Raw genomic sequence first — 56,255 nt, 5'->3', positions numbered from 1 at the left:
TCCTCGTCCAGCCTGAAGCGGTTGACGCCGACGACCACCCGCTCGCCGGAGTCGGTCTCCTGGGCGATGCGGTATGCGGAGCGCTCGATCTCGCCCTTCTGGAAACCGTGCTCGATGGCGTCGACCGCGCCGCCCAACTCCTCGACCCTGTCCATGAGTTCGAGGGCCGCGGCCGCCACGTCGTCGGTCATCCTCTCGATGACGTAGGAGCCCGCGAAGGGGTCCACGGTGGCGGTGACGTCCGTCTCGTACGCCAGTACCTGCTGTGTACGGAGCGCGAGCCGCGCGCTCTTGTCCGTCGGCAGCGCGATCGCCTCGTCGAAGGAGTTGGTGTGCAGTGACTGCGTACCGCCGAGCACCGCGCCCAGGCCCTGCACCGCGACGCGCACCAGGTTCACCTCGGGCTGCTGCGCGGTGAGCTGGACGCCCGCCGTCTGGGTGTGGAAGCGCAGCATCAGCGACTTGGGGTTTTGCGCACCGAACTCCTCGCGCATCACCCGCGCCCAGATCCGGCGCGCGGCACGGAACTTGGCGACCTCTTCGAGAATCGTCGTACGGGCCACGAAGAAGAAGGACAGGCGCGGCGCGAAGTCGTCCACGTCCATCCCCGCCGCCACCGCCGTCCGCACGTACTCGATGCCGTCCGCCAGCGTGAACGCGATCTCCTGCGCGGGCGAGGCACCCGCCTCCGCCATGTGATAGCCGGAGATCGAGATCGTGTTCCACTTCGGGATCTCGCTCTGGCAGTACTTGAAGATGTCCGCGACCAGCCGGAGGGAGGGCTTGGGCGGGAAGATGTACGTGCCCCGCGCGATGTACTCCTTCAGGATGTCGTTCTGGATCGTGCCCGTCAGCCGCGAGGCCGGCACACCCTGCTCCTCGCCGACCAGCTGGTACATGAGCAGGAGGAGCGCGGCGGGGGCGTTGATCGTCATCGACGTGGAGACCTTGTCCAGCGGGATCCCGCCGAACAGCACCCGCATGTCGTCGATGGAGTCGATCGCCACGCCCACCTTGCCGACCTCGCCGGACGCGATCGGGGCGTCGCTGTCGTGGCCCATCTGGGTGGGCAGGTCGAAGGCGACCGACAGGCCCGTCGTGCCGTTGGCGATCAGCTGCTTATAGCGCGCGTTGGACTCCACGGCCGTGCCGAATCCGGCGTACTGGCGCATCGTCCACGGACGCCCCGTGTACATCGAGGGATACACACCACGGGTGAAGGGAAACTCGCCCGGCGCGCCCAGCTTCTCGGCCGGATCCCAGCCTGCCAGGGCCTCCGGCCCATAGACGGGCTCGATGGGCAGACCGGACTCGGATTCACGCGCCATTGCTGTGTCTCCCGCCGAAGCTGGCCAATACCTGTTTGATGGGCACCTGTTTGATTGGCTTCGCTCTCCACCATGCGGTGTAGTTCGCAAATGGTCACGCGGGGGGAGCATCTCAGGTGACACACGACGGCACGACGGGGGTCCGATGCGTACGGCACCACGGATGACGAGACACGGGAAGCGCTCGCTGGCCGCACTGGCGGCGCTGATCGCGGTCAGCGGCTGTACGGCGCAGGCCGGGGACGCCGACGGGAAACAGCCGCCCCTGATTAGGATCGACGGCACGGCCGGCTCCACCCCCACGGCCCGGCCCACGGCCACCCCCGACGACCCCAAGCCGAGCGCCACCCCGTCGAAGACCCCGGCTCCGGCCCCCGAAGTCCTCTGGTCCAAGGGCGACGAGGGCACCGACGTACGCGAGGTGCAGGCCCGGCTGCGGCAGGTCGCCTGGCTCTTCGACGGGCCGACGGGGACGTACGACGACCTGACCGCCACCGCCGTGAAGGGCTTCCAGGGCAAGCGTGGTCTGCCACGGACCGGCGAGTTGGACACCGTCACCTGGCAGCGGCTGCAGAAGATGACGAAGGAACCCGGAAAGTGGGAGCTGTACGCGTTCGGCGGGCAGCCGGCCGCGGAGCCGGACTCACGCTGTATGACGGGCCGTGTGCTGTGCATCAGCAAGACGAGCCGCACGCTGCGCTGGATGATCGACGGCCGGACGGTGTCGACGATGGAGGTGCGGTTCGGCTCGGAGTACACGCCGACCCGCGAGGGTGTGTTCAGCGTCTACTTCAAGTCGCGCTACCACGTGTCGACGCTCTACGACTCCTCCATGCCGTACGCCATGTTCTTCAGCGGCGGGCAGGCGGTCCACTTCTCCACGGACTTCGCGGGCCGTGGCTACTTCGGCGCCTCGCACGGCTGCGTCAACGTCCGGGACGAGGGGAAGATCGCGGCGCTGTTCGCGCAGGTCCGCAACGGTGACAAAGTCGTCGTCTACTGGTGACTCGTGCCGTGCGGAGAGCTGAGGCGGCGCGGGCGGAACCGGGGGAACGTGTCCCGCCCGCGCCGAGGTGCACCGAGCCATGGGTACGGGGGGAACCCCGGCTCGGTGCGAGGGCCGATGACCAGTCGGCTCACTCACTACTGCGTCACCGCGGCTGAAAATGTCACACCAGGGGCCGGAGGAAAGTCAGCGGAACACGAACTCGCAGGTCAGGAGGTTCCCGCGAGATTCGGGACCGCGACCGCGGGTGAAGGCGATGACGATGGTGACGGTGACGGCGCCACGGTGAGGATGTCGCCGTTGCCGAGGACATCGTTGCCACGGTCGCCGCTATCGCGGTCGTCCCTATCGCGGTCGTCCCTATCGCGGTCGTCCCTGCCGTGATCGTGGCCACGGCCGTCGTCGCCACGACCCTCGTCGTTGCCACCGTCGCCGTTGCCACCGTCGCCGTTACCGCCGTTGTCGTTGCCGCCCGGCAGTAGCGGGAGCAGCGGGAGTATGTGGCTGCCGTCGTCGTCACCGCCCCCGTCTCCCGGGCCGGAGCCCTCGTCCGAGTCCTGACCGAAGCCCTGCTCCGAGCGGGTTTCCCCGGCCGAGCCCGAACTCCCGCCCGAGCCCTTGGAGTCCCCGTCCCCGGCGTTCTTCCAGCTGTCGTCGGTGCCGGAGCCCGCCCGGTCCAGGACTTCGTTGCAGTACGTCTTCAGCCTGCCCTGGCCGCCGCCGCCCGCGGCGTCCTCCAGTGCGCGCTGCCGGCCGGCGTCCAGTTCCTTGCCGGCAAGGAAGTCGCGGCACGACTCGCGCGTCTGGCTCCACCACTCCCTTGTACGGCCCGAGCCTCCCGCGCCGTCCGAGCCCTGCTGCCCGTCCGTGGCACGCCCGCCCGCCTCCTCCTGCGAGGAGCCGCCGACGGACGAGCCGCTCGTGGCGCCTTCAGGTGTCTCGGCCGGGGAACCACCGCCGCCCGGGGCGTCCGGCGACGGCGAGACGAGTGGCTGCTCCGGTGTCGCGGCGGCCGTGACCGAGGCGGTAGGACCGGGTTTGTCGTCGTCGAACGGAGTCGGCAGCATTCCGGTTCCGGTCGCGACGGCGACCCCGCCGATCATCCCGGCGGCCAGCGCCGCGGCGAGACCGAGGCGCGTGGGACGACCCCAACGGACCCTGCGACCACCGAGGTCCGGACGTCCCAGCCGGATGAGACCGGCGTCGGAGGAGTAGGCGGTGGTGATGTGGGAGGCGGAGCGCGTACGACCGCGCGGGCCCAGTTGTTCCACCTCGCCGTCCGCATCCGCGCGCACCTTGCGGAACGCGGCCAACGCGGCTGCCTCGCCGGGGAGTTCGTCGCTGCCGAGCGCGGGGCCGGGGACCAGCGCGGCGAGTGTCCGGGCGAGCTGGTCCACCTGGTTCCGGTCACCGGCGTCGACGGCTTCCAGGGGTTCTCCACACAGCAGGCGCTCCGCGGCGTCACGGTCCAGCCACCGGCCGGGGGGCCGTGGGTTTTCCCCCGGGAAGACACAGCGCTCGTCGGCCATCACATGTCCTTCTGCGTCCGCGAACGCGTATGCGTCACACCGGCGGACGTCACCGCACGTGTGCGCGGTTCTCTTTGTGGGGGTACGACGCCGAGTGCGTCGGCGGATTCCGGATCGTCGCCGAGGAGCTCCGCGAGCCGTTTCAGACCCCGGTGCGCCGCTGTACGCACCGCACCGGGGCGCTTGCCGAGGGTCTCGGCCGCGGTCTTGGCGTCGAGGCCGACGACAACGCGCAGTACGACGGCCTCCGCCTGGTCCTGCGGAAGTTGGGCGATGAGCGAGAGGGTGCTGTCGGTGGCCAGGGACTCGATGGCCTCGCCCGCGGTGTCGGACTCCCCTGCCTTGCCGCTCAGTTCGGTCTCGTCGCCGCCGATCGCGGGGCGGCGCCCGCGCATCCGTATGTGGTCGAGGGCGCGGTTGCGGGCGATGCGGGCGGCCCAGCCGCGGAAGCGGTCGGCGTCCCCGCTGAACCGCTCCAGGTCACGGGCGATCTGCAGCCAGGCCTCGGACGTGACGTCCTCCGCGTCCGGGTCACCGACCAACGTCCGTATGTATCCGAGCAGCCGTGGGTGCACCGCGCGGTACACAGTCCGGAACGCGGTCTCGTCCCCGTCCTGTGCCGCAAGCACCGCGGCAGTCAGCTCCGCGTCGTCCCCCAGCACCGCGCGCGCCCCTCTTTGCGCCTAAGCCGGCGCCGCTTTCGCGGACCGGGTACTCGCCGTCGTGGTTGCTCAATTGATGGTTGCGGTCTCAAGGCCCCTCGTGGGTGCGGCTGTCCGCTCTCCACACCTCGGCGCGAATGGCACGTTACGGCGTGAAACCGCTCCCCGTCCATGTTCGTACAACACGCAACTAGGCGGTGACGGTGCGAGGTGTGACACAAAACGCAGTCGCGGCGCTGAAGAGAGTACGGGCCGCCGCGCGGCCCGTGCCGCGCGACGGCCGGGGCCTCTCCTGTGGGGGGTGGCGGCCCCGGCCGTTGCCATCGGCGAGGGCGGGACCTGCCGCCCCCTGGACATCGCGGAACCCGAACCGGCCCAACCCGGCCCGGCCCGGTCAGAAGCTCACCGTGTGGCCTCGCGACACAGCAACCGCAGCGAACCGTCGCCCGCGTAGCAGCGGCGGGCTTCGTCGATCGGGTCCCACAACCGCCCGTCAGGCGTACGGATCCAGTGGTCGCCGCCGGTCACCCACCACTCCGCGCCGGTGCATCGGGCGACGACCTCACCGCCGTACGCCCCGAAGCAGCGCAACACCGTCTCGACGGCGGCGTAGGGCGCTCCCTCCCGCCGTATCTCCTCGATCAGCCGGTCGACGCGCCACAGACTCTGCGCGGAGTAGTCCAGGCGCAGCCCGGCGCCCTCACGCATCGTCGCGACCGCGTCCGCCGCCCACCGGATGGGCTTCGTCGCAGCTTGGGGCCGGGTTGCTCGAGTTGCGTCCACACTCGGAAGAGCGCCCTCCGCCCGGAATTCGTCACACCGATCCAAGCACTCCCCGACACCGGCCCGATATCACCCCACGGCACCCGCAGGACGAGCACAGGACTCTCGCAGGCCGAAGGGTTTACGGCGCGGAGACGCCGGAGGGCTGGGGCATCGGCGCGTCCTACGCCCGCCCCCGTGCCCGCCGCGACACCACCGCTCGCAGCACCCGCCGTCCCTCCGTCGACCGCCCCAGGACCAGCCGTAGGCCGCCCGCGCCGTGGTCGGCGAGCAGTTCCAGGATGGCGATCTGGCGCCGCAGTTCGGCGGCGACGAGCGGCGACATACCGTCCGTACGGCCCTCCCGCCGGGCCGCGACCGAGGACGTGCCGTCGGCGGCGATATCGAGGAGCTCGTGGATCTGCAGGGCCGCCACGGAACAGTCGTCGGCCCACACCCGTAGGGCATCGGCGGAGTACTCGACCGGAACCTTGGCGAGCATGTGGCGGGCGAGGAGGGCGGCTTGGTCGTCGGGCGAGGCGCTGGAGCCAGAACCGGAGCCGGAGCCGGTGCCGGCCCGGACCCCGAAGCCGAGATCGAGCTCCGCCCAAACGCCCAACTCGCTCAGCTCCCCGAGCTCGCCCGGCTCCCCCAGATCCCCCGGCTCCCCCAGATCCCCCGGCTCCCCGAGTTCGCCCGGCTCCCCCAGATCCGCGCGCGCCTTGGCGACCCGCTCCCCCCACGCGTCCCCGTCCACCAGGCTCGTCCACAGGGGCCGCAGAACATCGTCATCGTCGCCGCCCAGCAGGGGAACGCACCGATCCAAACAAGCCAGCCCGCTCGCCGCCAGCCCACGCTCATCGGCCTGAGCGATCAGTTCCACCAGGCTCATCGTGCCTCCCTCGAACTCCTCGAACTCCGTGAACACCAGGACAGGGCGCCTGTTTCTCACGGAGCCCGCACTTCCCCTTACTGCGTGCGACAGGCCGGGAGTGTCACAGGAGCTCACAAGGGAACGACGCCGAGTCGGTCCAGGAACCGGAATAGCAGGTTTTCGGCCAACGGGTCAGGGTCCGCGGTCAATACGTGCAGCAGCGGTTCGGCGACCACCGTGTGGCCGGCCTCCGCGGCCCAGGCGACGGCGCGTTCGGCGGCGTCGGCCGGCTCAAGGAAGTAGTCGTCGACACTGAGCCCTTCCGAGCTGTCCCCCAGGTACCGGGCCATCGCGGGCCGCGCGAGACACGTGGTCCACACGCCGCTCTCCGGCCCGGCCGCCTCGACGACCACACAGTCGCTGTCCATGACGTACCCGAACAGTGCGGGCGCCCCGGTCTCCCGGGCGAGCGTGTTCATGCTCCCGACGTCCCCGTCGCCGCTCGGGTACTCCCACACCTGCCAGCCGTCGGGCGCCGTGGCCCGCAGGGCCATGCCCGGCGCCGCCGTCAGCGCGTCCAGCTCCGCGAGCGGCCGCTCGCTTCTGCCCACGACGTAGTACCCCCAGTAGCCCATTCCGGTCCCCCCGTGTCTCGGTTCGGCTCGCGCCGAATACACCACAGGCGTGCGGGAGTTGGCTACCTAATCGGGCAATCCGCCCCAAGGTCGGACGCCGGAGGGCAGGGGCCCGGCGCTCGTGCGCCTTGGTCAACCCAGTCGGTTCGCCAGATTCCTGAAGTCCGTCCAGGACAGCGCGGGTTTACCGGGATCCCACAGCTTCTGGACCGTCGCGCGCAACGGCATTCTGATCCCCGCGGCCACCTGGTCCTGGGTCTGCGAGCCCGCGAGATCGCACCACACCGCGAAGCTCCCGCCGAGGATCTGCCTGTCGTACTTCGCGGGAACCGCCGTCGTGCCGCGTACGACGAGCGGGGTCCACTGCTCGTAGATGCGCTGCCCGGTCGGGTAGACGAAGGTCTGCGGCTGGCCCAGGACGTAATAGAGGTACTCGTCGTTGTAGTTGACCAGCTCGCGACCCGCGCTGAGGTAGTCGGCCGGCTTGCGCGCGCCGATCTCCTTGCCCGTCCAGTACGCCACCTGCAGATCGTCGTCCGCCTGCACCTGGCCGCCGGGGAAGAACCCGTCGTTCCAGGCCCGCAGCGTCCGGTCGTGGCCGCGCATCACCTCGGCACGGTCGTTGAGCCAGCCGGTCGCGAGGTCGGCGATGCCCGCGCCCGCGCCGTAGGTGTTCACGGCGGCGGTGACCAGCTGCGGGTAGGAGGCCGAGGGATTGGCGACCGTCAGCGCCCGGTACTCGTCGCCGCCGAGGTGCCAGTAGGCGCCGGGGAAGAGATCGGCGTACTCGTTCAGCAGCTCGTCGACCAGGTCCGCGGACGCCTGCTGGGAGATGTCGATCGAGCCTTGCGAGGCGACGCCCTGCGCGTTGCGCAACTGGAGTTCGGGGTGCGCGGCGAGCACCGCGCCCAGATGACCGGGCGAGTCGATCTCGGGGACGACGGTGATGTGCCGGCTCGCGGCCAGGTCGAGGATCTCGCGGACCTGCGCCTTGCTGAGGTGCTGCTTCGACACGATCTCGGGGTGCGTGTCGGACTCGATGCGGAAGCCCTGGTCGTCGGAGAAGTGCAGGCCGAGCTGGTTGAACTTCAGGTCGCCCAGTTCCCGGACCCGGTCCTCGATCCAGTCCGCCGTGAAGTGCTTGCGCGCGATGTCCAGCATGAACCCGCGCTGCGGTTTCGCGGGCCGGTCACGGACGACGCCCTCGGGCGCCGTGCCGCCGCCGTGCACCTCCTGCTTGAGCGTGCGGGTGCCGTAGAAGACGCCCGCGTCGCCGGGAGCGGTGATCGTGACCCGGCCGCTCTTGACGGTCAGGGTGTACGACTCCACGCCCGCGGTTCCGTCGTCGAGGCCCAACTCGACGTCCCCGGACCGGGGTTCCGTCTCACCCGCGTACGACAGCTTGAGCTCGCCGGCGAGCAGTCTTCCCTCGTCGGCGAGTTCGCTGTCGGCGACGACCACGCGGGCGCCGGTGGCGGGGCGCCAGCCGGGGCCCCTGGCGGGGGTGTGTTCGCGTACGGCGGGGATGGTGCGGGGGGTCTGGGACAGGGGATACGTCCGGGTCGGTGAGGGAGAGGCGCTGGTGGGCGTGGCCTTGGGCGAGGTGCTGGACGCGGTCGCCGACGTACCGCCCGACGGCACCCGCGCGCCTGCCGGCTCGCCGCTGTCCCCGGCGGGCCAGAACGCGACGGTGAGCGCGGCGGCCCCGGCCACGACGACACCGCCGCCCGCCGCCACGATCCACCGCGCCTGCCGCACCGGCGCGCGCCGCCTGCCGGGGGTCACGGCGCCACGCTCCGGGCGGCGACAGCGGGGAGTTTTCCGCCCCCTCCGCCCCTACCCGACGCCGGAGGGGCTGGCTTTTCAGCCCGTCCGGCGTTTGAGGACGAGCACGTCCAGCGCGACACGGGGGTCAGGGGGCAGCGCCCCCAGGTACGGGACGGGAAGGGGCGGAGGGGGCGAGAACCCCTACCACCCACACCCGCACCCGCACCCGCACGCCCATTCCCCGCCACGTCCCACATCACGATCCGCATCACGCCGCTCACTTCGCCGCCGAGGTCGCACAGTCAGGTCGTACATCCAGGTCGTACATCCATCCCTCAGTGAACCTAGGCCCCCGTCCCCATTCCAAGCGTCCATCACACGTTCCGAAACACTCCCGTCCGGGTGAAATTCGGGCATCCGTCGGACAGCTCTCGACACTCCTCGATAGCGTGAGCATCACAACTCTCACTCCTTCCCCTGCCGAATCACGCGTGGCCTCCATCGGATGTCACGCGAACACCACCGCCGAGGACCCACGCTGCCGCCGCACCGTCTCCCACGCCTCCCCGAGCAGAAGAGCGCGGCGCCGTCCCCGGCCCGCCTGGAGGGGTTCAACTCCGCGCCCGCCGAGACCGTCGAGCGCGCCCTCCTCGTCTGCTGCCGCAGCCTGCGCTGGGCGCACCGCCTCGCCGAGCACCGGCCCTACCCGGACCTGGACGCGCTGCTCGCCGCGGCCGACGAGGCGGCGTACGACCTGACGCCCGCCGACCTGGCCGAGGCGCTGGCCGGCGAGTCGCTCACGCTGCTGCCGGACGGCGCGTACTCCGCCGCCCACACCGCGCTGAGCGCCGCGCACGCCGCGTACGAGAGCCGTTTCGGGCATGTGTTCGTCATCTGCCTCGACGACCTCGCCCCGGGGGAAGCCCTCGACGAGGTGCTCGCCGGAATCCGCTCCCGCCTCACCAACGACCCCGAGGAGGAGCGCGTCCTCGCGGCCGAGGAGCTCAGACGCCTCGCACGGGGCCGACTCGCCCGCCTTGTCCGCACGTTCGAAGCGGTCAGGGACGAGGGTGAAGGGGACGGAGAGGGCGGAATCGTCGAAATACAGGGATTCCGGGCAGCCCTATAGCCCGTACGAGCCTGTTTGGTTGCCTGTTTGATCACACCAGTGGGGCCGCTGTAAGCGTTCCGACAAGTCGTCGCTACGATGGCCGGGGCCGGTGGACCGTACCCGGCCGGGCCCGTCCGACACCCAAGCCGGCGCGGCCCCAATCCCCGCTCCCGGAGGGTTTTTCCGTGCCGGCTGGAACGCTGTACCGCGGCCGGGAAGGAATGTGGTCCTGGGTGGCTCATCGAGTCACCGGCGTCCTCATCTTCTTCTTCCTGTTCGTACACGTGCTGGACACCGCTCTCGTCCGTGTATCCCCCGAGGACTACGACAAGGTCGTAGCCACGTACAAGACGCCGCTCGTCGCGCTGCTGGAATACGGCCTCGTCGCCGCCATCCTCTTCCACGCGCTCAACGGTCTGCGTGTCATCGCCGTCGACTTCTGGTCGAAGGGCCCGCGCTACCAGAAGCAGATGCTCTGGTCCGTCGTCGGTATCTGGGTCGTGCTGATGGTGGGGGCCCTTTACCCCGTCCTCGGTCACGCATTCCGCGAAGTCTTCGGGAGCTGACACAGATGTCCACCACTGAAACCACCGCATCCGGTATCGGCCCCGTCGAGGGCGCGGGAGGGTTCTCGGGCTACGACGTCGACAACCCGGCGCCGCTCATCGAGGCCCCGCGCCAGCGGACCAAGAAGACCCCGAAGTCGACCCGTGGCAACTTCGAGATGTACGGCTGGCTCTTCATGCGCCTGTCCGGCATCGTCCTGGTCGTCCTGGTCCTCGGCCACCTGCTCATCCAGCTCGTCCTCGACGGCGGCGTCTCCAAGATCGGCTTCGCCTTCGTGGCCGGCCGCTGGGCGTCACCGTGGTGGCAGGCCTGGGACCTCGCAATGCTGTGGCTCGCGATGCTGCACGGCGCCAACGGCCTGCGTACGGTCATCAACGACTACGCGGAGCGCGCGAACACGCGCCTGTGGCTGAAGGGCCTGCTGTACACCGCCACGGTGTTCACGATTCTGCTGGGCACGCTGGTGATCTTCACCTTCGACCCGAACATCCGCTAGGCACGGGGCTGAGGCAACCACTCATGAAGATCCACAAGTACGACACCGTCATCGTCGGCGCCGGCGGCGCCGGAATGCGCGCCGCCATCGAGTCGACGAAGCGCAGCCGCACCGCCGTGCTGACGAAGCTCTACCCCACCCGCTCCCACACGGGCGCCGCGCAGGGCGGCATGGCCGCCGCGCTGGCCAACGTGGAGGAGGACAACTGGGAGTGGCACACCTTCGACACGATCAAGGGCGGCGACTACCTGGTCGACCAGGACGCCGCCGAGATCCTGGCGAAGGAGGCCATCGACTCGGTCCTCGACCTGGAGAAGATGGGCCTTCCGTTCAACCGGACGCCCGACGGGACGATCGACCAGCGCCGCTTCGGCGGTCACAGCCGTAACCACGGTGAGGCGCCGGTGCGCCGCTCCTGCTACGCGGCCGACCGCACGGGCCACATGATCCTCCAGACGCTTTATCAGAACTGCGTCAAGGAGGGCGTGGAGTTCTACAACGAGTTCTACGTCCTCGACCAGCTGATCGCCGAGGTCGATGGTGTGAAGCGGTCCGTGGGCGTCGTCGCCTACGAACTCGCGACCGGCGAGATCCACGTCTTCCAGGCGAAGGCCGTGATCTACGCGTCCGGCGGCACCGGCAAGTTCTTCAAGGTGACGTCCAACGCGCACACGCTGACCGGTGACGGCCAGGCCGCGGTCTACCGTCGCGGGCTGCCGCTGGAGGACATGGAGTTCTTCCAGTTCCACCCGACCGGCATCTGGCGCATGGGCATCCTGCTGACGGAGGGCGCCCGTGGTGAGGGCGGCATCCTCCGCAACAAGGACGGCGAGCGCTTCATGGAGAAGTACGCGCCGGTCATGAAGGACCTGGCGTCGCGAGACGTCGTGTCCCGGTCCATCTACACGGAGATCCGCGAGGGCCGTGGCTGCGGTCCCGAGGGTGACCACGTCTACCTGGACCTGACCCACCTCCCCCCGGAGCAGCTGGACGCCAAGCTCCCGGACATCACCGAGTTCGCGCGCACCTACCTGGGCATCGAGCCGTACACGGACCCGATCCCGATCCAGCCCACCGCGCACTACGCGATGGGCGGCATCCCGACGAACGTCCAGGGTGAGGTGCTGAGCGACAACACCACGGTCGTCCCGGGCCTGTACGCGGCCGGCGAGGTCGCGTGTGTGTCCGTGCACGGCGCGAACCGCCTGGGCACGAACTCGCTCCTCGACATCAATGTGTTCGGGAAGCGCGCGGGTATCGCCGCCGCCGAGTACTCGGCGAAGGCCGAGTACATCGAGCTGCCCGATGACCCGGCCGCCCAGGTCGTGTCGCAGGTCGAGCACCTGCGCAACTCCACGGGCACGGAGCGGGTCGCGGTCCTGCGCAACGAGCTGCAGGAGTGCATGGACGCCAACGTGATGGTGTTCCGCACCGAGCAGACGATCAAGACGGCTGTCGAGAAGATCGCGGAGCTGCGCGAGCGCTACCGGAACGTCTCGATCCAGGACAAGGGCCGCCGCTTCAACACGGACCTCCTGGAGGCCATCGAGCTGGGCAACCTGCTCGACCTGGCCGAGGTCATGGCGACGTCCGCCCTGGCGCGCAAGGAGTCCCGCGGCGGTCACTACCGCGAGGACTACCCGAACCGCGACGACGTCAACTTCATGCGCCACACCATGGCGTACCGCGAGGTCGGCGACGACGGCACCGAGTCCATCCGTCTCGACTACAAGCCGGTCGTCCAGACCCGCTACCAGCCGATGGAGCGTAAGTACTGATGGCAACCCCGACCCTGGACAAGGCGGACGCGGCCGACAAGCCTGAGGCAGGCTTCGCCGACTCCCCGTACATCACCGCCACGTTCCGCATCCGCCGCTTCAACTCCGAGGTCTCGGCCGAGGCGGTCTGGGAAGACTTCCAGCTGGAGATCGACCCGAAGGAGCGCGTCCTCGACGCCCTCCACAAGATCAAGTGGGACCAGGACGGAACCCTTACGTTCCGTCGCTCCTGCGCGCACGGAATCTGCGGCTCGGACGCCATGCGGATCAACGGCAAGAACCGCCTTGCCTGCAAGACGCTGATCAAGGACCTCAACCCCGCCAAGCCGATCACGGTCGAGCCCATCAAGGGCCTGACGGTCCTCAAGGACCTGATCGTCGACATGGATCCGTTCTTCCAGGCGTACCGCGACGTGATGCCCTTCCTGATCAACAAGGACACCAACGAGCCGACGCGCGAACGTCTCCAGTCGGCGGAGGACCGCGAGCGCTTCGACGACACCACGAAGTGCATCCTCTGCGCGGCGTGCACGTCGTCCTGCCCGGTCTTCTGGAACGACGGCCAGTACTTCGGCCCGGCCGCCATCGTCAACGCTCACCGCTTCATCTTCGACTCACGTGACGACGCGGGCGAGCAGCGCCTCGAAATCCTCAACGACAAGGACGGCGTGTGGCGCTGCCGCACCACGTTCAACTGCACGGACGCCTGCCCTCGCGGTATCGAGGTCACCAAGGCGATCCAGGAGGTCAAGCGGGCGCTGATCACTCGGCGCTTCTGAGCTTCCTTGGCAGTACGTGCACGAGGGCCCCGTTTCCGTGAGGAAGCGGGGCCCTCACGCATGCTGTGGGCCACTATCGGGTGAAGCGGCGGGCACGGGCCGCCTACGCCTCGCCCGGTCTACGATGATGTTCTCGACACCAGCCCACAGGAGGCACGTGATGTCCGCAGCATCCGTCGAGCGGCCCCATGGCGACCGTCCGCTGATCGCGGAGGCCAACCGGCTCATGGACCGCAACCCGGGGTACCGCGTCGAGATCATCGGAGGCACGATCATCGTGAGCCCGCCCCCCAACGTCGCTCACGCCCGTGCTCTGTCCAGGTTGAGGCGCCCCTTCTACACCGCCGGTCTGGACGGTGGCGAGACCGAAGTACTCGAAGGAGTCGGGCTCTGGCTTCCCACTGGTGCCGAGGACTATGCGATCCCCGACCTCGTGGTCGTCGACACCGACATCGAGGATCACCTCGTCGAGAACAACTGCTACGACCCGATCGCCTTTCGTCTCGTCCTGGAAGTCACCTCCAGCAACTACCAGAACGACCTGCGTACCAAGGTCGGCGCGTACGCCAATGCGAAGGTCCCGGTGTACGTGATCGTGGACCGCAGACACCAGCGTCTTCATGTCCTCACCGACCCGGCCCAGGACGAGTACGCCGGCCACCGTATCCACGCCCCAGGCGAACTCGTCACCCTTCCCGACTCCATCGGCGCCAAGGTCACGCTCGACGTGGCGGAGATCCTCAGGGCCGGGCAGCCCAAAGGCGATTGACCTTCGCCACAGCTGAACCACAGGCCTCGTCTCCATACAACGTACGCATGGAGACGAGGCCTTCCTTACGCTATTGAACGTATTTCCCACATGGCAGGTCTCTGTCACACTGCGGGTTCGGCGACCATACCGCTCGGGTAATCGGTTGTACGTGGGGGGCAAATGAGCACTGAGGTGATTCATGCGCACGACCATGTCGCACATCCGACACCGCTGGGACTGGTGAGGGCCTCCGAGACGGCACTGTTCATCGCATCGCCGCTTCTCGCCGCCGGTTCCCTCTCCCTGATCGGGGTGGTCTGCGCGGATGCGGACAAAGTCCGGTTTACGGGCCCAGCCCTCCTGCTGATTGCGGCAGCAGTCATTTCACTGCTACTGAGCATCCAACTCGGGTATCACGCGCGCCAGTGGATCTATTCCTACGAGGACCTTCGGAACTGGACCGCTCGGCAGCAGCCAAGCCTCGAACAACTGGAGAACCAGGCCAAGCACTTCCAGAAGGGGAGAGGAAAGCTGGAACGCGCGGGCATGGCGTACGACGTGGGCACCGTCCTTCTCGGTTTCGGTGTCGCACTCGTCCTCGTCCCTCGCGGTCACGGCGACCTCGCGACATGGCGATGGATCGCGACAGGTCTCGTCGGAGCGGCCGCAGTCGGTGAAGCGGCCTGGATACTCAACACCTATTTCCGCTGGCGCTATTGGTTGTTGCGGCGCAGAGCCATCAGGGCTCAGCAGTCCATGAAGGAAGTGGATCAGCATGATGTATGAAGTGGCGCTTCCCGGCCTGCCGGTGCAATTGATCCAATGCCCGATCTGCCATCAATTCCCTGACCCTGAAGATGTTTACCCCCACGGCGCAACGCGCCGTTGGGACAAACTGCTGGAGACCGCCGACAAGGAAGTCATCAACAACTACCTCGTGAAGGATCGCGCCTTCTTCAAGCACGGTCCTGTCAGTGGCGACCGCTGTCTGGTCGACATACTCCCTGGCCCTGCCCTGAACGGAATCACGCCGAGCCAGGCCGAGACCAAAGCGGCCGATCTCATGAAACTCCTCGGCCTGCGCTGATCCTCACACGTATTCACCTTCACCATCGCCGTCCTGCGCGTCCGCCTCGCGCTCGACCAGGTGCGCGTACGGAATGTCGGGGCGCTCCGCGCCGGCGAAGAAGGCTGATATCCCTGCGAAGACGTCCTCCTCGTCCTCCCGCGTCGGCAGCGGATAGTGGAGCGCGTCCAACAGATCGAAGCGGTGCAGGTCGTACGCGACGTGCATCAGGCCCGAGTACACCTGCGCCGCCGTCACCGCACCCTTGTACGCCACCGCCGCCAAAGTCAGACCGGCTCCGCACAGCCACCAGTCGGACGGCTCGTCGTAAAGGGCACCCGCGCCCGCCCCTGTGAGCGCCAGGAACGACCAGCACAGATTGACCGCGCCGTCGAGCGCATCGCGGGTTGAGCGCAGTACATCCGCCATGCGGTCCGAAACCTGGAGATAGATCCGCGGCCAGGAGCTCAATGTCGACAGGCCGTACCGCTCGCCGGCGCTCAACTCCCCCGCACGTAGCGCGTTTCCGAGCGCGGTGGGCAGGAGGACCTCCGCAGATGGACGGGCGGCGAGACGGCGCCGGGCATCCGCCCGCACTCGGAGCGCGTTGTCCCCGCCGCCCGCCTGTTCGGCCCGTCTCCGCAACGCCCACCACCGCCGACGCTGCAGGCGGGCCAACAGCCCGGCGAGCCCGGCCGTGAGGAACCACCGGTCCCAGTAGCCCTCCAGGACACGCACCGCCCGTACCTGGAACGGCTGCAGCAGCAGACCGAGCAGTGACGCGCAGACGACGACCGTCGCGATCACACCGAGCACCGCCGCAGGCCGCTGTGGCGATACGGCACTCCAGTCACTGCGCCCGGAGAAACTCCCCGCCCGTACCAGCGCAAGCACCCCGACGACGAACAGCGCGCACGGCGCGAAGTGCACCGACAGCACCCGTCGCACGAAGCCCGCCCTCCCCCAACGCCCCATACACGTCTGAGCGTTTCAGTATGGGCCTCCAGGGAGGGCGGGCTTCATGCACGTCCGACGGGGCACCGTGGCCGCCGTCAGCGGACTTTCGCCGGCATCAGCCGCGCAGGACGCGACCCTGCTTGTCGGTGCGGTCGTTGCTCGTGAAGAAGAGGATCGCGTCGATCAGGGCCCATATGCCCAGGCCACCGCAGGTGAAGAGCTGGGCGATGGCCACGCCCGTGGAACCGACGTAGAAGCGGCCGATACCGAAGCCACCGAGGAACAGCTGGAGAAGGCCCGCGGTGATCTTGGACTTGTCGGAGAGCGGGCGGCCCTGGTGGTCGACGCCGAACGGTGCGTCAGCAGTGGGGACAGACATGAAAGTTGCTCCTGGGATGACCGATGAGAGACCGAAGCGGACTGCTCCGGGAAATCCAGGAGGGAACCCATGACAAATAACGCGCACTGCGATGACGTACGACGTGCTGCGCCATCCCCCCTGTGACCCCGGAAGCATAGAGAGATCAAGAGGGAAGGCGGGAGGGGGAACGGTCGATCATCCGGGATCGTTCCACATCCGTGATCAAAATCTGGCCAAAATCACGTGTGAGGCCGGGGCTGACGGGCAGCTGTGGGGGTTATGGCCTCAACTCGGCCGTCTCCAACGCGCCTTGCCCGGGTCACACGACGTTGCGGACCACGGTCCACGCCACGGCCACCACCAGCACCATCACCTGAGCGCGGGGACTCAGGGTGGGCCGCCAACTACGCCCGCGCACCCCTTCCAGGAACCAGCGCCCCAGCAGCGCGAGCGCGAACGGGGAGGCCAGCAGGAGCACCCTGTTGTCGTGCCAGGCCGCCGAGAACTGGCCGTGCATCAGGTCGTACACCAGGCGGGTGCCGCCGCAGGCCGGGCAGAGCAGCCCGGTGACGTAGCGGAACGGGCACTGGGGCAGCAGATGCCCCGGCTCGTGCGGATCGGTGCCATAGAGATAGCCGGCGCCCGCGACCCCGGCGACGAGCACCGCGAGGGGCGCCGTCGCCGGGTGTCGCAGGACGGTCCCCGGCCGGGCAGCTCGCCCGGCCTCGGGCTCAGCCACGCAGGATCCGCCCCTGGGAGTCCGTGCCGGTGTTGCTTGTGAGCAGGAGGATCCCGTCGATCAGGGCCCATATGCCCAGACCACCGCAGGTGAAGAGCTGGGCGATCCCGATGCCGACGTTGCCGATGTAGAAGCGCCCGATGCCGAGGGTTCCGAGGGTGAGCTGGAGAATCCCCGCGACGATCTTCGACTTGTCGGAGTACGGGCGGCCGTAAGGGTCGTAGCCGTACGGGGCGTTGGGGTCGCCCGTGTACATGCCGGGCGGCACGGCGCCCGCCGGGTAGCCCTGCTGCGGGTAGCCCTGTTGCGGGTAGCCGTACGGGCCGGGCTGCTGGTACCCGCCCGGCTGCTGATAGTCACCGGGCGGAGGGTAAGCGCCGGGCGGCGGATAAGCACCCGCCTGACCGGCCCCGTACGGGTCCGGACCACCGGGCGGAACGGGGCCGGGGTTCGGATAGCCGTAGCCGGGTGGCTGGTCCGAGGGCTGCTGCGGCTGCTGCGGCGGCTGGGGTGGCTGGGGCTGGTCGGTCAAGGTGTTCGCTCCTGATCTCAATGCGCGGGCCGCTGGACAGGCCTGTCTGCCAAATGGGCGAACAGGACTGCCGGTCATCTTGCAGGAGGGGAGGGCCGGGAGAGAAGTCGGCGCCCCTGAAGACCACCCGGAGTATCGGGCCCGGCCGATCGCGTACGCGGGACTCGGTGGAGACGACTTCCACGGCGAGGACGATGTCCTCGGGGCGGTACCAGGTCTGGCGGGGGCCGGTGTTTGCTTCCACCGGGAAGACCAGAACGTCCGGCTCCGGACGGTTCCTGGTGTCCAGCTTGATGGTCATCTCCCGCATGACATCAAGATGATCCGGGGCCTGCTCCAGAGGACTGTTCTCCAGTAGGCGCATGCAGCGTCCGCGGAAAGCGGTCTGCGGACTCGCGAAAACGAGATTCCCGTCGATCAACTCCGTGTGCGGCGGGAGGCCGGGAATCCGGTCGAGGTCGTCCGCTGTCCAGCCCTCCTGGGGCGGGATCGGCCAGCGGTACGACAACTCGTCGTCGAGCCCGTCCTCGGATGCCGCGCTCATGATTGCTCCCATGCGACGGAGTCTCGCCCGTCGCTTCAGCGTGCCCAGGGGGAATGTCACCCGCCTCCCTCCATCGGGTGACCCCCACGGTCAGCCCCCGAGATCCCCAGAACGCATCCACCTAATCTGACGACATGTCAGATGATGAGTCGTACGAGCTGTTCGGGTTCGACAACGTGCTCCTGCCCGTCGGGAATCTCGACGAGGCCGTGAGTTTCTATGAGCAGGCCGGGTTCCCCGTCGCGTTCCGGCTCGACGAGGCCGGGATCGCCATGTTGAAGGTGGGCAAGGAGACTCCCGGAGTGCTCCTGCGGCTGGACGAGGAGCTGAGTCGACGGGCGCCGGTCTGGGCCTCGGTGCGGGTGTGGCTGGAGGTGCGGGACGCGCGGGCGGTGGCCGGAGTGCTGGCCGCGGCGGGCGTCCAGACCCTCGACGCCCCCTTCTCCGGCGCCACCGGGTGGACCGTCGAGATCGCCGACCCCTGGGGGAACGTCATCGGCCTCACGGACTACAGCAAGCGACCCGAGCTCAGTCGGCAGGCCTGACCGCCACCCCAACCCGCTCATCCTCAACCTCAACCTGCTCCACCTCAACCTGCCCGACCCCGACTTGAACATGTTCAAAAGCAGGTCTACATTCTTTCTCGACAGCGTTTTGAACGCGTTCAAGAAAGCATGGAGGGGTGGGGACATGGACCTCACGGTCGTCTCGTACGTCATCTATCTGCTGGTCAGCATCGCGCTGACCATCTGGGTGGCGCGCACGCTGAGCCACAACGGGCGGATCTTTCTGGCCGACGTACTGCACGGGAACGAGAAGCTCGCCGACGCCGTCAACCACCTGCTGGTGGTGGGCTTCTACCTGGTGAACCTGGGCTTCGTCGCGCTCTATCTGAACGGGGACGACGAGATCGCGGACGCCCGTGGGATCTTCGAGGCCCTGTCGACCAAGCTCGGCGTGGTGCTGCTCGTGCTCGGAGTCATGCACCTCGGCAACGTGTACGTGCTCAACAAGATCCGGCGCCGGGGCGTCATGGAGCGGGAGCAGCTGCCGCCCGTCGCGCCGACGGACTGGATCGCTCCGTCGGCCGGGGCGTGACCCCGATGGCCGGGATCCCAGCCACCCGGGACCGGGACGCCGCGCGCGTCCCGGTCCTCGGGCTCACCGTCCTGTACGACGCCCAGTGCTCGCTCTGTGCCTTCCTGCGCGACTGGCTGGGGAAGCAGTCGCAGTTGGTGCCGCTTCGGTTCGTGCCGGCCGGGTCCGACGAGGCCCGGGGCGAGTTCCCCGCGCTCGACCACCGGGCCACCCTCGACGAGATCACCGTCGTGGGGGACGGCGGGCAGGTCTACCGGGGGTCCGCCGCCTGGGTCGTCTGCCTCTGGGCGCTGCGCGAGCAGCGGGCGCTCGCCCATCGGCTGAGCACCCCGGCGGGTGCGCGTCTCGCGAGGGGCGCGATGCTCGCCGCCGCCAAGTGGCGTGAGAGCCGCAGGGCGGACAGTTGGGGCGGGAGCGCCTATTACCGGGGTGACGGATGGACGTACCAGCCCCAGTCGGGCTGGACCTACAACCCTCCCGGCTGCGACAGCGGCACCTGCTCCACTCGTTAGGCTCCTACCGTGCCCGTACCGACAGACAGCCCCGGCTCCGACAAAGCGCTCCCCCCGGAGAAGGGCCCCGAGAAGGGCCCCGCCAAGAGCGAGCAGACCCGCGCCCTGATCCTGGAAACGGCGATGCGTCTGTTCCAGGAACGGGGTTACGACAAGACGACCATGCGGGCCATCGCCCAGGAGGCCGGGGTCTCCGTCGGCAATGCCTACTACTACTTCGCCGGCAAGGAACACCTGATCCAGGGCTTCTACGACCGGATCGCGGCCGAGCACCGGGCGGCGGTCCGGGAGGTCCTGGACCGGGAGACCGATCTGGAGGCCCGGCTCGGCGGGGTCCTGAAGGCGTGGCTGGACATCGCCGCGCCGTCCCACGAGTTCGCGGTGCAGTTCTTCAAGAACGCCGCCGACCCGGACAGCCCGCTCAGCCCGTTCTCCCCCGAGTCGGAGCACGCGCGCGAGGAGGCCATCAGCGTCCACCGTGAGGTGCTGTCCGGGTCGAAGACCAAGGTGCCGGCGGAACTCCGCGACGCTCTTCCGGAGTTGATGTGGCTCTCCCAGATGGGGCTCGTCCTGTACTGGGTCTTCGACCGGACCGAGGGGCGTGAACGCAGCTACCGGCTCGCCGAGCGCGGCGCCCGCCTCACCGCGCGCGGCGTCTCCCTGGCCCGCTTCCGTATCCTGCGACCCCTCGTCCACGAGGTGCACGAGTTGTTCACGGACTTCCTGCCGGGGATGACGAAGGCGCTGCCCGACCCCGCGAAAAAGCACTGAGGGGCGTGCTCCTGGAGCACGCCCCCCTGCACCACCTCTGTTCACCCGCCTCAGGTGACCGCGTCGACCTCCCCCTCCGCCAACTCCACGTCGTGCACCAGTGGTTCATCGGTCACGACGACATGCCGTGCCCGGGGCGCGTACGAGGGAGCCGTCGCCGCCAGCAGATACGTGCCGGGGGCAGGGGCCGAGACGATGTACGAGCCGTCGGCCAGTGAGCTCACGCGGTCCAGTTGGCGGCCGCCCTTCGAGAGCAGCAGGATGACCGCGCCGTCGATCGGCGCGCTCTCCCCGTCGCGGACGAAGCCGTGGACCACCGACGTACCGGACGCGGCCGTGGCAGGCGCGGGTTCGGCGTCCTCCTTAGGCTCCACCGCGAGGTGCGGCAGCCGCTTGTCCAGTCCGGCGGGCAGCCACCAGTTGGAGTTGCCGAGCAGATGCATCACGGCCGGCACCAGGGCCGTACGAAGGATGAAGGCGTCGAGGGCGACCGCCGCCGCCAGGCCGACGCCCGCCATCGCGGCACCGGTGTCGCCGCTCAGTACGAAGGCAAGGAAGACGCAGACCATGATCAGGGCGGCCGAGTTGATGACCCGGCTGGTTTCCGCCAGGCCGACGCGGACCGCCCGCGCGTTGTCCTTCGTATGCACCCATTCCTCGTGCATCCGGCTCACCAGGAACACCTGGTAGTCCATCGAGAGGCCGAAGAGGAGCGAGAGCATGATGACGGGCAGGAAGGAGTTGATCGGGCCTTCCTTGCCGAGACCGAGCAGGTCCAGGCCCCAGCCGTACTGGAAGACCGCGACGAGTACGCCGAAGGCAGCGGCGGCCGCGATCAGGTTCATCACCGCGGCTGTCAGCGGTACGACGATCGAGCGGAAGGCGATCATCAGGAGCAGGAAGCCCAGACCGATGATGGCCAGGACGAAGTACGGCAACCGGTCCGCGGTCACGGACGAGAAGTCCTTGGACACGGCTGTCACGCCGCCGACATGGGCGCTGACGCCCGCGTCCGGGATGACCTGGTCGCGCAGGGTGTCGATGAGCTCGTCCGTCCCGACGGACTGCGGTGACGTGGTCGGCACGACCTGGATCACCGTGACGCCCTGCCCGGGCGGCAGGGCGACCACCTGGGCGACTCCATCGGTCGCGCGGATGCCCGCGACCAGGGTGTCGGTGTCGGGGCTCTCCGTGACCACCTGTAGGGGGCCGTTGAACCCGGGGCCGAAGCCCTCGGCCAGCAGGTCGTACGCCTGCCGGGTCGTCGTCGAAGCGTCGTCGTTGCCCTGGTCGGTCGTACCGAGCCGGAGCGACAGCAGCGGCAGCGCGAGGACGGCCATGATGACGACGGCCAGCGTGGCGACCTTCCGCGGGTTCCGCTCGACGGTCGCCGACCAGCGCACCGCCAGGCCGCTCGTACGGTCCGGCTGCGGTCCCTCGGCGGCGAGCTTGCGCCGTTGGCGGCGGCTGAGCACCCGGGTGCCGAGCAGGCCGAGCAGCGCGGGCAGCAGGGTGACGGCCGCGAGGACGCTCAGCACGACGGTGACCGCCGTGCCGATGACCACACCGTCCAGGAAGCGCAGGTTCATCACCAGCATTCCGGCGAGCGCGATGACCACCGTGCCGCCGGCGAACAGCACTGCCCTGCCGGATGTGTTGAGGGCCGTGACCGCCGCGTCCTCCGGCTTCTCACCGCGCATCAGGCCGCGCCGGTGCCGGGTGACGATGAACAGCGCGTAGTCGATCCCGACGCCGAGGCCGATCAACGTGGCGAGCAGCGAAGCGAGTTCGGGAACGTTCGTGACATGGCTGAGGAGCTGGGTCGAGAACATTCCGGTGCCCACACCGAAGACGGCGATGCCGATCGGCAGCAGCATCGCGAGGAACGAGCCGAAGGCCAGGTAAAGGACGATCGCGGCCGCCGCGACGCCCACCAACTCGGCGAGGCCGGTCGGCGGTTCCTGGACGCGCTGGATCGCCTGGCCGCCCAACTCCACGTCGAGGCCCGCGCGTTCGGCGCCCTGCGCGGTGTCGACGACGTCCTGGACCAGTTCCTTGGGCACCGAGTTCGCCTGCTCGGCGAAGGTGACCTGGGCGTACGCGATCCGCCCGTCCTTACTGATCTGCGCGGCTCCCCCGGCCGCGTACGGGTCAGTGACGTCACCGACGCCCTTCATCTTGCCGATCTCGGCAAGCGCGGGCTCGATCCGGGATCGTACGGAATCGTCCCGCACCGATCCGCTGTCGACCTTCCACACCACCGTGTCGGTGTCGCCCGCCCGCTCGGGGAAGGCCTTCTCCATCAGGTCGTACGCACTCTTGGAGTCCGTGTTGGGAAGAGAGAAAGTATCCGCGTAGTTCGTGCCCGCGGCCGAACCCGCGAAGCCCAGTCCGAACAGCGCCCCCACCCAAAGCAACAGGACCACCAGCCGGTGCCGATAGCACCACCGCGCCAATGTCGCCACGCTCAACGCTCCTTCGTCGGGTCCCCCGGGTCCTGAGGTCTCAGGATGTCGAGACCTCTCCGGTGACGGCAGCGCCCGCCCATGACTCTCAAGGAACTCCAAAGGAACTCCAAGGGGACTCCCCTCAAGGAACTCCGATGACTCTCAAGGAACTCCAAGGAGCGGAACGGGCCCGCTGTCAGTGGCGGCGCGGATACTGGGGGCATGACCGCTCACGAGGGAGCCACCGTCCTCGTCGTCGAGGACGAGCCGAGCATCGCGGACGTCCTGACCATCGCCCTGCGCTACCACCGCTTCGAGGTGATGGTCGCGGGCACCGTCCGCGAGGCACTCACGCTCGCCGAGCGCACCCGCCCCGACGCGGCGCTGCTCGACGTGATGCTGCCGGACGGCGACGGCCGGGCACTGGGCCGCGAACTGCGCCTGCGACAGCCCGACCTGGCGGTCGTGTTCCTCACCGCACGGGACGCGCCCGCCGAGATCGTGGGCGCGCTCGGCTTCGGTGACGACTACATCACCAAGCCGTTCAACATCGACGAGGTAGTCGCCCGGATCACCGCCGTACTGCGCCGTACGCGCCCGGCGGACGTCCTGCCGGAGCGCCCGCCCCTGCGGTACGGCGACCTGGAGCTGGACGAGACGACGTACCGCGTACACCGCGGGGACCACACGGTGGAGCTCACCCCCACCGAGTACGCCCTGCTGCGCTTCCTGGTCCGCAACGGCGGGCGGATCGTCACCAAGGAGCAACTTTTGCGCCACGTATGGCAGTACGAGCACTCGGCCGGGTCGACCGTCGTGGAGACGTACATCAGTTATCTGCGGCGCAAGCTCGAACCGCTGGGGCCGCCGGTGATCCAGACCCGGCGGGGCGTCGGATACGGGCTCGCATGAGCATGTGGCGCGCGGTGATCCCGTCCGTGAAGACCGGTGGGTCCCGCTGCCACCACCACGGGATCCACTCACTGCGCGGCGGGCTGACGCTCGCGAACGTGGCGCTGCTGGCCCTCGGCATCATCGTGGCGACCGCGGTGAGCCTGATGGGCATGCGGCACTATCTGCTCGACCAGATCGACGCCGAACTGGTCACCACACGTGACTCGCTGAGCAACGCGCAGCTCACCATGCGGCAGATCGACTCACTGAGCGCGCTGGCCTTCATACGCGACCGGCTCGTACCGGAGTCGGACAGGTCGCCGACACCGGACTCGATCTACACGGCGGTCGACGGGAACGGGACCGCCGTCAATATCGGCGGCCTCAAACTGACCCGTTCCCAGCTCGCCCTGGCCGCCGCCGTGGGCGACCCGCACGCACTCACCGACGACCCCGAACCGCACGACATCACCGTGCAGGGCGCCGCCTACCGGACAACGGGTGCGCAACTCGCCGACGGCACATACGTCCTGGTCGCCACCTCCACCGACGGGCTGCACAACGGCATCGCCAAAGCGCTCAAGCTCGATGTGGCCATGGGAGCACTGCTGTTGGCACTGCTCGCGTGCCTGACCATGTTCAGCGTGCGCCGCCGGATGCGGCCGCTTGAGGACATGGTGGAGACCTCGTCGGCGATCGCCGAGGGCGACCTCACCCGGCGGGTGCCCTCCAACCGGCATCCGACCCAGGAGGTCGAGCAGCTGCGGATCGCCCTCAACTCGATGCTCCACCAGGTCGAGTCGGCGCACCGGACGCGTGAGCACAGCGCGACCCAGCTGCGCCGGTTCGTCGCGGATGCCTCGCACGAGCTGCGCACGCCGCTGTCCGCGATCCGCGGCTATCTCCAGCTCATCGAGAAGGGAATGCTGCCCGATCCGGTTGAGCGCAGACGGGCCTGGGACCGGATGCACGCGGAGGCCGACCGCATGGGCCGCCTCGTGGACGAACTGCTCACCCTCGCCCGCCTCGACCAGGGGCCCGAACTCCGCTTCAAGAACGTAGACCTGAGCCGACTGGTACGGGACGCGGCCGAGGATCTACAGGCCCAGCAGCCGGGCCGCCCGGTGACCGTCGGCGCCGAGGGAACCCTCCTCGTACACGCCGACGAATCGGGGCTGCGACAGGTACTGGGCAACCTCGTGGGCAACGTACGCACTCACACGCCCGCGGAGGTGCCGGTGCGGCTCGGCCTGGAGCGTGCCGACGGTGTCGTACGTCTGTGCGTCGCGGACGAGGGTCCCGGGCTCACCGAGGACGACGCGTCGCGTATCTTCGACCGGTTCTTCCGGGCGGGCGGCGGGGCGGGCAGCGGACTCGGCATGGCGATCGTGCACGGTGTGGTGACGGCGCACGGGGGCGAGGTCGCGGTGCGGACGTCGCCGGGCGAGGGGCTGGCGGTGACGGTGTCGTTGCCTGCGCGGCGCCGGACTTGAGCCCGCCCCGGGCCTTTGCTCGGCCCGCGTGAGCCTGATGACCTGCGTGATGACTCTGATGACCCGCGTGAGTCCGATGACTACTTACGTGAGTCCGGGGACTTACGTGAGTCCGATCGGCGCTCGTGAGTCTGCTTGACCAGATACGGTGACCCGCTTGACCGGAAGCGGACCTGGATGATTGAACGGGGGCCGCCGCCGTGCCGTACACAAATGCAGGTGGCACCGGCCGGCCTGTTCACGCTGATCGGCCATCCGCCATCCGCCGCACCAGCACAGCGCTTCGCACGGAAGGACCGCCGGGTTGTCGTTCAACACGAGCTCTCGCCAGCTGCCGAAAACGAGCGAGACGACGGATGAGACGCAGGCGCCTCCGGAGGAGGAGCTGACGCCGGAGGCCACTTCCGAGCCCACGCCGGAACCCGCTGCGGACGCCACTCCCGAGCCCACGCCGGAACCCGCTGCGGACGCCACTCCCGAACTCACGCCGGAGCCCGCGCCCGAGTCTGCACCGGAGCCCGCTTCCGAGCCCGCGCCCGAACACGCTGCGGATGCCGCGCCCGAGCCCACCACGGAAGCCACGCCCGAAACCACGGCCGAGACAACTGCGGAAGGCACTCCCGAACCCACAGCCGAACCCACGGCCGAGCCCACCGCCGACGCCGCCTCCGAACCCACGCCTGAAGCGGCTGCCCCGGGTCTCGGTCGGCGGGGCTGGCGCGTCTGGCGGGGTTGGCGTGACAGGTACCCCGTCGCCGCGAAGGCGGTGTCGTGGACCACCACCGCCCTAGCCGCCGCGCTGGTGCTGTTCACCCTGCTCATGTCGAACAACGCCGCCGGCGTGATGCCCATCGCCTTCGTGCGCATCCCGGTGGAGGCGGTCTTCGGCGCCGCTCTGCTGATCGCCCTGCCGCGCAAACCACGCATCGTCGTGGCCGTGCTGTTGGGGCTGGGCGTCGGCGCGCAACTGGTCCTGAATCTCCTGGACATGGGCTTCAAGGAGTACCTCGGGCGAGACTTCAACCTGATCCTCGACTGGACCTTGTTCGGCGACGCCCATACGTACCTCAAGGACACGATCGGCAAGAACGGCACGCTCGCCGCCGTCATCGCGATTGTGGTCCTCGTCCTCGTGGTGTTCGTCGCGATGGTGCTGGCGGTGGTCCGGCTGGGCAACGTCCTGGCCCGGCACACGGCCACCGCGACGCGCGCGACGCTGGTGTTCGGCACGGTGTGGGTCACCTGCGCGGCGCTCGGCCTGCAGTTCACCGCCGACATGCCGATCGCCGCGGCCCGATCGGCCAATCTCGTCCGTATCCGTGCGGAGTCGGTGGAGTCGACCCTGCGGGACGAGGCGGAGTTCGCCGAGGTGGCCAAGAAGGACGCCTTCGCCAACACCCCGCCGGACCAGCTGCTGACCGACCTGCGCGGCAAGGACATGATGATCACCTTCATCGAGAGCTACGGCCGCAGCGCGATCGAGGACCCGCTCATCTCGCCAGGTGTGAACGCGACCCTCACAGCCGAGAACAAGAAGCTGACCGAAGCCGGGTTCGCGGCAGAGAGCGGCTGGCTCACCTCGGCGACGTACGGCGGAAGCAGCTGGCTGGGCCACTCCACCTTCCTGTCAGGCCTGTGGATCAACAACCAGCAGCGCTACCGCACTGTCACCACGGGCGACCACATGACCCTCACCAGCGCCTTCCAGAAGACGGGCGCCTGGCGCACGGTCGGCATCATGCCGGGCGTCCAGAAGACCTGGCCGGAAGCGAAGTTCTTCGGCCTCGACAACGTCTACGACTCCCACGAACTCGGTTACAAGGGCCCGAAGTTCAGCTGGTCGACCATGCCCGACCAGTTCGCCCTGACCGCGTTCGAGCGGCTGGAGCACGGCAAGAAGCAGGACAAGCCCCTGATGTCGGAGATCATCCTGACCTCCAGCCACCAGCCCTGGGGGCCCATCCCCAAGACGGTCCCCCAGGACCAGGTCGGCGACGGCTCGATCTACGACGCCATCGAGAAGGAGGGCACGGACCCGGCGGAGCTCCTCACCAACTCCACCAGGTCGAAGGAGGAGTACGGCAAGTCCATCCAGTACTCGGTGACCAGCCTCATCGACTACCTGGTGAAGTACGGCAACGACAACACCGTGCTCATCTTCCTCGGCGACCACCAGCCCATCGCCCGGGTCAGCGGCAACAACGCCAGCCGTGACGTACCGGTCTCGATCGTCGCCAAGGACCCCAAGGTCCTCGACAAGATCGCCGACTGGAACTGGACGGACGGACTACAGCCCAACAAGACGACCCCGGTCTGGAAGATGAGCGACTTCCGCGACCGATTCCTGACGGCGTACGGCTCCACGCCGACCCCTTGATGACCGGTGACCCGCCTTGATGACCGGTGACCGCCCCGCCCCCTTGATGATCAGTGACGGGTGACCGGTCACCCGTCACCCGTCACCCGTCACCCGTCACTGATCACTGATCACTGATCACTGATCACTGATCACCCGTCAGCGGTCAGCGGTCAGCGGTCAGCCGGACGCCGACACCAGCACCCACACCGTCTTCCCATAGCGCCCCCGGCTCCACACCCCCCACGCCTCGGCCAGGCTCTCCACCAGGTGAAGGCCGCGCCCGGTCTCCTCCCAATCCGCGACCGTCCGAAGCCGGGGCTCGGCGAAGCCCTCGTCGGAGACCTCGATGAAGCAGGAGCCGTCGGCGAGGGCGGTCACCGCGACCTCGAACTCCCTTTCAAGGAGGGTGCCGTGGCGCACGGCGTTGGTCACCAACTCCGAGACGAGCAGGACGGCGTTCGCGAGGGCCGGGTCGTCGGTGCTGTGACCCCAGTCGGCCAGGTGGTCCCGTACCCGGCGCCGGGCAAGCCCGACGGACGCCGGATGCCGGGGCAGCCGAAATGAGTCGCGTCTCAGCACATCTGCTCCTCACCCCGCACACACCTCCGACACATGGTGCTGCGTTGGGCGGGGGCGCGATGTCACTCGAGTGAGCGCCGACCCATGGGATCACGACATTTGTCATACCCAGGAGATCATGTCGGTTGTCATATCCAGCTCAGCCACCTGAAGCGGAAGACACAGGTCCGCCCGACAGCTACGGGCCACCACCGACGTCCTCACTGCTGAGTACGTACTCCTTTGATCTCCCCGAGAGAATTGCATAACACCTTCACCGGGGTACAATCCCCCATGGACTTTAACAACGATGCACTAGAATCCCTCAAAGCCGATCCGACTGCTTCCGCCATCCACCGATCGCTCAATTTCTATTACGGGAACGCCGGCCAGGATGCGGCGATGGACGCTTTCTACGCGCAGTTTGTACGGCCTGGCGACCTGGTTTTCGACATTGGCGCCCATGTCGGTGACCGAATAGGTAGTTTTCGCCGACTGGGGGCACGCGTGACGGCCGTGGAGCCGCAACCGCTGTGCATTCGCGCCATCCGAGAAATCTACGCCGGCGACGAAGACGTGGTGCCTGTAGAAGCCGTGTGCGGCGCACACGAGGGAGCAGCAAAATTCTACGTAAACTCCGCCAACCCCACCGTATCCACAGCATCGGCGGAATTCATAAAAGCCGCTGACGGAGCAGGCGGCTGGCAAGATCAGGTGTGGGACGCGGAGCTGGACGTACCGGTTGTCACGTTCGACAACCTCATCAAGATTTACGGTACGCCCGCATTCGCCAAGATAGACGTCGAAGGCTTCGAGGCCTCAGTGTTGGCCGGCCTCAGTCAGGCGTTGCCTGCACTGTCGTTCGAGTTCACGACGATCGAACGTTCAGTGGCGCAGCGCTGCCTGGACCGCGTGACCGAGCTGGGGTTCGGATTCTTCAACGTATCCATGGGCGAGAGCATGAGCCTGACCTTCGATGAGTGGGTTTCGTCAAAGACGATGGCCGCTCACATTCTGGCGCTTCCGCATGAGGCCAACTCGGGCGATATCTATTGCTTGTCGTCGCCAGTCACGGCTGGCCCGACGACGCCCACAAGCACCGCCGGCACACGCTGAACGCGCTGTTCTGTCAGACCACGGCAGTGCGAGGCGACGACCAAGTTCCACCACCAGTTACGACAACCCGAATTCAAGCTCAGCTGCACTAATTCTCCTCAGCCGATTCCGCACCGACTGCCTCCACAGATACGCCACATCGATGCCGAACGACCAGACCAGCGTGCCAATTGAGGTCGCAACGCAAACCTGCGCCATTGATGTAGGAAGGAGGCCCGCACTCACGACAACCAACACAACACCTTGTGACGCAGCTACAACCTTTCGCGACATTCGAGGCAGCAGTGGGGCACACAACCACGGCGTCACCCACGACGCCAACACGAAGGTGTAGCGGAAAATCCCGATCGCAGCGGCCCACCAACCGAGAGACGTCGCGATAAAGATGCTCAGGACAATCGCGAGGACGGAGTCCGATTCCATGTCGAACCGTGCACCGAATCTCGACGCGGTTCCTGTGCGGCGGGCGACCTGACCGTCTCCGGCATCGAGAATCAAGGAGACCGCGGCCAATCCGATCAGCACTGGCAGATGTACGTCCCCGCCGACGGAGTCGGCGACAAGAGCGGCTACACCGCCGGTCAGGATCAACCGGCCAAAGGTGACGCTGTCAGCAGGTCCCCATCGGTGAACGTCAGGTTGTTGCAGGGCGCGAGAGAGCAAGATCCACGTAACAGCGGAATACCCCAGCCCGGCCAGCCAACCGGCTACCCCGAGCCCTGCTGTCGCCCCCAGCAAAACCAGAACGGCCGCCTGGGCCAAGACGCCCAGAGTTGGCGGGTGGATCCGCATGGGCGTGTGGACCCGCGTTGGTAGCTGGACACGCGTTGGCATGTGGACCCGCGTTGGCGGGTAGATCCGCAGAGCCACTTCTCGCTGTGCGAGATCCGTCACCGTTCCTCCTAAAGCCCACCCGTCAAGACGGCCCAGTTTCGGCGCCGCGCCCTGACCAATACGTCCGCGGACGTCAGACCATTCAGCCGACGCACGGGCAATTGCTTGTCTGATGTCCCGGGAGCCCTGGGACCGACAAGGAGCAGGCCATCGGAGGCGAGGGTGCCGTGGCCTCAGCGGAATCGGCGCTCTGCACGACGGCATACTGGGCCGACAAGGGTTACCACAGCGCCGACGGACAGCGCCTGCGCCCTACCGGGCCAGCTGAAAGAACTTGCCCGCGAACCCGCGCGCCATCAACAGCTCCCCCACGAGATCCACGCGCTGCAGACAAGGCACAAATGGTCAGGCCTGCCGGGACGCCAACTCCACCACCGTGATGTCCGACGGCGCCCCCACCCGCGTCGGCGGCCCCCACGCGCCCGCACCCCGGCTGACGTACAACTGCGTGTCCCCGTACCGCTCCAGCCCCGCCAGGGTCGGGTTCGCCAGGTCCGCGATGAAGTTGCCCGGCCACAGCTGCCCGCCGTGGGTGTGGCCGGAGAGCTGGAGGTCGACGCCGTGCTCGACGGCGTCGTGGATCTGGACCGGCTGGTGGGCGAGCAGGACGCTGGCCCGTGTGGTGTCCCGGTCGCCGAGCGCCTTGGCGAAATCGGGACCCTGGCCCTCGCTCTCACCCGCCACGTCGTTGACCCCGGCGAGGTCGAAGGCGGGCAGCTCCACGCGCGCGTTCTCCAACGGGCGCAGGCCGAGCCGCCGTACCTCCTCGACCCACTGCTCGGCGCCGGAGAAGTACTCGTGGTTGCCGGTGACGAAGAACGCCCCGTGCCGGGCCTTGAGCTGGGCGAGGGGTGCCGCCGCGGGCCCGAGGTCCTTCACGCTGCCGTCGACCAGGTCGCCGACGACGGCGATGAGGTCGGGCTGGGTCGCGTTGATGGTGTCGACGACCTTCTGCGCGAAGCCCCGGCCCAGAACAGGCCCCAGGTGGATATCGCTCACCACCGCGATCCGGAACCCGTGCGCGGAGCGCGGCAGCTTGGCCAGCGGCACGGTCACCCGCTTGACGGAGGGCCCGCGCAGGACGCCGTACGTCCCGTACCCGACAGTTCCGACGGCGGCAGCAGCCGCGGCACCCCCCACCACGCGGGAGACGAAAAGCCGCCGAGACGGCCCAGCACCTCCACCCGCACCCGCAGAACCGGCCGAAGAGGACGTACCGGAACGTCCCCCCGCAGCGGCTGGCGCGTCAACACCGTCACCTTCCGAAGCAGCCGATTCCGCGTCAGACCGAGGACGGATGCTCCGGTGCGGCCCCGACCCGACGACGACCGCAGGCGAGGCAGCCGCACCAGGCGCGCCGGCCCCCCTCCGCGACAGGAACCGCCGCAACAGAGGCCGTACGACCTCCCCCACCAACAGACTCAGACCGAGATACATGAACAGCGCCAGCCACAGGAACCCGGGCCAGGCCAGCGTCTGCTGGAGCCAGAACGGCGCGCCGCTGCGCTCGGCGACGAGCGCCGTGACCATCAGCACGGGCCCGGCGACGAACACGACGGTGCCCAGGCGGCGGCCGAGCCCCGCTCCGCGGGTCGTGTCGCGCACCAGGCGGCGCCACTCGTACCAGTGCAGTGCTCCGAGCACGGCCACCACGACCAGCAGAACGAGCACAAACACAACGACCACGGTCTCGTACCCCCGTTATGACGACGTCTGATGTGACGACGCCTGGTCCGACGATTCCTGGTCCGACGACTCCTGGTCCGACAACGCCTGGTCCGACAACGCCTGGTCCGACGCCATCTGGCGCAAGGCGCGGACCCCGCGCAACCCGATGCCCCCGACAACCGTCCCCAAGACAAAGGAGACGACCGCGAGCGTCAGGTGCACCCAGAGGTACGCCGTCGGATCGCCCGCGTCGTCGAACGCGAGCCCGCTGCCGTCCTTGAACAGATTCTTGATGAAAGTGATCCAGATGACCCAGCTCCACACCCCGAAGGCGACCAGGAACCAGGAGACGGGGCGGGTGAGCTTCATGGGTTCAGTATCGCCGTCGCCGGCCGGGCTCCGGCGCCGGGGTGGGGAGGGGAGTGGGACTTCCCGACCGGAGCCATGTAATTTCTCGACCGTGCCCGCCACCAACTCGACCCCGTCCGCCAGCGATAAGACCGCCCTGCGGTCCTTGCTGGTCACTTCCGCCACCCTGTTGTCCCTCTCCCTCACCGCACCCGCGTTCGCGTTCGCGGACGCTAGCCCGTCCCCAACCCCCGCGGCCTCCACCTCGCCGTCAGCCACACCCCCGGCGAACATGTCGACGGTGGGCGGCGAACAGCTCGGCAAGGCCGGGACCCAGGCGAACCTCGGCGCCGGCGCCCCCGTGCTGCCGAAGGACATCAGCGCCCGCTCCTGGATCGTCTCCGACGCCGAGTCCGGCGAAGTCCTGGCCGCCCACAACGCACACTGGCGGCTGCCCCCGGCAAGCACCCTGAAGATGCTGTTCGCCGACACGCTGCTGCCGATGTTCCCGAAGACCACCGAGCACAAGGTGGTGCTCTCCGACCTGGCGGGCATCGGCGCGGGGTCGAGCATGGTGGGGATAAAGGAGGACGAGACGTACACGGTCCACGATCTGTGGCTCGGCGTCTTCCTTCGCTCCGGCAACGACGCCGTACACGTCCTGTCCGCCATGAACAAAGGCGTCGACCAGACGGTCAAGGACATGCAGGCGCACGCGGAGGAGCTCCAGGCCCTCGACACGAACGTGGTCAGTCCGGACGGCTACGACGCGAAGAACCAGGTGTCCTCGGCGTACGACCTGACGCTGTTCGCCCGCTCCGGGCTGCAGAAGGAGGACTTCCGCGAGTACGCCTCGACGGTGTCGGCGAAGTTCCCGGGCGAGACGACGAAGGACAAAAAGGGCAAAACAACCCGTGGGTCCTTCGAGATCCAGAACACCAACCGGCTGCTCACGGGGGACAGCGACATCTCGCAGTACCAGGGCATCGCAGGTGTGAAGAACGGCAACACCACGAACGCGGGAGCCACCTTCACCGGTGTCGCCGAGCGCAACGGCAAAGTGCTGCTCGTCACGGTCATGAACCCGGAGAAGGACGAGCACAACGAGGTCTACAAGGAGGCGGCCGCGCTCCTCGACTGGGGCTTCAAGGCGGCGGGCAAGGTCGAGCCGGTAGGCGAACTGGTGCCGCCACAGGGCGTCGACACGAGCGCGCAGCCGGGCGCGAACGCGTCCACCCCGGGTGCGGACAACGCGTCCTCGAAGCCGGTGGCCGCGTCCGCCGAGGCGAACGACGGTTCGGGCGGTGTAGGGATCGCGCTGGCCATCACGGGCGGCCTCCTCGTACTGATCGCGGCCGGTGGCTTCCTGGTCAACCGCCGCTGGCCGCTGCCGGACCTGATGCGCCGCCGTCGCTGACCCCAGCCTCGGCCTCTTCATCCTCGGCCTCTTCAGCCGCTTCGTCTGCTTCGGCTTCGTCCTCCTTGCTCTGCGTCGCCGTCCAGGCGGCGCAGAACAGCAGCAGTTTCGCGGTGAAGTTGATCCACAGCAGGAGCGCGATCGGCACCCCGAACGCGCCGTACATGCTCTTCGACGCCACTTCGCTCATATAGCCGCTGAGCAGCAGCTTGAGCAGTTCGAACCCGGCAGCGCCGATCAGCGCGCCGACGACGAGCCGACGACGCGGTGGCTGGACGCCGGGCAGCAGCGTCAGGAGGTACAGCAGGATCAGGAAGTCGGTGAGTACGGCGACGGTGAACGCGGCCGCCTGGAGCAGGACGCCGCCCCAGCCGTTCTCGTCGATACCGATCTGGCGGGCCGTCCAGCCGACCGTCGTGGACGCGCCGACGGAGACGACGATGGTGACGAGCATGGCGCCGCCGAGCCCGATGAGTACGCGCGCGTCCTTGAGCTTGACCAGGACGGGGTTCTCCTCCGGGTCCGGCAGCTCCCACACCGCCCGCAGACAGTCCCGCATCTGACCGACCCAGCCGATGCCGGTGAACAGCAGAAGGGCGCCCGCGATGACACCGACCGTGCCGGCGTTCTCGACCAGCGAGTTGATGTCGAGCTGGTCGGAGATGCCCGGCACCTGGTCGGCGAGCTTGTCCTGGAGATCTTGCTGCTGCTCACTGCTCAACGTGGCGGCGGCGATCGCCGCGACGACGGTGAGCAGCGGGAAGAGCGCGACGAAGCTGATGAAGGTCATCGCCGCGGCGAGACGCGTCCACTTCACCCGGTCAAGCCGCTCGTACGACCGCCACGCGTGCGTGGCCATCAGGCGGACGACCAACGGACCCACGCCGGGAAGCTTCTTCAGCCAGTCCATGATCTGACTCTGCCCTCGCCTCGGAGACCCAATGTGCGGGTACCCCGAAAACACGCGAGCAGGAGCCCGTGTCGGCGTACGGGTCCAGCAGACCAGCTACACGGGAAAGGCCTCGGCAGCGGCGGCAGCAGCTACCGGCCCGGCAAAAGGCTGGGCGGCCGGGCCCCGGTCAGTGCGCGGGCAGCGTGGTGTCGCGCTCCGCGGGCGCGCAGGCCTGCGGAGGCACCACCGCGCCGCCGAAGACGTACTCCCGCAGCTGGCGCCAGACCCCGTCCGCGCCCTGCTCGTAGAGCGCGAATCCGGTGCAGGGCCACGCGGCCCCGTACCCGGCGAGTTCCTCGTACGCCCTGTCCATCGCCTCGTCGTCGATCCCGTGTGCCACGGTGACGTGCGGGTGGTAAGGGAACTGCAGTTCGCGTGCCACGGGCCCGGAGACATCCCTGACCTGCTTCTGCAGCCAGGTGCAGGACTCGGCACCCTCGACGACCCGCACGAACACGACGGGCGACAGCGGGCGGAAGGTGCCCGTACCGGAGAGCCGCATCGGGAAGGGGCGCCCGGCGGCGGCGACCTCGACGAGGTGCGTCTCGATCGCGGGCAGCGCCGAGGCGTCGACCTCTGTCGGCGGCAGCAGGGTGACGTGTGTGGGGATGCCGGAAGCCGCGAGGTCACCGAAGCCCGCGCGCTGCTCCTGGAGCAGGCTGCCATGAGGCTCCGGGACCGCGATCGACACACCGATCGTTACGGTCCCCACGTCGTCTCCTGTCGTCGTATCGGTTCTTCTCGGTTCCTCGCGGGCAGGCGTGACCGCTTGGCTGGTACGGCTATCGACTGTACGGCGGTGCCGCCCGATCCCGGCTGTCGTGCGGGTGTTGTGCTCGTCTCGTACTGGCTTTCTCGGACGTGCTGTCGTCCTGACGGCCCTGTCCTGACAGGCCTGTCCTTGACAGCCTTGCCGGCCGGGCTGTCGTCCTGACCGCCCTACCGGCCGCCCTGTACGGCCGCGGTACCCGCCGCCGTACCGGCTGTCAGTGCTTGGCAGGCAGGAAGCCGACCCTGTCGTACGCCCGGGAGAGGGTCTCCGCGGCGACGGCGCGCGCCTTCTCGGCGCCCTTGGCCAGGATCGAGTCGAGCGTCTCCGGGTCGTCCAGATACTGCTGGGTGCGCTCCCGGAAGGGCGTCACGAAGTCGACCATGACCTCGGCAAGGTCCGTCTTCAGCGCACCGTAGCCCTTGCCGACGTACTTCTCCTCCAGTTCGGCGATACCGGTTCCTGTGAGGGTCGAGTAGATGGTCAACAGGTTGCTGATACCCGGCTTCTCACCCGTGTCATACCTGATGACGGTGTCCGTGTCGGTGACCGCGCTCTTGACCTTCTTGGCCGTCGTCTTCGGCTCGTCGAGCAGGTTGATGAGGCCCTTCGGAGTGGACGCCGACTTGCTCATCTTGATCGACGGGTCCTGCAGATCGAAGATCTTCGCCGTCTCCTTGAGGATGTACGGCTTCGGAACCGTGAACGTCTCGCCGAAGCGGCCGTTGAAGCGCTCGGCGAGGTCCCGGGTGAGCTCGATGTGCTGACGCTGGTCCTCACCGACCGGGACCTCGTTGGCCTGGTAGAGCAGGATGTCCGCGACCTGGAGGATCGGGTACGTGAAGAGGCCTACGGAGGCACGGTCGGCGCCCTGCTTCGCGGACTTGTCCTTGAACTGGGTCATGCGGCTCGCCTCGCCGAAACCGGTGAGGCAGTTCATGATCCAGGCGAGCTGGGTGTGCTCGGGAACCTGACTCTGGACGAAGAGCGTGCAGCGGTCCGCGTCGAGCCCCGCGGCGAGCAGCTGCGCGGCGGCCAGCCGGGTGTTGGCGCGCAGGTCCGCGGGGTCCTGCGGAAGGGTGATCGCGTGCAGGTCGACGACCATGTAGAACGCGTCATGGGACTCCTGCAGAGCCACCCACTGGCGGACGGCGCCGAGGTAGTTGCCGAGGTGGAACGAGCCTGCGGTGGGCTGGATTCCGGAGAGCACACGGGGACGATCAGAGGCCATGGGTCCATTCTCTCAGGTGACCCTCATTGCTCGGGAACAGGTCGGGAACAGGTGGGAACCGATTGGACCCGGGCGGTGTAACAACAGTGTGAGGACGCGGGAGGGGGGCCGCATCGTCGTCGACGAGGCCGTGGTGATCGCACGGGTACGCGCCGGGGAGCCGGAGGCGTACGCGGAGCTGGTGCGCGCCCATACGGGCATCGCGATCAGGGCGGCCAAGGCGCTGGGGGCGGGTGCGGACGCGGAGGACGTGGTGCAGCAGGCGTTCATCAAGGCGTACTGCTCGCTGGGGCGCTTTCGGGACGGCGCGGCGTTCAAGCCGTGGCTGCTGTCGATCGTCGCCAATGAGACGAGGAACACAGTGCGGACGGCGGTACGCCAACGGACGCTGGCCGGCCGCGAGGCCGCGCTCGTGGAGGCGGAGCCGCTGATACCGGAATCGGCCGACCCGGCGGTCGCAGCGTTGGAGATAGAGCGCCGCGCGGCACTGCTGGTCGCCCTGGACCGGTTGAGCGAGGACCACCGGCTCGTCGTCACCTACCGCTATCTCCTGGAGATGGACGAACCGGAGACGGCCCAGGCCCTCGGCTGGCCCCGCGGCACGGTGAAGTCACGGCTCAGCCGCGCTCTGCGGAAGCTGGAGCGACTGCTGCCGGATTTCGAGCCTGGGGATCACCGGGAGTCCCGGGAAGGAGGTGATGAACATGAGTGAGCCGTACGAGCCTGGGGGCGCGGGGTCGTCCTCCGGTGACCGGGATCGGCGTGATCGTGGCCGTGGGCACGGGCACGGGCACGGGCACGGGCACGGGCACGGGCACGGGCGTGAGCGTGAGCGTGAGGGCGTCTCGCGGCTGCCCGACGAGCTGCGGGCACTCGGGCGCTCGCTGGATCAGCCGGGGGCGGCCGGAAGCGAGTCGATGGTCGAGAGGGTGCTGGAGCAGATACTCGCCGAACGGCTACCAGTCCAGAACCCGGTCCCGAACCCGGTCCCGGCCCCTGTCGCCGAGCCTCCGGGGCGCGGCGAGCGGCTCCGCGGGGTGCGCCGCTGGGCCCGGATGCGCTGGCGCGCGCTGACCGCGGGCCTGTGCGGACTGCTCACGGTCCTCGTGCTCACGCCGCCGGTGCGCGCCGCGGTGGTGGACTGGTTCGACTTCGGCGGGGTCGAGGTGCGGTACGCCCCGTCGGCAGTGCCCTCACCCGGAGCGAAGGTGCCCGGCTGCGAGGGCTCCTCGTTGACCCTTGCCGAGGCCGGACGGCAGGCGGGCTTCGCACCGGTCGTGCCCACTGCTCTGGGGACACCGGGAGCGGTGATGGTGACGCGTGAGCCGAAGGGGCGGTTCCTGGTCACTCTGTGCTGGCGTGAGCAGGGGCACACGGTGCGGCTGGACGAGTTCGCGGCGCAACTGGACCCGACGTTCACCAAGATGGTGAGAGAGCAGCCGGAGTATGTGCCGCTGGGCGCCGGCACGGACTACGCGAATCAGGCGCTGTGGTTTGCCAGGCCCCATCTCCTGGAGATCTGGCTGTTGGACGAACACGGCGACCGGTTCACCCGCTCCCAGCGGACCGCCGGACCGACTCTGCTCTGGATGCACGGGGGTGACATGACCTTTCGGCTGGAGGGCGTGGCGACCAGGTCCCGGGCGGTGGAGATCGCCAAGTCCGTCAACCGGTCGGCCGACTAGTCCTCCCCCGGCGCACTGCCCTGTCCACCGACGGGTCCGCCGACATGCCCGCCGACGAGCCCGCGAACTGGTCCGGGATCCGGGACCCAGTCCAAAACTGCTCCGAGCGGAATGGGAACCCCGAGGCGTCGAGCGGTGTACCAGAAGTGACACGCAGCGTGCGGGCGGGCGCCGCACCTGGATCGACTGGTTGCTTGGGGGTTCGGATGCGCAGGATTCGTGAACTGGTGGCGGCGCTTGGGGCGTTGGCGATGGCCGTCGCCGTGGTGTTGCTGAGCGCACCGCTTGCGACGGCGGGCGGCCCGACGAGTGTGCTGGTGGTCTCGCCGGAGAGCGAGGAGACCGCGGCGTTCTACTACTCGGACGAGGAGTACGGCGAGTTGCAGGACCTGCTCGGCGAGCCGACCAGTGGTACACGCGACGTGCCGCCCGGGCTGGGTGTGGGCAGCGGCCGTCAGATCAATGTGACGTGGCTGGTCCATGACGTGTCGCCGTGGCGGGTCGACCGCGTGTATCCGGACACCGAACGAGGCGGAGAGGTCTGGATACACACGGCCAACGACGTGCCGCAGTCCACGAACGGCTACTGGCACAAGGCCGAGCAACCGGACGCGGTGCGAGCGCTGTTCAAGTCACTCGGCGTGCTCGGCAAGTCGTCAGGTGCCGGCGTCGGGGCCATCTATCCGGCACCCTGGCAGTCGGACGGCGCCGCAGCAGCCGCCCCCATACCCACCGACCAGTCCGTTACGACGGCCGCCGCGACGCCGGGCGACGGTACGGACTGGTGGTGGGCGATACCGGGAGCCGCGGCCGGAGCTGTGCTGGCGCTGGTGCTACGGCCGCTCGTCCCGGAGGTGCGGCGTCGGCTGTCGCCGGCCCGACGGCGGGCGGATCGGGAGCCGGGACCGCGACAGGAGCTGATCGACTCATGAGCCTGGCGACGCTCGCGAAGGTCGCGACGCTCACGAAGGCCACGAAGCTCGTGACACACGAGAACATCGCGAACATCGGTCAACCTCGTGAAGCCGACGAGACCTGTGAAGACCGTCCCCGGCCGCGAGCTCAGCCGAGGTCGATCTCCGGGTAGAGGGGGAAGCCGGTGAGCAGGTCGGTGGCGCGGTGCGAGATCTCGTCGGAGATCTTCGGGTCCAGGACATGCTGCGCCTTGGACGGGCTGCCCTTGGCGGTGGTGCCGGGCTCGGCGGCGGTGAGGACGCGGTCGATGAGCCCTGCGATCTCATCCATTTCCACCGCGCCCAGGCCACGCGTGGTCAGCGCGGGCGTGCCGATGCGGATACCGGAGGTGTACCAGGCACCGTTGGGGTCGGCGGGGATGGAGTTGCGGTTGGTGACGATGCCCGAGTCGAGCAGCGCGGTCTCGGCCTGGCGGCCGGTGAGGCCGTAGGAGGAGGCGACGTCGATCAGGTTGAGGTGGTTGTCGGTGCCGCCGGTGACCAGCGTGGCGCCGCGGCGCATCAGGCCCTCGGCGAGGGCGCGGGCGTTGTCGACGACGGCCTGGGCGTAGTCACGGAAGTCGGGGCGGCGGGCCTCGGCGAGCGCGACGGCCTTGGCGGCCATGACATGCGGAAGGGGGCCGCCGAGGACCATCGGGCAGCCACGGTCGACCTGCTCGGCGAGGGTCTCGTCGCACAGCACCATGCCGCCGCGCGGGCCGCGCAGTGACTTGTGGGTGGTGGTGGTGACGATCTGGGCGTGCGGGACGGGGTCGAAGTCGCCGGTGAGGACCTTGCCGGCGACGAGGCCGGCGAAGTGGGCCATGTCGACCATCAGCGTCGCGCCGACCTCGTCCGCGATCTCCCGCATGATGCGGAAGTTCACCAGGCGGGGGTAGGCGGAGTAGCCGGCGACGATGATCAGGGGCTTGAACTCACGGGCGGAGGTGCGCAGGGCCTCGTAGTCGATGAGGCCGCTGGCGGGGTCGGTGCCGTAGGAGCGCTGGTCGAACATCTTGCCGGAGATGTTCGGGCGGAATCCGTGGGTGAGGTGGCCGCCGGCGTCCAGGGACATGCCGAGCATGCGCTGGTTGCCGAGGTCGCGGCGGAGCTGGGCCCAGTCGGCCTCGGTGAGGTCGTTGACGTTGCGGACGCCGGCCTTGGCGAGCGCCGGGGCCTCGACGCGCTGGGCGAGGACGGCCCAGAAGGCGACGAGGTTGGCGTCGATGCCGGAGTGCGGCTGGGCGTAGGCGTGCTCGGCGCCGAAGAGTTCGCGGGCGTGCTCGGCGGCGAGGGCCTCGACGGTGTCGACGTTGCGACAGCCGGCGTAGAAGCGGCGGCCGACGGTGCCCTCGGCGTACTTGTCACTGAACCAGTTGCCCATGGCCAGGAGGGTCGCCGGGGAGGCGTAGTTCTCGGAGGCGATCAGCTTGAGCATGTCGCGCTGGTCGGCGAGTTCCTGGCCGATGGCGTCGGCGACGCGGGGCTCCACGGCCCGGATCACTTCGAGGGCGCTGCGGAAGGCGGTGGACTGGGTGGAAACGGGCTGTTCTGACATGGCGGCCTCCGGACGGCGTGGCGTACAACGTTCACGATTCACGGTTCGGCCCAGGCGCACGGCACTCAGTCTGCGAGCCGCTCCCCGATGGTCGGTCCCATCCCAGCGCGCCAGTCACGGCCCGCCGGTCACCCTACCGGGCGCGCCGGATCGCGAGGTTCCTGAGTCCACGATGCGAGCGACGAGAGGGACGATGGGATTGGGCCGAAAACCGGCCACCATTCCCCTGTGCGATAGGAAACGGAGGACCCCGTGAGCGCTACGGAGACCACACGGGCGTACTTCGCCTCGGCCGACGCGCACAGTGCGCACAACTACCAGCCGCTGCCGGTTGTCGTGGCGACGGCGGACGGGGCGTGGATGACGGATGTCGAGGGGCGCCGCTATCTCGACATGCTCGCCGGATACTCGGCGCTGAATTTCGGACATGGCAACCGGCGGCTGATCGACGCGGCGAAAGCGCAGCTGGAGCGGGTGACGCTGACGTCGCGGGCGTTTCACCACGACCGGTTCGCCGAGTTCTGCACGCAGTTGGCGGAGCTGTGCGGCATGGAGATGGTGCTGCCGATGAACACGGGCGCGGAGGCGGTGGAGACGGCCGTGAAGACGGCCCGGAAGTGGGGGTACCGGGTCAAGGGCGTCCCGGACGGCAGGGCGAGGATCGTGGTGGCGAGCGACAACTTCCACGGCCGTACGACGACGATCATCAGCTTCTCCACGGACGTGGAGGCGCGGGCGGACTTCGGGCCGTACACGCCGGGCTTCGATGTGGTGCCGTACGGGGATCTGGCAGCGTTGCGGGAGGCGGTCACCGAGGAGACGGTCGCCGTGCTGCTGGAGCCGATCCAGGGGGAGGCGGGGGTACTGGTGCCGCCGGAGGGCTACCTCCAGGGGGTGCGCGAGGTGACGCGTGAGCGGAACGTCCTGTTCATCGCGGACGAGATCCAGTCGGGGCTGGGGCGGACGGGCCGGACCTTCGCCTGTGAGCACGAGGGGGTCGTGCCTGACATGTATGTGCTGGGCAAGGCGCTCGGGGGCGGGGTTGTGCCGGTGTCGGCGGTGGTGTCCTCGGCCGAGGTGCTCGGGGTGTTCCGGCCGGGGGAGCACGGGTCGACGTTCGGGGGGAATCCGCTGGCCTGTGCGGTGGCCCTTGAGGTGATCGCGATGCTGCGGTCGGGCGAGTATCAGCGGCGGGCCGCCGAGCTTGGTGATCATCTGCACCACGAGCTGGGCCTGTTGACGGGCACACGTCATGTGACGCAGGTGCGCGGGCGTGGGCTGTGGGCGGGTGTCGACATCGCCCCCGCGTACGGAACGGGCCGGGAGATCTCCGAGAAGCTGATGGACCGGGGTGTCCTGGTGAAAGACACCCACGGGGTCACCATCCGGATCGCCCCACCGCTGGTCATCAGCAAGGAGGACCTGGACTGGGGGCTCGCCCAGCTCCGCGGGGTGCTCACCGTCAAGGCGTAGGGCTAGTCGCGGCGGCCACGCTCCGTGGCGGGGGTGTCCGGCCGGTCGGTGGGGTGGGCCGACCACTGGAGGAGGAAACGCAGTGCTTCCTGGGAGGGGGAGTCGGGTGGGGCGGTGTAGGCGACCAGTTGCTGGTCGGGCTGTGTGTCGACGGAGAACTGCTGGACGTCGAGGGTCACGCTGCCGATGACCGGGTGGTGGTAGGTCTTGGCGAGCTGCCTGGGCCCGCGGACCTGGTGGTCTGCCCACCAGGTCCGGAAGTCCGGGTCGCGGACGGTGAGTTCGCCGACCAGGGCGGACAGTGCCTGGTCGTCGGGGTGACGTCCGGCCTCCATCCGCAGGACCGCGACGCACTCGCGTGCGGCGCGCGGCCAGTCCGCGTACAGGGCTCGGTAGGCGTCGTCGAGGAAGGTCAGCCGGATCAGGTTGCGCTCGACCGGGGGCAGCGCGGCGAAGTCGGTCAGCAGGGCGGCCGCGCCACGGTTCCAGGCCAGCACGTCCATCCGGCGGTTGAGGACCATTGCCGGGATGTCGTGCATGCCGTCGAGAAGTTGCCGCAGCTGCCCGTCGACCTTCTGTCCGCCTGGCCGAGTCGCGGGGGTGACCTGCGTGGCATCCGCCACGGTGAACAAGTACGCGCGTTCGTCCGGGGCGAGCTGCAGCGCGTCGGCGAGCGCGTCGAGGACCGGGCGGGAGACCCGGCGGGTGCGTCCCTGTTCAAGCCGTACGACGTAGTCGATGCTCACGTGCGCGAGCTGGGCCAGTTCCTCGCGGCGCAGGCCCGGGACCCGGCGCAGGCGGCCGTCATCGGGCAGGCCGAGGCGGTGCGGGTCGAGGGCGGCGCGGCGGGCGCGAAGGAAGTCGCCCAGTTCGTTGCCGCTCGAAGACTCGCCATGGCTTTCCATGCCTCCCAGTGTCCGCCAGGCCGCAGCCGCGTGCCTGGTACTGGTCTGCACAGGCAGGGCCCTCCCTGGCACCCCGCACGAGGCGGCGCGACGGTGGTGGATGTGGTCGGCGGACTGCGGACTCACGTCGACCCCCGGAACCTCGCCCCCCTGTGGCGAGGCCCGTGAAGCGACCCCCCGTGAGGCGAGCCCCATGAGCCACCGAGCCGCCCTGTACGACTGGAGAACACCCCCATGAAGACGGACGTCACCTTTCTCAGCGCCGGACTGAAGATCGCCGGTCATCTCCACACCCCCGACAGCGAAGTCGGCGGCCCTCACCCCGCCGTCGTCGTGGGCCATCCCGGCAGCGGTGTGAAGGAACAAGCCGCCGGACTGTACGCGCGGCGCCTGGCCGGGCAGGGCTTCGTCGCCCTCGCGTTCGACGCCGCCTTCCAGGGGGAGAGCGAGGGCACCCCGCGCGGCCTGGAGGACCCGGCCCACCGGGTGGAGGACATCAAGGCCGCGGTCTCGTTCCTCACCACCCGTGACGAGGTCGACCCCGACCGCATCGGGGCGCTGGGCATCTGCGCCTCCGGTGGGTATGTACTTCCCGCCGCCGCCACCGACCACCGCATCAGGGCCGTCGGCACCGTCAGTGCCGTCGACATCGCCCGCCAGTTCCGCCTGGGCGCGGACGGCACCCAGGATCCGGCCGTCATCCAGGGCATGCTCGACGCGGCCGCGGCGGCGCGTACCGCCGAGGCCCGCGGCGAGGGTGTCCAGAGTTTCCAGCTCTTCCCCGACACCGCCGAGCAGGCCCGCGCCCTGGGCGGCCGGCACGGCTTGGACGGCTTCGAGTACTACTGCACCGACCGCGCTCAGCACCCGCGCTCGGCGAAGTTCCTCACCTGGTCCAGCGTTGATCACATGGTCTCCTTCGACGCCTTCCGCTTCGTCGATCTGATCGCGCCGCGCCCGCTCCTGATGGTGGTCGGAAGCGAGGCGGTGACCTCCTGGATGAGCGTCGAGGCGTTCCAGAGCGCCCGCGGTCCCAAGGAACTCCACTGGATCGACGGCGCCGGCCATGTCGACCTCTACGACAAGGAGCAGTACGTGGGCCCCGCGGTCGCGCAACTGACCGACTTCTTCCGGGCCCACCTGGCCGGGGCCAAGTAGGACGCCGGGCACGCGGCTGCTTCACTACAGTCGCTTCGTGCTCTTTGGAATGATCTGTGCCCTTGGCGCGGCGGTCTGCTTCGGTACGGCGACGGTGTTGCAGGCGATGGCCGCGCGGGCGGCTGCGGCCGGCGACGGCGGCAGCTCGGGCAGCGGGTCAGGGGTGGATGCCGCGCTGCTCCTGCGTGCGTTGCGGCAGTGGCGGTATCTGGTCGGGCTCGCACTCGACGGGGCGGGGTTCGTGCTCCAGATCGCTGCGCTGCGGTCCCTGCCCATCTACACGGTGGGTGCGGCGCTCGCCGCGAGCCTGGCGGTGACGGCGGTGGTCGCGGCGCGGCTGCTGCGCGTGCGGCTGAACCGGGTCGAGTGGGGTGCGGTGGGAGTGGTGTGCGCGGGGCTCGCGATGCTGGGGCTGGCGTCGGGGGCCGAGGGGGACCGGGCGGGGTCCGACGCGTTGAAGTACGCGATGTTGGGGACCGCGGTGGCGGTGCTGCTGCTGGGGGCCGTGGGCGGGCGGTTGCCCGGGCGGGGGCGGGCGCTTGTCCTGGGGCTGGGGGCCGGGTTCGGGTTCGGAGTGGTTGAGGTGGCGGTCCGACTTATCGACTCGCTCGCGGTCGGATATCTGCTGCGCAACCCGGCGACGTACGCGCTACTCGTGGGTGGAGGTGCGGCGTTTCTGCTTCTCACATCCGCCCTGCAGCGGGGGTCGGTGACCGTGGCCACCGCCGGGATGGTCGTGGGGGAGACCGTCGGGCCTGCGGTGGTGGGAGTGGTGTGGCTGGGGGACCGTACGCGGGAGGGTTTGGGGTGGCTGGCGGTTCTGGGGTTCGCGGTGGCGGTGGTCGGGGCGTTGGCGCTGGCGCGGTTCGGGGAGGCGCCGGTGGAAGGGGGGACGTAGGGGTTTTTCGCCCCCTCCGCCCCTGCCCGTCCCGTATCTGGGGGCTGCCGCCCCCGGACCCCCGCTGTCGGCCTGAACGGCCTCGTCCTCAAACGCCGGACGGGCTAGATGATTTCCAGCGACCCGCACAGCGCGTCCAGCGCCCCCGACCACGCATGGTCCGGCGGTGTGCCGTATCCCACCACCAGCGCGTCGAGTGGATCGGTGACGGCGTCCGGGTGGCGGTAGCGGGACAGGCCGTGGAGGGCGAGGCCCTGCCACGCTGCCGCTCGTACGACGGACTGCTCGGTGCCGGGCGGGAGTTGGAGGACGGCGTGGAGGCCGGCCGCGATGCCGGTGGCGTGGACGACGGGGGCGCGGGTGGCGAGGGAGGAGACCAGGGCGTCGCGGCGGCGGCGGTAGCGGAGGCGGGCGGCGCGGACGTGGCGGTCGTAGGCGCCGGAGGTGATGAACTCCGCGAGGGTCAGTTGGTCAAGGACGCCGGTGGACCAACCGCCCCCGCCCTTCAGCGCCTTGACCTCGCCCGCGAGCGACGGCGGCAGGACCAGCCAGCCCAGGCGCAGGCCGGGTGCCAGGGATTTGCTGGCGGTGCCGAGGTAGACCACGCGGTCGGGGTCGAGGCCTTGCAGGGCGCCGACCGGCTGGCGGTCGTAGCGGAACTCGCCGTCGTAGTCGTCCTCCAGGATCAGCCCTCCGGTGCGGCGGGCCCAGTCCACGACCTCGGCCCGGCGGTCGGGGTGGAGCGGGACCCCCATGGGGAACTGGTGCGCGGGGGTCAGCAGCAGGGCCCGTACGCCCGTCAACTCGTCCGTTCGGGTGCCGAGTTCGTCGAGCGGCAGGGGGACCGTGCGCAGGCCCGAACGGTGCAGCAGGTTCCAGTGCACGTCGAGGCCGTACGACTCCACGGCGAGCGAGCGCAGGCCCCGTCGGCGCAGGACCGCGCCGAGCAGCGTCAGGGCGTCCGCGAACCCGGAACAGATGACGATGCGGTCCGCGTCAGCCCGTACACCACGGGCGCGGGAGAGGTAGCCCGCGAGGGCGGTGCGCAGTTCGGGACGGCCGCGCGCGTCGCCGTAGCCGAAGGCCTCGTGCGGTGCTGCGGTCAGGGCGCGGCGGGCGGCCTTGAGCCACTCGGCGCGCGGGAAGGAGGCGAGGTCGGGGCTGCCGGGGACCAGGTCGTACATGGGGTGGCCCGGCTCGCGGGTGCGGGGCGCCGATTCCGGCGCCGGCCGTGGAACCGCTCTCTCCGCCACCCGGGTGCCCGAGCCCTGCCGTGCGGTGAGCCAGCCCTCGGCGACGAGACCGGCGTACGCGTCGGCGACCGTGTTGCGGGCGATGCCCAGGTCGGCGGCGAGCGAACGGGACGAGGGGAGGCGGATTCCTGGGGCGAGCCGACCGCTGCGGACGGCCTCCCGCAGCGCGTCCGTCAGACCTCTGCGAACACCGGGCCCGGTCGGCTCGACATGCAGGTCGACCCCCAAAGTGGCCCATGTTTCTGCCATGGAAATGGACCATACCCCTGGGCTACTCCGCTCGTAGGGTCCATCACATGACTACGCACACCACCACCCCCCGAACCGTGCCGACGGACAACGACGAGACCACGACGTACGCCCCCGAGCCCAGCGCCCGTCTCCCCTGGGCCAAGCTCGCCCCCGACGTCTACAAGGCCATGGTCAGGCTCGACGCGGCAGCCCGGCAGGGCGTGGACCCCGTACTCCTGGAGCTTGTGAAGATCCGCGCCTCGCAGCTCAACCACTGCGCGTTCTGTCTCGACATGCACACCAAGGACGCGCTCGCGGCCGGTGAGAGCGTCGAGCGGATCGTGCAGCTCAGCGCGTGGGAGGAGTCGCCGCACTTCTACACGGAGAAGGAGCTCGCGGCGATCGAACTGACCGAGGCGGTGACCGTGCTGAGGGACGGGTTCGTGGCGGACGCCGTATACGAGCGTGCCGCCGAGCACTTCGAGGAGGGTGAGCTGGCGCAGCTGATCGCCTCGATCACGGTGATCAACGCCTGGAACCGGTTCGGGGTGGCGTGCCGACTCGTGCCGGGTCACTACGAGGCCGGGCAGTTCAAGTCATAGGTCAGTCGCAGGCCAGCCCCCCGGCCAGTGGTGGGCCTGTCGCAGGCCAGTCCTAAGTCTTGCCGGGCGCCTTCCTGCGAGGCGAGGCGAGGCGAGGTGAAGTGAAGTGAAGTGAGGCGCCCGGCGTGGGCCTATGGACGACGCTAGGACGGAAGCCATGCCCTCCATGTCGACTCGTGGCCCGCCACCCACTTCTTCGCCGCCTCCTGCGCCGGCAGCTTGTCGTCGGCGATCAGCAACGACACCTCGTTCTGGTCCTCCGTCGTCCACTTGAAGTTCTTCAGGAAGGCGGCCGCCTGGCCGCCGGACCGGGCGAAGTCGGTGTTGAGGTACTTCTGGAGTGGGGTGTGGGGGTAGGCGCAGGCGACCTTCGTCGGGTCCGCGTCGCAGCCCTCCTCGTAGGCCGGAAGCTTCACCTCGGTCATGGGGACCTTCTTGAAGAGCCACTGGGGGGCGTACCAGTACGTGAGGAAGGGCTTCTTCTCCTTCGCGAACTGTTGCATCTGGGTGATCTGGGCCGCTTCCGAACCGGCGAACACCACCTGGTAGTCGAGCTTCAGGTTGTCGACGAGCGCCTTGTCGTTCGTGACGTACGACGGTGAGCCGTCGAGGAGTTGGCCCTTGCCGCCGCTCTCCGCCGTGCGGAGCTGGTCGGCGTACTTGTTGAGGTTCTTCCAGTCGGTGACGTCCGGGTGCTGCTTGGCGAAGTACGTGGGGACGTACCAGCCGATGTGCCCGGTCACCCCCAGTCCCCCGCCGGAGGTGATCGTCTTCTTGTCGTCGACGTACCGCTTCTCCTGGTCGGGGTGGCCCCAGTCCTCCAGGATCGCGTCGACCCGGCCCTGGCTCAGCGCGTCCCACGCGGGGACCTCGTCGACCTGGACGGTGTCGACGCGGTAGCCCAGCTCGTGTTCGAGCAGGTACTGCGCCACGGCCACATTGGCCTGCGCGCCGACCCACGACTGCACGGAGAGGGTCACGGTCTTGGCGCCCTGCGCGTTGGCGAAGGGCGAGGCCTGCTTGGTCATGTCGGCGGCGCCGCAACCGGTCGCCAGGACCAGTCCCGCAAGAGCGGCGGTCATTTGCGTACGAGACATCATCCGCGTACGAGACATGTCACGCTCCCTTCTTCGGACGGCGCTGCGTCGGCTGGGTCACCCGGTCGAGCATCAGGCCGAGGCAGACGATGGCGGCGCCGGCGACCAGGCCGGTCGCCAAGTCGCCCTGAGCCAGGCCGAACACGACGTCGTAGCCGAGCGCGCCGCCGCCGACCAGACCGCCGATGATGACGACGGCGAGGACGAGTACGACACCCTGGTTGACGGCGAGAAGCAGCGCCGGGCGGGCCAACGGGAGCTGGACCTGGCGCAGTTGCTGCCCGCTGGTGGCGCCGAGCGAGCGGGCTGCCTCCAGTGCGGCGGGGTCGACCGCGCGCAGGCCCTGGGTGGTTATGCGGACGACGGCGGGGAGGGCGTAGACCACGGCCGCGGCGACGGCGGGCGCGCGGCCGATGCCGAAGAGCGCCACGACCGGGATCAGATACACGAACTGCGGCATCGTCTGGAAGACGTCGAGGACCGGCCGCAGCAGGCGTTCGACGCGCTCGCTGCGCGCCGCCGCGATGCCGGTCGCGAGGCCGAGGACAAGGGTCACGGCGACCGCCGCGAGCACCTGCGACAAGGTGTCGAGAGACGGCTGCCAGACGCCCAGGACGCCGATCGCGGCCATCGCGAGGACCGCGGTGAGCGCCGTGCGCCAGGTGCCGATCAGCCAGGCGAGCGCGGCGACGATCAGGAGGACCGACCACCAGGGCAGCCACTGGAGGCCGTCCCGGAGGGGGTTGAGGATCCAGGTGGTGAAGTGGGCGGCCCAGTCGGCCGTTCCGCCGATGTAGGGGACGCCGGAGTAGAGGTGGTCGGTCATCCAGTCGACGGTCCGGTTCACGGGCTCGGCGATGGCCACGTTCCAGGCCTCGGGCCAGTCGAGTCGGCCCGCGAGACGTCCGGCGACCGCCACGACGAGGGCTGCCGCAGCGGCGTAACCCCAGCGCGGGAGGCTTCCGTCGGATTCGCCGAGCCGCTCCCCCGCGGCCGCCGTCACCCGGTCCAGTACGACCGCGAGCAGCACGATCGGGACTCCGGCCGCGAGCGCGGCGCCCACGTCGACCGAGGCGAGGGCCTGGTAGACGCGGTCGCCGAGACCGCCCGCGCCGATCACGGAGGCGATGACGGCCATGGACAGCGCCATCATGATCGTCTGGTTGAGGCCGAGGAGGAGTTCCTTGCGGGCGAGCGGAAGGCGGGCGGTGAGCAGGCGCTGGCGGGCCGTGGCGCCGAGTGAGGCGACGGCCTCCATGACACCTCCGTCGGCGTCGCGCAGGCCGAGCGCGGTGAGGCGGGCCATGGGCGGCGCGGCGTACACGACGGTCGCGAGGACGGCGGCCGGGACACCGATGCCGAAGATCAGGACGACCGGGAGGAGGTACGCGAACGCCGGGAGCACCTGCATGGTGTCGAGGACCGGCCGCAACGCGCGGTACGTACGGTCGGACAGGCCCGCCGCGAGGCCGAGCAGCGCGCCGAGCGCGACGGACGCGAGCACCGCGACCACCATGAGCGCCAGCGTCTGCATGGTGGGCACCCACATACCGAGCAGGCCGCAGGCGAGGAACGCGGCGGCCGTACCGAGCGCCAGTCGCACGCCCGCGACCCGCCAGGCCACGAGTGCCGCCACCGCGGTCACCCCGGCCCAGCCCGCGCCGAGCAGCACCAGGTAGACGGCGCGTACGGCGAGGGTGACGGCGTTGCTGACGTACCCGAAGAAGTACAGGAACAGCGGGTGGCTGTCCCGGTTGTCGATGATCCAGTCGCTGGCCCTGCCGAGGGGTTCGGTCAGGTCGACGGTGAGGGCGTTGGGCCAAGTGCCGCTTGCCCACTGGGAGTTGAGGACGGGCACGAGGACGGCTGCCGCCAGGGCGAGCAGCAGGAGCTTGCCGGCGGCTCGGTGGCGGAGGAGGCTTCTGGCCCGGTCGGCCGGTCCGGTATGGCCGACGGGTGCGGTGACGGCAGCCATCAGGCCACTTCCTCACCGCGGACGGCGTCGAAGCTGTCGTCGGCGGCTTTGACGTCGACGTGCCCGCCGGGGCCGTCGGAGCCGCCGTTGCTGCCGCTGCCGCCGTTGGGGGACACACCGGATACGCCGGACACCCCGGCCACCACCCCGAGCAGTGAAGGCGAGTCCACAACCCCGAGGCACCGCCCCCGCTCCATCACCCGCGCCGGAGCTCCCGCCCGTGCCACCGCCTCGATCGCCTCCGACACGGTCGCGCCCGGCGCCACGGCTGGACCCCGGCCGCCCGCCTCGGCGGCGGACGCGGCGCGCATGGCCGACCGCACCGTCATCACCTGCTCGCGCGGAACATCCCGTACGAACTCACGCACGTAGTCGTCGGCCGGCGAGCCGACGATCTCCTCGGGGGTGCCGAGCTGGACGATCCGGCCGTCGCGCATCAGGGCGATGCGGTCGCCGAGCCGCAGGGCCTCGTTGAGATCGTGGGTGATGAAGACCATCGTGCGGCCCTCCTCGCGGTGGAGCCGGATGACCTCCTCCTGCATGTCGCGCCGGATCAGCGGGTCGAGCGCACTGAACGGCTCGTCGAACAGCAGGACTTGGGGATCGGCGGCAAGAGCCCGGGCGAGCCCGACACGCTGCTGCTGACCACCGGACAGCTGTCCGGGCCGCCGCTGTTCCATGCCCTCCAGGCCGACCTTGGTGACGATCTCCTGCGCCCGCTCCCGGCGCGCGCTCTTGGACATCCCCTGGATCTCCAGGCCGTACGCGACGTTGTCCAGGACCGAGCGGTGCGGCAGCAGACCGAAGTGCTGGAAGACCATCGCGGCACGGTGGCGGCGCAGTTCGCGCAGCCGGGCCGCGTCCATCGCGAGGACGTCCTCGCCGTCGATGGCGAGCGCGCCCGACGTCGGCTCGATGAGCCGGGTCAGACAGCGCACGAGCGTGGACTTGCCCGAGCCGGACAGGCCCATCACGACGAAGACCTCGCCCTTGTGCACGTCGAAGCTGACGTCGTGGACGGCGGCCGTGCAGCCGGTACGGGACCGGAGTTCGGCGGAGGTGAGCGCCGCGAGTTCGGGGTCGCCGGGGACGCGGTCGGCCTTCGGTCCGAAGACCTTCCACAGGTTGCGTACGGAGAAGACGGGCGTCGCGGCCGTCTCAGCCGCAGTCACAGTCACAGTCGCCCCACTCACGGTCGCCTCAGTCACAGTCACAGTCACCTCAGCCGCAGTCGCCCCGCTCACAGTCGCCTCAGTCACGTTCGCCTCGGACGTCGTACTCTCGGACGTCGTACTCATCGCACCCCGCCCCCGATCAGCTCGGCGCATTTCTCCCCGACCATGAGGACCCCGATCATCGGGTTCACGGCGGGCATCGTCGGGAAGACGGACGCGTCGGCGATCCGGATGCCGTCCAGGCCCCGGATGCGCAACTCGGGGTCCACGACGGCGAGTTCGTCCGCTCCGTCGCCCATACGGCAGGTGCCCGCCGGGTGGTACACGGTGTGCGCCACATGCCGCGCGTACGCGCTGAGCTCCTCGTCGTCCGTGATCTCAGGACCCGGGCACACCTCGCGCTTGAGCCAGCCGGCGAGCGGTTCGGACCTGGCGATCTCGCGGGCGATCTTGATGCCGTCGACGAGGGTACGGCCGTCGTAGTCGTCCTCGTCGGTGAAGTACCGGAAGTCGAGGGCGGGTTTGACCGCCGGGTCGGCGCTCTCCAGATACAGCCGGCCTCGGCTGCGCGGCTTGGGGATGTTGGGGGTCATGGAGACGCCGTGCTCGGGACGCTCGTATCCCAGCCGCTCCGGGTTGTCCGTGAACGGCACCTGGTAGAAGTGGAACATCAGGTCGGGACCCGTGTGTTCGGGGTCGCGGTGCACGAACAGGCCCGCGTCGGAGTCCATCGCGGAGTTCTCGGGGATGGGCCCGTTCGTCTCCCAGACGATCACGGACTCGGGGTGGTCGAGCAGGTTCTCGCCGACGCCGGGCAGGTCGTGCGCGACGGGTATGCCGAGCCGCTCCAGGTCCTGCGCCGGCCCGATTCCGGAGTGCAGCAGCAGGCGCGGCGAGTCCACGGCGCCCGCACACAGCAGGACTTCACCCCGAGCCTGCAGAAGGATCTCCTCGCCGTCCTTCGTGCGGACGTGTACGCCCGTCGCACGCGTGCCCTCCAGCTCCAGCCGGTACGCCCAAGTCTCAAGGAGCAGAGTCAGGTTGGGCCGCTCGTCCATCACCGGGTGCAGATACGCCACCGACGCGCTCGACCGCTTGTTGTTCTCGGGGTGGTAGGCGAGGTCGAAGAAGCCGACGCCCTCGGTGAACGGCTTCTTGTTGAAACCATCGACGCGCGGCACACCGAGCACGGCGTGCGCGGTGTCGACGAAGTCACGCGCGATGGCGTTCCGGTCCTTCTCGTCGACCGGCACGATGTTGTTGAGAAGCCGCGCGAAGTACGCCTCCATCGGCGCCGCGCCCCAGCCCTTGGCGCCCGCCGCCTCCCACTCGTCCCAGTCGGACGGCAGCGGCTTGAACGCGATCAGCGTGTTGTGCGAGGAACAGCCGCCGAGCACCCGGGCGCGGCTGTGCCGGATGAAGGAGTTGCCGCGTGGCTGCTCGGTCGTCGGGTAGTCGTAGTCCAACTCCCCGCCGAGCAGGCCCATCCAGCGGCGCAGGGTGAGGACGTCGTCGCGGCCGACGTCGCTGGGTCCGCCCTCGATGACGGCGACGGTGACGCCGGGGTTCTCGGTGAGGCGGGACGCGATGACGGAACCGGCGGTGCCGCCGCCGATGACGACATAGTCGTACTCATGCTCATGCGTGTTCTCGGGCATGGGGACGTACTCCAAGGTGCTTTGTTCGGTGGGGGGTTGAGGAGGTGGTCCGCGGGTCAGCCCGCGAACCACCGCACCGGCTTCGGCGCCAGGTTCTGGTACACGTGCTTGGTCTCGCGGTACTCGGCGAGACCGGCCGGGCCGAGCTCCCGCCCGACGCCGCTCTTGCCGAAGCCGCCCCACTCCGCCTGCGGGAGATAGGGGTGGAAGTCGTTGATCCAGACGGTGCCGTGCCGCAGCCGTCCGGCGACGCGGCGGGCGCGGCCGGCGTCGGCGGTCCAGACGGCGCCCGCGAGTCCGTACTCGGTGTCGTTGGCGAGCGCGACGGCCTCTTCCTCCGTGCGGAAGGTCTCCACCGTCAGCACGGGCCCGAAGACCTCCTCGCGGACGACCCGCATCTCGCGATGGCACTGGTCCAGGACGGTCGGCTCGTAGAAGTACCCGGTGGCGGGCCTGGTCCCGGAGGGCTCGGGACGGCTGCCCCCGGCGCGCAGCACCGCGCCCTCCGCGAGCGCCGAGGCGACGTACGCCTCCGTCTTCTCCCGCTGCTGCTCGGAGACGAGCGGGCCGCACTCGACGCCGTCCTCGGTGCCGCGGCCGAGCCGGATGGCGCCTGCCCTGCGGGCGAGTTCGGCGACGAAGCGCTCCCGCACGGACTCCTCGACGATGAGGCGGGAGCCCGCCGAGCACACCTGGCCGCTGTGGATGAAGGCGGCGTTGAGGGCCTGGTCGACGGCGGTGTCGAACCCTTCCTCCGTCGCACAGGCGTCGGCGAAGACGACGTTGGGGTTCTTGCCGCCGAGCTCCAGCGCGACCTTCTTCACCGTCACGGCGGCGGCCCGCGCGACCTTCGTACCGCTGACGAGACCGCCGGTGAAGGAGACGAGATCGACCTCGGGGTGCTCGGCGAGCCGGGCGCCGACGGTGTGCCCGGGCCCGGTGACGATGTTGGCGACACCGACGGGCAGCCCCGCCTCAACGAGCAGGCGGATCAGGGCGATGGTGGTCAGTGGAGTGATCTCGCTCGGCTTGACGACGAAGGTGTTGCCGGCCGCGAGGGCGGGAGCGATCTTCCAACTCGCCTGGAGCAGGGGGTAGTTCCAGGGCGTGATCAGCGCGCAGACTCCGACCGGCTCGTGCACGACGACGCTGTGAATGTCGTCGGAGCCCGCGTCGACGACGCGCCCGCCGCCCTCCCCGACCACGAGATCGGCGAAGTACCGGAAGGCGTCCGCGACACAGTCGATGTCGACGCGCCCCTCTTCGAGGGTCTTGCCCGCGTCACGGCTCTCCAGCAGCCCGAGTTCTTCGCGATCGCGTACGAGGAGATCGGCGACGCGGCGCAGGAGGGCGGCGCGCTCGGCGACGGACGTGCGCGGCCAGGGGCCCTCACCACCGTCGAAGGCGCTGCGTGCGGCCGCGACCGCTATGTCCGTGTCCTTCTCGTCACCCTCCGCGACCACGGCGAACGGCAGTGCGTCCGCGGGGTCGAGGATCTCGCGGGTGGCCCCGGAGACCGCTTCCAGCCACTCCCCGCCCGCATGAATGGTCTTCCCCGCCTGCTGTTCCGTACTGTCCGACATGATCGGTATTGCCTTCCGTTCCTGTTCAGCGCCCCAGCGTCACCAACTGTCACTCTCGGGGACCGTGAGCCCCTGCCCGGGGCGTCCGTATGCATGCGCAATCCATGGCCGAAAGTGGGCCACATCACTGAACAGTCGGACAAATGGGGCGAAACATGGGCTGGTTAGCGTCAGGGATCCCGGCCTCTGCCGACCACCTCTTCGCGGACCACTGGTTCGAGAAACGGCCGGACAGGTCCTAAGCGACGGCGGCCGACCAACCCCCCATCAACTCCCGTACGACGCCCCGCAGCCACGCGTGCGCCGGATCGGCCTCATGGCGCGGGTGCCAGGCCAACCCAAGCTTGAGCGGGGGCAGTTCGAGGGGAACCTCGAAGGTGACCAGGCCGAACGTGGCTGCCATCGGCAGGCCCCAGGAGCTGGTCAGCCCGATCAGGTCGGTGTCCCGCAGTACGAACAGCGAGGCAGGCAGGGTGCCGACGGCGCCCACCACCCGCCGTTCCAGACCGAGTTCGGCGAGCGCGGCATCGACGGGACCGTGCAGCTTGCCGCGCCGCGACACGATCAGGTGAGACGCCGACTCGGCGAACCGCCGTGGGGTCAACTCCCCCTCCAGCAGCGGATGTCCGGCCCTTACGATCCCGACCATCCGGTCCTCGTGGAGGGCCTCCACATGCACTTCGGGCGCCGTGGTGTCGACGACCCCCACCTCCAGGTCGGCGGTCCCCTGCCGCAGGAACGGCGCGTCGACATGACTCTCGGAGAGGAACCGGATGCGGATGCCGGGCGCCTCCTCGGCGGCGCGCGCGAAGAGGGCCGCGCCGTACAGGGCGGCGATCGCGTCGTGGCCCAGGATCGTGAACGTACGGCTGACGGTCCTGAGGTCGGTGTCCCGGCCCGGCGCGAACAGGGCCCGCGCCCGCTCCACCACCGCGCTCACCTCCGCCCGTACGGACAGCGCGTGCGGGGTGGGCACCATCCGCCGTCCCGCCCGGACGAGCACGGGATCCCCGAGCGCCTTGCGGATACGGCCGAGGGTGCGGCTCATGGCGGGTTCGGAGAGATGCAGCCGCCGCGCCGCACCCTGAACACTCTGCTCCTCAAGGAGCACATCGAGGGCGACCAGCAGATTCAGATCAAGCCCGGCACCCGACCGCTCGGGTTCTCTGGGTTCTCTGGATTCCCTGGATTCCCTGGATTCCCTGGATTCCCTGGATTCCCTGGATTCCCTGGATTCCCTGGATTCCCTGGATTCCCTGGATTCCCTGGATTCCCTGGAT

53 protein-coding genes, 1 pseudogene and 1 riboswitch (1 of these 55 only partly in view) are annotated in these 56,255 nt (G+C 69.2%); of the genes and pseudogenes, 25 read left to right on the top strand and 29 right to left on the bottom strand.

Annotated features, from left to right (window positions below; translation table 11 throughout):
- Window positions 1–1,328, bottom strand: partial view of a methylmalonyl-CoA mutase family protein gene (locus AB0N66_RS21465; RefSeq protein ID WP_365437257.1) — the 5' portion only. It extends 253 nt beyond the left edge of the window; only the first 1,328 of its 1,581 coding nucleotides appear in the window; it begins with the start codon at window positions 1,326–1,328; its stop codon lies beyond the left edge, outside the window.
- 163 nt (window positions 1,329–1,491) lie between these two features.
- Between AB0N66_RS21465 and AB0N66_RS21460 the strand changes: the two genes are divergently transcribed.
- Entirely contained in the window at window positions 1,492–2,334 is an 843-nt protein-coding gene (locus AB0N66_RS21460; protein WP_365437254.1) for a L,D-transpeptidase family protein, read from the top strand.
- Between the two features lie 209 nt (window positions 2,335–2,543).
- Here AB0N66_RS21460 and AB0N66_RS21455 read toward each other — a convergent pair whose 3' ends face one another.
- The 6 genes from AB0N66_RS21455 to AB0N66_RS21430 form a co-directional block, all read right to left on the bottom strand.
- Entirely contained in the window at window positions 2,544–3,863 is a 1,320-nt protein-coding gene (locus tag AB0N66_RS21455) for a hypothetical protein (protein WP_365437251.1), read from the bottom strand.
- Complete coding sequence (locus tag AB0N66_RS21450; RefSeq protein WP_365437248.1) at window positions 3,863–4,525, bottom strand: RNA polymerase sigma factor; 663 nt, start codon at window positions 4,523–4,525, stop codon at window positions 3,863–3,865. The genes AB0N66_RS21455 and AB0N66_RS21450 overlap by 1 nt, the downstream gene beginning before the upstream one ends.
- Window positions 4,526–4,927: 402 nt before the next feature.
- The gene (locus AB0N66_RS21445; RefSeq protein WP_365437245.1) at window positions 4,928–5,308 is read right to left on the bottom strand and encodes a hypothetical protein; all 381 of its coding nucleotides are present in this window, start codon (window positions 5,306–5,308) and stop codon (window positions 4,928–4,930) included.
- Window positions 5,309–5,471: 163 nt separating this feature from the next.
- Window positions 5,472–6,179, bottom strand: coding sequence for a hypothetical protein (locus tag AB0N66_RS21440; RefSeq protein WP_365437542.1), 708 nt, complete (start codon window positions 6,177–6,179; stop codon window positions 5,472–5,474).
- A gap of 113 nt (window positions 6,180–6,292) precedes the next feature.
- Window positions 6,293–6,796, bottom strand: coding sequence for a hypothetical protein (locus AB0N66_RS21435; RefSeq protein ID WP_365437243.1), 504 nt, complete (start codon window positions 6,794–6,796; stop codon window positions 6,293–6,295).
- A gap of 132 nt (window positions 6,797–6,928) precedes the next feature.
- Window positions 6,929–8,536, bottom strand: coding sequence for a glycoside hydrolase family 20 protein (locus AB0N66_RS21430; RefSeq protein ID WP_365437539.1), 1,608 nt, complete (start codon window positions 8,534–8,536; stop codon window positions 6,929–6,931).
- Window positions 8,537–9,068: 532 nt separating this feature from the next.
- Here AB0N66_RS21430 and AB0N66_RS21425 point away from each other — a divergent pair.
- The 8 genes from AB0N66_RS21425 (at window position 9,069) to AB0N66_RS21390 (ending at window position 15,132) form a co-directional block, all read left to right on the top strand.
- Window positions 9,069–9,692 (top strand): 2-oxo-4-hydroxy-4-carboxy-5-ureidoimidazoline decarboxylase, encoded by a 624-nt coding sequence (locus tag AB0N66_RS21425; RefSeq protein WP_365437240.1) that lies wholly within the window; start codon window positions 9,069–9,071, stop codon window positions 9,690–9,692.
- A gap of 167 nt (window positions 9,693–9,859) precedes the next feature.
- Window positions 9,860–10,240: a succinate dehydrogenase, cytochrome b556 subunit gene (sdhC, locus tag AB0N66_RS21420; RefSeq protein ID WP_266455538.1), complete on the top strand. Its 381-nt coding sequence runs from the start codon at window positions 9,860–9,862 to the stop codon at window positions 10,238–10,240.
- A 5-nt stretch (window positions 10,241–10,245) separates the two neighbouring features.
- Complete coding sequence (locus AB0N66_RS21415; protein WP_365437237.1) at window positions 10,246–10,737, top strand: succinate dehydrogenase hydrophobic membrane anchor subunit; 492 nt, start codon at window positions 10,246–10,248, stop codon at window positions 10,735–10,737.
- A 23-nt stretch (window positions 10,738–10,760) separates the two neighbouring features.
- Complete coding sequence (sdhA, locus tag AB0N66_RS21410; protein WP_365437234.1) at window positions 10,761–12,515, top strand: succinate dehydrogenase flavoprotein subunit; 1,755 nt, start codon at window positions 10,761–10,763, stop codon at window positions 12,513–12,515.
- Entirely contained in the window at window positions 12,515–13,294 is a 780-nt protein-coding gene (locus tag AB0N66_RS21405) for a succinate dehydrogenase iron-sulfur subunit (protein WP_365437231.1), read from the top strand. The genes sdhA and AB0N66_RS21405 overlap by 1 nt, the downstream gene beginning before the upstream one ends.
- Before the next feature lie 160 nt (window positions 13,295–13,454).
- On the top strand, window positions 13,455–14,063 hold the full coding sequence (locus tag AB0N66_RS21400; RefSeq protein ID WP_365437228.1) for a Uma2 family endonuclease: 609 nt from the start codon (window positions 13,455–13,457) through the stop codon (window positions 14,061–14,063).
- 162 nt (window positions 14,064–14,225) lie between these two features.
- Window positions 14,226–14,831, top strand: coding sequence for a hypothetical protein (locus AB0N66_RS21395; RefSeq protein WP_365437225.1), 606 nt, complete (start codon window positions 14,226–14,228; stop codon window positions 14,829–14,831).
- Window positions 14,821–15,132 carry a hypothetical protein gene (locus tag AB0N66_RS21390; protein WP_365437222.1) on the top strand — a complete coding sequence of 104 codons (312 nt, stop codon included), beginning with the start codon at window positions 14,821–14,823 and terminating at the stop codon, window positions 15,130–15,132. The genes AB0N66_RS21395 and AB0N66_RS21390 overlap by 11 nt, the downstream gene beginning before the upstream one ends.
- 3 nt (window positions 15,133–15,135) lie before the next feature.
- Here the strand turns inward: AB0N66_RS21390 and AB0N66_RS21385 are convergent, their stop codons facing one another.
- The 5 genes and pseudogenes from AB0N66_RS21385 to AB0N66_RS21365 form a co-directional block, all read right to left on the bottom strand.
- Window positions 15,136–16,059 carry a hypothetical protein gene (locus AB0N66_RS21385; protein ID WP_365437219.1) on the bottom strand — a complete coding sequence of 308 codons (924 nt, stop codon included), beginning with the start codon at window positions 16,057–16,059 and terminating at the stop codon, window positions 15,136–15,138.
- A 124-nt stretch (window positions 16,060–16,183) separates the two neighbouring features.
- A complete protein-coding gene (locus tag AB0N66_RS21380) occupies window positions 16,184–16,447 on the bottom strand; it encodes a TM2 domain-containing protein (protein WP_365437216.1) in 264 nt (87 codons plus the stop codon).
- A gap of 301 nt (window positions 16,448–16,748) precedes the next feature.
- Window positions 16,749–17,168, bottom strand: a complete 420-nt coding sequence (locus AB0N66_RS21375; protein ID WP_365437213.1) for a DUF2752 domain-containing protein — start codon at window positions 17,166–17,168, stop codon at window positions 16,749–16,751.
- A complete protein-coding gene (locus tag AB0N66_RS21370; RefSeq protein ID WP_365437210.1) occupies window positions 17,161–17,700 on the bottom strand; it encodes a TM2 domain-containing protein in 540 nt (179 codons plus the stop codon). Before AB0N66_RS21370 ends, AB0N66_RS21375 begins: the two co-directional genes overlap by 8 nt.
- 145 nt (window positions 17,701–17,845) lie before the next feature.
- Window positions 17,846–18,244, bottom strand: a pseudogene (locus tag AB0N66_RS21365) (Uma2 family endonuclease); the annotation flags it as partial.
- Window positions 18,245–18,378: 134 nt separating this feature from the next.
- Between AB0N66_RS21365 and AB0N66_RS21360 the strand changes: the two are divergent.
- From AB0N66_RS21360 to AB0N66_RS21345, 4 genes are all read left to right on the top strand, one after another.
- On the top strand, window positions 18,379–18,789 hold the full coding sequence (locus AB0N66_RS21360) for a VOC family protein (protein WP_365437207.1): 411 nt from the start codon (window positions 18,379–18,381) through the stop codon (window positions 18,787–18,789).
- 145 nt (window positions 18,790–18,934) lie between these two features.
- Complete coding sequence (locus tag AB0N66_RS21355; RefSeq protein WP_365437204.1) at window positions 18,935–19,342, top strand: hypothetical protein; 408 nt, start codon at window positions 18,935–18,937, stop codon at window positions 19,340–19,342.
- Between the two features lie 5 nt (window positions 19,343–19,347).
- The gene (locus AB0N66_RS21350; RefSeq protein WP_365437201.1) at window positions 19,348–19,854 is read left to right on the top strand and encodes a DCC1-like thiol-disulfide oxidoreductase family protein; all 507 of its coding nucleotides are present in this window, start codon (window positions 19,348–19,350) and stop codon (window positions 19,852–19,854) included.
- Window positions 19,855–19,959: 105 nt separating this feature from the next.
- On the top strand, window positions 19,960–20,625 hold the full coding sequence (locus AB0N66_RS21345; protein WP_365437536.1) for a TetR family transcriptional regulator: 666 nt from the start codon (window positions 19,960–19,962) through the stop codon (window positions 20,623–20,625).
- Window positions 20,626–20,675: 50 nt separating this feature from the next.
- Here AB0N66_RS21345 and AB0N66_RS21340 read toward each other — a convergent pair whose 3' ends face one another.
- Window positions 20,676–23,081 carry an MMPL family transporter gene (locus tag AB0N66_RS21340; RefSeq protein ID WP_365437534.1) on the bottom strand — a complete coding sequence of 802 codons (2,406 nt, stop codon included), beginning with the start codon at window positions 23,079–23,081 and terminating at the stop codon, window positions 20,676–20,678.
- A gap of 213 nt (window positions 23,082–23,294) precedes the next feature.
- On the opposite strand from AB0N66_RS21340, the gene AB0N66_RS21335 reads away from it, so the two are divergent.
- The 3 genes from AB0N66_RS21335 (at window position 23,295) to AB0N66_RS21325 (ending at window position 27,836) form a co-directional block, all read left to right on the top strand.
- A complete protein-coding gene (locus AB0N66_RS21335; protein ID WP_365437199.1) occupies window positions 23,295–23,984 on the top strand; it encodes a response regulator transcription factor in 690 nt (229 codons plus the stop codon).
- Between the two features lie 2 nt (window positions 23,985–23,986).
- The gene (locus AB0N66_RS21330) at window positions 23,987–25,459 is read left to right on the top strand and encodes a HAMP domain-containing sensor histidine kinase (protein WP_365437532.1); all 1,473 of its coding nucleotides are present in this window, start codon (window positions 23,987–23,989) and stop codon (window positions 25,457–25,459) included.
- 304 nt (window positions 25,460–25,763) lie between these two features.
- On the top strand, window positions 25,764–27,836 hold the full coding sequence (locus tag AB0N66_RS21325; protein WP_365437196.1) for a sulfatase-like hydrolase/transferase: 2,073 nt from the start codon (window positions 25,764–25,766) through the stop codon (window positions 27,834–27,836).
- Window positions 27,837–27,995: 159 nt separating this feature from the next.
- Here the strand turns inward: AB0N66_RS21325 and AB0N66_RS21320 are convergent, their stop codons facing one another.
- On the bottom strand, window positions 27,996–28,397 hold the full coding sequence (locus AB0N66_RS21320; RefSeq protein ID WP_365437193.1) for an ATP-binding protein: 402 nt from the start codon (window positions 28,395–28,397) through the stop codon (window positions 27,996–27,998).
- A 273-nt stretch (window positions 28,398–28,670) separates the two neighbouring features.
- On the opposite strand from AB0N66_RS21320, the gene AB0N66_RS21315 reads away from it, so the two are divergent.
- Window positions 28,671–29,492 carry an FkbM family methyltransferase gene (locus AB0N66_RS21315; RefSeq protein WP_365437191.1) on the top strand — a complete coding sequence of 274 codons (822 nt, stop codon included), beginning with the start codon at window positions 28,671–28,673 and terminating at the stop codon, window positions 29,490–29,492.
- 57 nt (window positions 29,493–29,549) lie between these two features.
- Here the strand turns inward: AB0N66_RS21315 and AB0N66_RS21310 are convergent, their stop codons facing one another.
- From AB0N66_RS21310 to AB0N66_RS21300, 3 genes are all read right to left on the bottom strand, one after another.
- Complete coding sequence (locus AB0N66_RS21310) at window positions 29,550–30,254, bottom strand: CDP-alcohol phosphatidyltransferase family protein (protein ID WP_365437188.1); 705 nt, start codon at window positions 30,252–30,254, stop codon at window positions 29,550–29,552.
- A 477-nt stretch (window positions 30,255–30,731) separates the two neighbouring features.
- On the bottom strand, window positions 30,732–32,072 hold the full coding sequence (locus AB0N66_RS21305; RefSeq protein WP_365437185.1) for a metallophosphoesterase: 1,341 nt from the start codon (window positions 32,070–32,072) through the stop codon (window positions 30,732–30,734).
- A 15-nt stretch (window positions 32,073–32,087) separates the two neighbouring features.
- Window positions 32,088–32,423 (bottom strand): hypothetical protein, encoded by a 336-nt coding sequence (locus AB0N66_RS21300; RefSeq protein ID WP_365437182.1) that lies wholly within the window; start codon window positions 32,421–32,423, stop codon window positions 32,088–32,090.
- On the opposite strand from AB0N66_RS21300, the gene AB0N66_RS21295 reads away from it, so the two are divergent.
- Window positions 32,422–33,819, top strand: a complete 1,398-nt coding sequence (locus tag AB0N66_RS21295) for a D-alanyl-D-alanine carboxypeptidase (RefSeq protein ID WP_365437530.1) — start codon at window positions 32,422–32,424, stop codon at window positions 33,817–33,819. The two genes, AB0N66_RS21300 and AB0N66_RS21295, sit on opposite strands and share 2 nt — an antisense overlap.
- On the opposite strand, the gene AB0N66_RS21290 is transcribed toward AB0N66_RS21295, so the two are convergent.
- The 3 genes from AB0N66_RS21290 to trpS all read right to left on the bottom strand — a co-directional run bounded on the left by AB0N66_RS21290 (window position 33,773) and on the right by trpS (window position 36,771).
- Window positions 33,773–34,729: a YihY/virulence factor BrkB family protein gene (locus AB0N66_RS21290; RefSeq protein ID WP_365437179.1), complete on the bottom strand. Its 957-nt coding sequence runs from the start codon at window positions 34,727–34,729 to the stop codon at window positions 33,773–33,775. The genes AB0N66_RS21295 and AB0N66_RS21290 overlap by 47 nt on opposite strands.
- A gap of 169 nt (window positions 34,730–34,898) precedes the next feature.
- The gene (locus tag AB0N66_RS21285; RefSeq protein ID WP_365437177.1) at window positions 34,899–35,483 is read right to left on the bottom strand and encodes a 2'-5' RNA ligase family protein; all 585 of its coding nucleotides are present in this window, start codon (window positions 35,481–35,483) and stop codon (window positions 34,899–34,901) included.
- 274 nt (window positions 35,484–35,757) lie between these two features.
- Window positions 35,758–36,771 (bottom strand): tryptophan--tRNA ligase, encoded by a 1,014-nt coding sequence (trpS, locus tag AB0N66_RS21280; RefSeq protein ID WP_365437174.1) that lies wholly within the window; start codon window positions 36,769–36,771, stop codon window positions 35,758–35,760.
- A 133-nt stretch (window positions 36,772–36,904) separates the two neighbouring features.
- Between trpS and AB0N66_RS21275 the strand changes: the two genes are divergently transcribed.
- The 3 genes from AB0N66_RS21275 (at window position 36,905) to AB0N66_RS21265 (ending at window position 39,388) form a co-directional block, all read left to right on the top strand.
- Window positions 36,905–37,483, top strand: a complete 579-nt coding sequence (locus tag AB0N66_RS21275; protein ID WP_365437528.1) for a sigma-70 family RNA polymerase sigma factor — start codon at window positions 36,905–36,907, stop codon at window positions 37,481–37,483.
- Entirely contained in the window at window positions 37,476–38,456 is a 981-nt protein-coding gene (locus AB0N66_RS21270) for a hypothetical protein (protein ID WP_365437171.1), read from the top strand. Before AB0N66_RS21275 ends, AB0N66_RS21270 begins: the two co-directional genes overlap by 8 nt.
- Window positions 38,457–38,662: 206 nt before the next feature.
- Window positions 38,663–39,388 carry a hypothetical protein gene (locus AB0N66_RS21265; protein WP_365437168.1) on the top strand — a complete coding sequence of 242 codons (726 nt, stop codon included), beginning with the start codon at window positions 38,663–38,665 and terminating at the stop codon, window positions 39,386–39,388.
- Between the two features lie 130 nt (window positions 39,389–39,518).
- On the opposite strand, the gene AB0N66_RS21260 is transcribed toward AB0N66_RS21265, so the two are convergent.
- Entirely contained in the window at window positions 39,519–40,967 is a 1,449-nt protein-coding gene (locus AB0N66_RS21260) for a glycine hydroxymethyltransferase (RefSeq protein WP_365437165.1), read from the bottom strand.
- Between the two features lie 41 nt (window positions 40,968–41,008).
- A riboswitch (ZMP/ZTP riboswitch) is annotated at window positions 41,009–41,095 on the bottom strand.
- A gap of 124 nt (window positions 41,096–41,219) precedes the next feature.
- On the opposite strand from AB0N66_RS21260, the gene rocD reads away from it, so the two are divergent.
- On the top strand, window positions 41,220–42,440 hold the full coding sequence (gene rocD, locus AB0N66_RS21255; RefSeq protein ID WP_365437162.1) for an ornithine--oxo-acid transaminase: 1,221 nt from the start codon (window positions 41,220–41,222) through the stop codon (window positions 42,438–42,440).
- 2 nt (window positions 42,441–42,442) lie between these two features.
- On the opposite strand, the gene AB0N66_RS21250 is transcribed toward rocD, so the two are convergent.
- Entirely contained in the window at window positions 42,443–43,345 is a 903-nt protein-coding gene (locus tag AB0N66_RS21250) for a helix-turn-helix transcriptional regulator (RefSeq protein WP_365437159.1), read from the bottom strand.
- A 234-nt stretch (window positions 43,346–43,579) separates the two neighbouring features.
- Between AB0N66_RS21250 and AB0N66_RS21245 the strand changes: the two genes are divergently transcribed.
- Together AB0N66_RS21245 and AB0N66_RS21240 are read left to right on the top strand one after the other, a co-directional pair.
- A complete protein-coding gene (locus tag AB0N66_RS21245) occupies window positions 43,580–44,503 on the top strand; it encodes an alpha/beta hydrolase (RefSeq protein ID WP_365437156.1) in 924 nt (307 codons plus the stop codon).
- Between the two features lie 49 nt (window positions 44,504–44,552).
- Window positions 44,553–45,401, top strand: a complete 849-nt coding sequence (locus AB0N66_RS21240) for a hypothetical protein (RefSeq protein WP_365437525.1) — start codon at window positions 44,553–44,555, stop codon at window positions 45,399–45,401.
- A gap of 104 nt (window positions 45,402–45,505) precedes the next feature.
- Here the strand turns inward: AB0N66_RS21240 and AB0N66_RS21235 are convergent, their stop codons facing one another.
- Window positions 45,506–46,903 (bottom strand): PLP-dependent aminotransferase family protein, encoded by a 1,398-nt coding sequence (locus tag AB0N66_RS21235; protein WP_365437153.1) that lies wholly within the window; start codon window positions 46,901–46,903, stop codon window positions 45,506–45,508.
- 47 nt (window positions 46,904–46,950) lie between these two features.
- Between AB0N66_RS21235 and AB0N66_RS21230 the strand changes: the two genes are divergently transcribed.
- Window positions 46,951–47,487 (top strand): carboxymuconolactone decarboxylase family protein, encoded by a 537-nt coding sequence (locus AB0N66_RS21230; RefSeq protein WP_365437150.1) that lies wholly within the window; start codon window positions 46,951–46,953, stop codon window positions 47,485–47,487.
- A 143-nt stretch (window positions 47,488–47,630) separates the two neighbouring features.
- Here the strand turns inward: AB0N66_RS21230 and AB0N66_RS21225 are convergent, their stop codons facing one another.
- The 6 genes from AB0N66_RS21225 to AB0N66_RS21200 form a co-directional block, all read right to left on the bottom strand.
- A complete protein-coding gene (locus AB0N66_RS21225; RefSeq protein WP_365437147.1) occupies window positions 47,631–48,569 on the bottom strand; it encodes an ABC transporter substrate-binding protein in 939 nt (312 codons plus the stop codon).
- A 34-nt stretch (window positions 48,570–48,603) separates the two neighbouring features.
- Window positions 48,604–50,559, bottom strand: a complete 1,956-nt coding sequence (locus AB0N66_RS21220; RefSeq protein WP_365437145.1) for an ABC transporter permease subunit — start codon at window positions 50,557–50,559, stop codon at window positions 48,604–48,606.
- Window positions 50,559–51,737, bottom strand: coding sequence for a glycine betaine/L-proline ABC transporter ATP-binding protein (locus AB0N66_RS21215; protein ID WP_365437142.1), 1,179 nt, complete (start codon window positions 51,735–51,737; stop codon window positions 50,559–50,561). The genes AB0N66_RS21220 and AB0N66_RS21215 overlap by 1 nt, the downstream gene beginning before the upstream one ends.
- A gap of 116 nt (window positions 51,738–51,853) precedes the next feature.
- Window positions 51,854–53,392 (bottom strand): GMC oxidoreductase, encoded by a 1,539-nt coding sequence (locus AB0N66_RS21210; protein WP_365437139.1) that lies wholly within the window; start codon window positions 53,390–53,392, stop codon window positions 51,854–51,856.
- Between the two features lie 56 nt (window positions 53,393–53,448).
- The gene (locus AB0N66_RS21205) at window positions 53,449–54,975 is read right to left on the bottom strand and encodes an aldehyde dehydrogenase family protein (protein WP_365437136.1); all 1,527 of its coding nucleotides are present in this window, start codon (window positions 54,973–54,975) and stop codon (window positions 53,449–53,451) included.
- A 238-nt stretch (window positions 54,976–55,213) separates the two neighbouring features.
- Entirely contained in the window at window positions 55,214–56,110 is an 897-nt protein-coding gene (locus AB0N66_RS21200) for a LysR family transcriptional regulator (RefSeq protein WP_365437522.1), read from the bottom strand.
- Window positions 56,111–56,255: the final 145 nt, after the last annotated feature.

Source organism: Streptomyces sp. NPDC093544, from assembly GCF_040683495.1.
In the GTDB taxonomy this organism is placed as follows: domain Bacteria; phylum Actinomycetota; class Actinomycetes; order Streptomycetales; family Streptomycetaceae; genus Streptomyces.
Note: the sequence above shows the minus strand (reverse complement) of the source record. Positions and strands in the feature narration are given on the sequence as shown.

Bases quoted from the DNA above. Each gene is read 5' to 3' on its own strand.
- AB0N66_RS21460 (WP_365437254.1), top strand. From the start codon at position 1,492: ATGACGAGACACGGGAAGCGCTCGCTGGCCGCACTGGCGGCGCTGATC.
- AB0N66_RS21455 (WP_365437251.1), bottom strand. From the start codon at position 3,863: ATGGCCGACGAGCGCTGTGTCTTCCCGGGGGAAAACCCACGGCCCCCC.
- AB0N66_RS21440 (WP_365437542.1), bottom strand. From the start codon at position 6,179: ATGAGCCTGGTGGAACTGATCGCTCAGGCCGATGAGCGTGGGCTGGCG.
- AB0N66_RS21435 (WP_365437243.1), bottom strand. From the start codon at position 6,796: ATGGGCTACTGGGGGTACTACGTCGTGGGCAGAAGCGAGCGGCCGCTC.
- AB0N66_RS21425 (WP_365437240.1), top strand. From the start codon at position 9,069: ATGTCACGCGAACACCACCGCCGAGGACCCACGCTGCCGCCGCACCGT.
- AB0N66_RS21415 (WP_365437237.1), top strand. From the start codon at position 10,246: ATGTCCACCACTGAAACCACCGCATCCGGTATCGGCCCCGTCGAGGGC.
- sdhA (WP_365437234.1), top strand. From the start codon at position 10,761: ATGAAGATCCACAAGTACGACACCGTCATCGTCGGCGCCGGCGGCGCC.
- AB0N66_RS21405 (WP_365437231.1), top strand. From the start codon at position 12,515: ATGGCAACCCCGACCCTGGACAAGGCGGACGCGGCCGACAAGCCTGAG.
- AB0N66_RS21400 (WP_365437228.1), top strand. From the start codon at position 13,455: ATGTCCGCAGCATCCGTCGAGCGGCCCCATGGCGACCGTCCGCTGATC.
- AB0N66_RS21395 (WP_365437225.1), top strand. From the start codon at position 14,226: ATGAGCACTGAGGTGATTCATGCGCACGACCATGTCGCACATCCGACA.
- AB0N66_RS21390 (WP_365437222.1), top strand. From the start codon at position 14,821: ATGATGTATGAAGTGGCGCTTCCCGGCCTGCCGGTGCAATTGATCCAA.
- AB0N66_RS21380 (WP_365437216.1), bottom strand. From the start codon at position 16,447: ATGTCTGTCCCCACTGCTGACGCACCGTTCGGCGTCGACCACCAGGGC.
- AB0N66_RS21360 (WP_365437207.1), top strand. From the start codon at position 18,379: ATGTCAGATGATGAGTCGTACGAGCTGTTCGGGTTCGACAACGTGCTC.
- AB0N66_RS21355 (WP_365437204.1), top strand. From the start codon at position 18,935: ATGGACCTCACGGTCGTCTCGTACGTCATCTATCTGCTGGTCAGCATC.
- AB0N66_RS21350 (WP_365437201.1), top strand. From the start codon at position 19,348: ATGGCCGGGATCCCAGCCACCCGGGACCGGGACGCCGCGCGCGTCCCG.
- AB0N66_RS21335 (WP_365437199.1), top strand. From the start codon at position 23,295: ATGACCGCTCACGAGGGAGCCACCGTCCTCGTCGTCGAGGACGAGCCG.
- AB0N66_RS21330 (WP_365437532.1), top strand. From the start codon at position 23,987: ATGTGGCGCGCGGTGATCCCGTCCGTGAAGACCGGTGGGTCCCGCTGC.
- AB0N66_RS21315 (WP_365437191.1), top strand. From the start codon at position 28,671: ATGGACTTTAACAACGATGCACTAGAATCCCTCAAAGCCGATCCGACT.
- AB0N66_RS21295 (WP_365437530.1), top strand. From the start codon at position 32,422: ATGGGTTCAGTATCGCCGTCGCCGGCCGGGCTCCGGCGCCGGGGTGGG.
- AB0N66_RS21300 (WP_365437182.1), bottom strand. From the start codon at position 32,423: ATGAAGCTCACCCGCCCCGTCTCCTGGTTCCTGGTCGCCTTCGGGGTG.
- AB0N66_RS21290 (WP_365437179.1), bottom strand. From the start codon at position 34,729: ATGGACTGGCTGAAGAAGCTTCCCGGCGTGGGTCCGTTGGTCGTCCGC.
- trpS (WP_365437174.1), bottom strand. From the start codon at position 36,771: ATGGCCTCTGATCGTCCCCGTGTGCTCTCCGGAATCCAGCCCACCGCA.
- AB0N66_RS21270 (WP_365437171.1), top strand. From the start codon at position 37,476: ATGAGTGAGCCGTACGAGCCTGGGGGCGCGGGGTCGTCCTCCGGTGAC.
- AB0N66_RS21265 (WP_365437168.1), top strand. From the start codon at position 38,663: ATGCGCAGGATTCGTGAACTGGTGGCGGCGCTTGGGGCGTTGGCGATG.
- AB0N66_RS21260 (WP_365437165.1), bottom strand. From the start codon at position 40,967: ATGTCAGAACAGCCCGTTTCCACCCAGTCCACCGCCTTCCGCAGCGCC.
- AB0N66_RS21250 (WP_365437159.1), bottom strand. From the start codon at position 43,345: ATGGAAAGCCATGGCGAGTCTTCGAGCGGCAACGAACTGGGCGACTTC.
- AB0N66_RS21245 (WP_365437156.1), top strand. From the start codon at position 43,580: ATGAAGACGGACGTCACCTTTCTCAGCGCCGGACTGAAGATCGCCGGT.
- AB0N66_RS21240 (WP_365437525.1), top strand. From the start codon at position 44,553: ATGATCTGTGCCCTTGGCGCGGCGGTCTGCTTCGGTACGGCGACGGTG.
- AB0N66_RS21235 (WP_365437153.1), bottom strand. From the start codon at position 46,903: ATGGCAGAAACATGGGCCACTTTGGGGGTCGACCTGCATGTCGAGCCG.
- AB0N66_RS21230 (WP_365437150.1), top strand. From the start codon at position 46,951: ATGACTACGCACACCACCACCCCCCGAACCGTGCCGACGGACAACGAC.
- AB0N66_RS21225 (WP_365437147.1), bottom strand. From the start codon at position 48,569: ATGACCGCCGCTCTTGCGGGACTGGTCCTGGCGACCGGTTGCGGCGCC.
- AB0N66_RS21220 (WP_365437145.1), bottom strand. From the start codon at position 50,559: ATGGCTGCCGTCACCGCACCCGTCGGCCATACCGGACCGGCCGACCGG.
- AB0N66_RS21210 (WP_365437139.1), bottom strand. From the start codon at position 53,392: ATGCCCGAGAACACGCATGAGCATGAGTACGACTATGTCGTCATCGGC.
- AB0N66_RS21205 (WP_365437136.1), bottom strand. From the start codon at position 54,975: ATGTCGGACAGTACGGAACAGCAGGCGGGGAAGACCATTCATGCGGGC.